General features: G+C 63.2%; 58 protein-coding genes and 4 pseudogenes (1 of these 62 cut by a window edge). 34 read left to right on the forward strand and 28 right to left on the reverse strand.

All coding sequences use genetic code 11. The features are described 5' to 3' along the window. From L8H00_RS14950 to L8H00_RS14965, 4 genes are all read left to right on the forward strand, one after another. Positions 1-1,256 (forward strand): TonB-dependent receptor (locus tag L8H00_RS14950; RefSeq protein WP_242098108.1); only part of this gene is annotated, 1,256 nt, incomplete at its 5' end. 34 nt (positions 1,257-1,290) lie between these two features. Beyond that, on the forward strand, positions 1,291-2,172 hold the full coding sequence (locus L8H00_RS14955; RefSeq protein WP_242098109.1) for a fumarylacetoacetate hydrolase family protein: 882 nt from the start codon (positions 1,291-1,293) through the stop codon (positions 2,170-2,172). Between the two features lie 3 nt (positions 2,173-2,175). Next, positions 2,176-3,108, forward strand: coding sequence for a VOC family protein (locus L8H00_RS14960; protein WP_242098110.1), 933 nt, complete (start codon positions 2,176-2,178; stop codon positions 3,106-3,108). After that, positions 3,108-4,436, forward strand: a complete 1,329-nt coding sequence (locus L8H00_RS14965; RefSeq protein ID WP_242098111.1) for an MFS transporter — start codon at positions 3,108-3,110, stop codon at positions 4,434-4,436. Before L8H00_RS14960 ends, L8H00_RS14965 begins: the two co-directional genes overlap by 1 nt. Before the next feature lie 94 nt (positions 4,437-4,530). On the opposite strand, the gene L8H00_RS14970 is transcribed toward L8H00_RS14965, so the two are convergent. After that, complete coding sequence (locus tag L8H00_RS14970; RefSeq protein WP_242098112.1) at positions 4,531-5,142, reverse strand: nuclear transport factor 2 family protein; 612 nt, start codon at positions 5,140-5,142, stop codon at positions 4,531-4,533. A 395-nt stretch (positions 5,143-5,537) separates the two neighbouring features. On the opposite strand from L8H00_RS14970, the gene L8H00_RS14975 reads away from it, so the two are divergent. After that, a complete protein-coding gene (locus L8H00_RS14975; protein ID WP_242098113.1) occupies positions 5,538-5,759 on the forward strand; it encodes a hypothetical protein in 222 nt (73 codons plus the stop codon). A 189-nt stretch (positions 5,760-5,948) separates the two neighbouring features. On the opposite strand, the gene L8H00_RS14980 is transcribed toward L8H00_RS14975, so the two are convergent. Both L8H00_RS14980 and L8H00_RS14985 read right to left on the reverse strand, forming a co-directional pair. Next, positions 5,949-6,344 carry a BLUF domain-containing protein gene (locus tag L8H00_RS14980; protein ID WP_277924482.1) on the reverse strand — a complete coding sequence of 132 codons (396 nt, stop codon included), beginning with the start codon at positions 6,342-6,344 and terminating at the stop codon, positions 5,949-5,951. A gap of 98 nt (positions 6,345-6,442) precedes the next feature. Continuing rightward, positions 6,443-7,063 carry a TetR/AcrR family transcriptional regulator gene (locus L8H00_RS14985; protein WP_242098115.1) on the reverse strand — a complete coding sequence of 207 codons (621 nt, stop codon included), beginning with the start codon at positions 7,061-7,063 and terminating at the stop codon, positions 6,443-6,445. A 257-nt stretch (positions 7,064-7,320) separates the two neighbouring features. On the opposite strand from L8H00_RS14985, the gene L8H00_RS14990 reads away from it, so the two are divergent. Genes L8H00_RS14990 through L8H00_RS15020 form a run of 7 tightly spaced genes read left to right on the forward strand, consistent with a single transcriptional unit; the run spans position 7,321 to position 17,436 of the window. Further along, positions 7,321-9,861: a TonB-dependent receptor gene (locus L8H00_RS14990; RefSeq protein WP_242098116.1), complete on the forward strand. Its 2,541-nt coding sequence runs from the start codon at positions 7,321-7,323 to the stop codon at positions 9,859-9,861. A 25-nt stretch (positions 9,862-9,886) separates the two neighbouring features. Then, on the forward strand, positions 9,887-11,713 hold the full coding sequence (locus L8H00_RS14995; RefSeq protein WP_242098117.1) for an NAD(P)/FAD-dependent oxidoreductase: 1,827 nt from the start codon (positions 9,887-9,889) through the stop codon (positions 11,711-11,713). Further along, positions 11,710-12,501: an SDR family oxidoreductase gene (locus L8H00_RS15000; protein ID WP_242098118.1), complete on the forward strand. Its 792-nt coding sequence runs from the start codon at positions 11,710-11,712 to the stop codon at positions 12,499-12,501. Before L8H00_RS14995 ends, L8H00_RS15000 begins: the two co-directional genes overlap by 4 nt. Before the next feature lie 10 nt (positions 12,502-12,511). Next, positions 12,512-13,972, forward strand: coding sequence for an aldehyde dehydrogenase family protein (locus tag L8H00_RS15005; RefSeq protein ID WP_242098188.1), 1,461 nt, complete (start codon positions 12,512-12,514; stop codon positions 13,970-13,972). A gap of 4 nt (positions 13,973-13,976) precedes the next feature. Continuing rightward, on the forward strand, positions 13,977-14,375 hold the full coding sequence (locus L8H00_RS15010; protein ID WP_242098119.1) for a hypothetical protein: 399 nt from the start codon (positions 13,977-13,979) through the stop codon (positions 14,373-14,375). Further along, positions 14,372-15,808 carry an MFS transporter gene (locus L8H00_RS15015; protein WP_242098120.1) on the forward strand — a complete coding sequence of 479 codons (1,437 nt, stop codon included), beginning with the start codon at positions 14,372-14,374 and terminating at the stop codon, positions 15,806-15,808. The genes L8H00_RS15010 and L8H00_RS15015 overlap by 4 nt, the downstream gene beginning before the upstream one ends. Further along, positions 15,805-17,436 carry an AMP-binding protein gene (locus tag L8H00_RS15020; RefSeq protein ID WP_242098121.1) on the forward strand — a complete coding sequence of 544 codons (1,632 nt, stop codon included), beginning with the start codon at positions 15,805-15,807 and terminating at the stop codon, positions 17,434-17,436. The genes L8H00_RS15015 and L8H00_RS15020 overlap by 4 nt, the downstream gene beginning before the upstream one ends. Positions 17,437-17,795: 359 nt before the next feature. Here the strand turns inward: L8H00_RS15020 and L8H00_RS15025 are convergent, their stop codons facing one another. Beyond that, on the reverse strand, positions 17,796-18,287 hold the full coding sequence (locus tag L8H00_RS15025; protein WP_242098122.1) for a winged helix DNA-binding protein: 492 nt from the start codon (positions 18,285-18,287) through the stop codon (positions 17,796-17,798). Between the two features lie 100 nt (positions 18,288-18,387). Between L8H00_RS15025 and L8H00_RS15030 the strand changes: the two genes are divergently transcribed. Beyond that, a complete protein-coding gene (locus L8H00_RS15030) occupies positions 18,388-19,068 on the forward strand; it encodes a hypothetical protein (RefSeq protein WP_242098123.1) in 681 nt (226 codons plus the stop codon). A 296-nt stretch (positions 19,069-19,364) separates the two neighbouring features. Here the strand turns inward: L8H00_RS15030 and L8H00_RS15035 are convergent, their stop codons facing one another. Continuing rightward, entirely contained in the window at positions 19,365-19,928 is a 564-nt protein-coding gene (locus tag L8H00_RS15035) for a hypothetical protein (protein WP_242098124.1), read from the reverse strand. 451 nt (positions 19,929-20,379) lie between these two features. Here L8H00_RS15035 and L8H00_RS15040 point away from each other — a divergent pair. From L8H00_RS15040 to L8H00_RS15050, 3 genes and pseudogenes are all read left to right on the forward strand, one after another. Further along, a pseudogene (locus L8H00_RS15040) lies at positions 20,380-20,997 on the forward strand (IS21 family transposase); the annotation flags it as partial. Further along, positions 20,997-21,326: pseudogene (locus tag L8H00_RS15045) on the forward strand (ATP-binding protein); the annotation flags it as partial. The pseudogenes L8H00_RS15040 and L8H00_RS15045, both read left to right, overlap by 1 nt. Before the next feature lie 262 nt (positions 21,327-21,588). Beyond that, positions 21,589-21,765, forward strand: a complete 177-nt coding sequence (locus L8H00_RS15050; protein ID WP_242098192.1) for a hypothetical protein — start codon at positions 21,589-21,591, stop codon at positions 21,763-21,765. Here the strand turns inward: L8H00_RS15050 and L8H00_RS19005 are convergent. The 4 genes from L8H00_RS19005 to L8H00_RS15070 all read right to left on the reverse strand — a co-directional run bounded on the left by L8H00_RS19005 (position 21,690) and on the right by L8H00_RS15070 (position 25,730). After that, entirely contained in the window at positions 21,690-22,280 is a 591-nt protein-coding gene (locus tag L8H00_RS19005; protein ID WP_347340744.1) for an antitoxin VbhA family protein, read from the reverse strand. The genes L8H00_RS15050 and L8H00_RS19005 overlap by 76 nt on opposite strands. Positions 22,281-22,549: 269 nt before the next feature. Beyond that, complete coding sequence (locus L8H00_RS15060) at positions 22,550-23,641, reverse strand: hypothetical protein (protein ID WP_242098125.1); 1,092 nt, start codon at positions 23,639-23,641, stop codon at positions 22,550-22,552. Further along, complete coding sequence (locus tag L8H00_RS15065) at positions 23,638-25,152, reverse strand: relaxase/mobilization nuclease domain-containing protein (protein ID WP_242098126.1); 1,515 nt, start codon at positions 25,150-25,152, stop codon at positions 23,638-23,640. Before L8H00_RS15065 ends, L8H00_RS15060 begins: the two co-directional genes overlap by 4 nt. Beyond that, complete coding sequence (locus tag L8H00_RS15070; RefSeq protein ID WP_242098127.1) at positions 25,149-25,730, reverse strand: ribbon-helix-helix protein, CopG family; 582 nt, start codon at positions 25,728-25,730, stop codon at positions 25,149-25,151. Before L8H00_RS15070 ends, L8H00_RS15065 begins: the two co-directional genes overlap by 4 nt. Before the next feature lie 343 nt (positions 25,731-26,073). On the opposite strand from L8H00_RS15070, the gene L8H00_RS15075 reads away from it, so the two are divergent. Together L8H00_RS15075 and L8H00_RS15080 are read left to right on the forward strand one after the other, a co-directional pair. After that, entirely contained in the window at positions 26,074-26,364 is a 291-nt protein-coding gene (locus tag L8H00_RS15075) for a hypothetical protein (protein ID WP_242098128.1), read from the forward strand. A gap of 433 nt (positions 26,365-26,797) precedes the next feature. After that, a protein-coding gene (locus tag L8H00_RS15080) for an IS3 family transposase (protein WP_242098129.1) occupies positions 26,798-27,927 on the forward strand; the annotation gives its coding sequence in 2 pieces (ribosomal slippage) (positions 26,798-27,050 and positions 27,050-27,927; 1,131 coding nt in all). A gap of 687 nt (positions 27,928-28,614) precedes the next feature. On the opposite strand, the gene L8H00_RS15085 is transcribed toward L8H00_RS15080, so the two are convergent. After that, the gene (locus L8H00_RS15085; RefSeq protein ID WP_242098130.1) at positions 28,615-29,757 is read right to left on the reverse strand and encodes a tyrosine-type recombinase/integrase; all 1,143 of its coding nucleotides are present in this window, start codon (positions 29,755-29,757) and stop codon (positions 28,615-28,617) included. Positions 29,758-29,851: 94 nt separating this feature from the next. On the opposite strand from L8H00_RS15085, the gene L8H00_RS15090 reads away from it, so the two are divergent. The 4 genes from L8H00_RS15090 to L8H00_RS15105 all read left to right on the forward strand — a co-directional run bounded on the left by L8H00_RS15090 (position 29,852) and on the right by L8H00_RS15105 (position 32,912). Further along, on the forward strand, positions 29,852-30,889 hold the full coding sequence (locus L8H00_RS15090; protein ID WP_242098131.1) for a hypothetical protein: 1,038 nt from the start codon (positions 29,852-29,854) through the stop codon (positions 30,887-30,889). Positions 30,890-31,261: 372 nt separating this feature from the next. Then, positions 31,262-31,945 (forward strand): ParA family protein, encoded by a 684-nt coding sequence (locus L8H00_RS15095; RefSeq protein WP_242098132.1) that lies wholly within the window; start codon positions 31,262-31,264, stop codon positions 31,943-31,945. Further along, positions 31,942-32,265, forward strand: a complete 324-nt coding sequence (locus tag L8H00_RS15100; RefSeq protein ID WP_242098133.1) for a hypothetical protein — start codon at positions 31,942-31,944, stop codon at positions 32,263-32,265. The genes L8H00_RS15095 and L8H00_RS15100 overlap by 4 nt, the downstream gene beginning before the upstream one ends. 170 nt (positions 32,266-32,435) lie before the next feature. Next, positions 32,436-32,912 (forward strand): hypothetical protein, encoded by a 477-nt coding sequence (locus tag L8H00_RS15105; protein WP_242098134.1) that lies wholly within the window; start codon positions 32,436-32,438, stop codon positions 32,910-32,912. Between the two features lie 239 nt (positions 32,913-33,151). On the opposite strand, the pseudogene L8H00_RS15110 reads toward L8H00_RS15105, so the two are convergent. After that, positions 33,152-33,286 (reverse strand): annotated as a pseudogene (locus tag L8H00_RS15110) (integrase core domain-containing protein); the annotation flags it as partial. Here L8H00_RS15110 and L8H00_RS15115 point away from each other — a divergent pair. Both L8H00_RS15115 and L8H00_RS15120 read left to right on the forward strand, forming a co-directional pair. After that, complete coding sequence (locus L8H00_RS15115) at positions 33,242-34,294, forward strand: DUF4113 domain-containing protein (protein WP_242098135.1); 1,053 nt, start codon at positions 33,242-33,244, stop codon at positions 34,292-34,294. The pseudogene L8H00_RS15110 and the gene L8H00_RS15115 overlap by 45 nt on opposite strands. A 74-nt stretch (positions 34,295-34,368) precedes the next feature. Then, a complete protein-coding gene (locus L8H00_RS15120) occupies positions 34,369-34,506 on the forward strand; it encodes a transposase (protein ID WP_242098136.1) in 138 nt (45 codons plus the stop codon). A gap of 305 nt (positions 34,507-34,811) precedes the next feature. Here the strand turns inward: L8H00_RS15120 and L8H00_RS15125 are convergent, their stop codons facing one another. Both L8H00_RS15125 and L8H00_RS15130 read right to left on the reverse strand, forming a co-directional pair. Continuing rightward, positions 34,812-35,171: a hypothetical protein gene (locus L8H00_RS15125; RefSeq protein ID WP_242098137.1), complete on the reverse strand. Its 360-nt coding sequence runs from the start codon at positions 35,169-35,171 to the stop codon at positions 34,812-34,814. A gap of 36 nt (positions 35,172-35,207) precedes the next feature. Further along, a complete protein-coding gene (locus L8H00_RS15130; protein WP_242098138.1) occupies positions 35,208-35,978 on the reverse strand; it encodes an SDR family NAD(P)-dependent oxidoreductase in 771 nt (256 codons plus the stop codon). A gap of 158 nt (positions 35,979-36,136) precedes the next feature. Between L8H00_RS15130 and L8H00_RS15135 the strand changes: the two genes are divergently transcribed. Then, a complete protein-coding gene (locus L8H00_RS15135; protein ID WP_242098190.1) occupies positions 36,137-36,538 on the forward strand; it encodes a helix-turn-helix domain-containing protein in 402 nt (133 codons plus the stop codon). A gap of 208 nt (positions 36,539-36,746) precedes the next feature. Here the strand turns inward: L8H00_RS15135 and L8H00_RS15140 are convergent, their stop codons facing one another. Beyond that, on the reverse strand, positions 36,747-37,676 hold the full coding sequence (locus L8H00_RS15140; protein WP_242098139.1) for an NAD(P)-dependent alcohol dehydrogenase: 930 nt from the start codon (positions 37,674-37,676) through the stop codon (positions 36,747-36,749). 120 nt (positions 37,677-37,796) lie between these two features. Between L8H00_RS15140 and L8H00_RS15145 the strand changes: the two genes are divergently transcribed. Beyond that, positions 37,797-38,363: a TetR/AcrR family transcriptional regulator gene (locus tag L8H00_RS15145; protein ID WP_242098140.1), complete on the forward strand. Its 567-nt coding sequence runs from the start codon at positions 37,797-37,799 to the stop codon at positions 38,361-38,363. A 46-nt stretch (positions 38,364-38,409) separates the two neighbouring features. On the opposite strand, the gene L8H00_RS15150 is transcribed toward L8H00_RS15145, so the two are convergent. After that, positions 38,410-38,928 carry a GNAT family N-acetyltransferase gene (locus tag L8H00_RS15150; protein WP_242098141.1) on the reverse strand — a complete coding sequence of 173 codons (519 nt, stop codon included), beginning with the start codon at positions 38,926-38,928 and terminating at the stop codon, positions 38,410-38,412. 408 nt (positions 38,929-39,336) lie between these two features. On the opposite strand from L8H00_RS15150, the gene L8H00_RS15155 reads away from it, so the two are divergent. Continuing rightward, complete coding sequence (locus tag L8H00_RS15155; protein WP_242098142.1) at positions 39,337-39,789, forward strand: hypothetical protein; 453 nt, start codon at positions 39,337-39,339, stop codon at positions 39,787-39,789. Between the two features lie 476 nt (positions 39,790-40,265). On the opposite strand, the gene L8H00_RS15160 is transcribed toward L8H00_RS15155, so the two are convergent. Beyond that, entirely contained in the window at positions 40,266-40,490 is a 225-nt protein-coding gene (locus tag L8H00_RS15160) for an antitoxin VbhA family protein (protein WP_242098143.1), read from the reverse strand. A gap of 61 nt (positions 40,491-40,551) precedes the next feature. Next, positions 40,552-40,944 (reverse strand): DUF3768 domain-containing protein, encoded by a 393-nt coding sequence (locus L8H00_RS15165; RefSeq protein ID WP_242098144.1) that lies wholly within the window; start codon positions 40,942-40,944, stop codon positions 40,552-40,554. A gap of 175 nt (positions 40,945-41,119) precedes the next feature. Between L8H00_RS15165 and L8H00_RS15170 the strand changes: the two genes are divergently transcribed. Beyond that, on the forward strand, positions 41,120-41,521 hold the full coding sequence (locus tag L8H00_RS15170; protein ID WP_242098145.1) for a hypothetical protein: 402 nt from the start codon (positions 41,120-41,122) through the stop codon (positions 41,519-41,521). A 382-nt stretch (positions 41,522-41,903) separates the two neighbouring features. Here L8H00_RS15170 and L8H00_RS15175 read toward each other — a convergent pair whose 3' ends face one another. From L8H00_RS15175 to L8H00_RS15190, 4 genes are all read right to left on the reverse strand, one after another. Further along, positions 41,904-42,161, reverse strand: a complete 258-nt coding sequence (locus L8H00_RS15175) for a hypothetical protein (protein WP_242098146.1) — start codon at positions 42,159-42,161, stop codon at positions 41,904-41,906. A 305-nt stretch (positions 42,162-42,466) separates the two neighbouring features. Then, positions 42,467-42,631: a hypothetical protein gene (locus L8H00_RS15180; protein ID WP_242098147.1), complete on the reverse strand. Its 165-nt coding sequence runs from the start codon at positions 42,629-42,631 to the stop codon at positions 42,467-42,469. Positions 42,632-43,123: 492 nt separating this feature from the next. Then, the gene (locus L8H00_RS15185; protein ID WP_242098148.1) at positions 43,124-43,339 is read right to left on the reverse strand and encodes a hypothetical protein; all 216 of its coding nucleotides are present in this window, start codon (positions 43,337-43,339) and stop codon (positions 43,124-43,126) included. A 108-nt stretch (positions 43,340-43,447) separates the two neighbouring features. Then, positions 43,448-43,858 carry a single-stranded DNA-binding protein gene (locus tag L8H00_RS15190; RefSeq protein WP_242098149.1) on the reverse strand — a complete coding sequence of 137 codons (411 nt, stop codon included), beginning with the start codon at positions 43,856-43,858 and terminating at the stop codon, positions 43,448-43,450. Between the two features lie 1,000 nt (positions 43,859-44,858). On the opposite strand from L8H00_RS15190, the gene L8H00_RS15195 reads away from it, so the two are divergent. Next, entirely contained in the window at positions 44,859-46,634 is a 1,776-nt protein-coding gene (locus tag L8H00_RS15195; RefSeq protein WP_242098150.1) for a GGDEF and EAL domain-containing protein, read from the forward strand. A gap of 53 nt (positions 46,635-46,687) precedes the next feature. Here L8H00_RS15195 and L8H00_RS15200 read toward each other — a convergent pair whose 3' ends face one another. Further along, a complete protein-coding gene (locus tag L8H00_RS15200; protein WP_242098151.1) occupies positions 46,688-46,990 on the reverse strand; it encodes a hypothetical protein in 303 nt (100 codons plus the stop codon). Positions 46,991-47,255: 265 nt separating this feature from the next. After that, a complete protein-coding gene (locus L8H00_RS15205) occupies positions 47,256-47,927 on the reverse strand; it encodes a Crp/Fnr family transcriptional regulator (protein WP_242098152.1) in 672 nt (223 codons plus the stop codon). A 280-nt stretch (positions 47,928-48,207) separates the two neighbouring features. On the opposite strand from L8H00_RS15205, the gene L8H00_RS15210 reads away from it, so the two are divergent. From L8H00_RS15210 to L8H00_RS15220, 3 genes are all read left to right on the forward strand, one after another. Continuing rightward, positions 48,208-48,375, forward strand: a complete 168-nt coding sequence (locus L8H00_RS15210) for a hypothetical protein (protein ID WP_242098153.1) — start codon at positions 48,208-48,210, stop codon at positions 48,373-48,375. After that, positions 48,372-49,235 carry a Crp/Fnr family transcriptional regulator gene (locus tag L8H00_RS15215; RefSeq protein WP_242098154.1) on the forward strand — a complete coding sequence of 288 codons (864 nt, stop codon included), beginning with the start codon at positions 48,372-48,374 and terminating at the stop codon, positions 49,233-49,235. Before L8H00_RS15210 ends, L8H00_RS15215 begins: the two co-directional genes overlap by 4 nt. 136 nt (positions 49,236-49,371) lie before the next feature. Beyond that, a complete protein-coding gene (locus L8H00_RS15220; protein WP_242098155.1) occupies positions 49,372-50,121 on the forward strand; it encodes a sensor histidine kinase in 750 nt (249 codons plus the stop codon). A gap of 123 nt (positions 50,122-50,244) precedes the next feature. Here L8H00_RS15220 and L8H00_RS15225 read toward each other — a convergent pair whose 3' ends face one another. Together L8H00_RS15225 and L8H00_RS15230 are read right to left on the reverse strand one after the other, a co-directional pair. Further along, complete coding sequence (locus L8H00_RS15225; protein WP_277924485.1) at positions 50,245-50,940, reverse strand: GGDEF domain-containing protein; 696 nt, start codon at positions 50,938-50,940, stop codon at positions 50,245-50,247. Between the two features lie 266 nt (positions 50,941-51,206). Beyond that, positions 51,207-51,767 (reverse strand): hypothetical protein, encoded by a 561-nt coding sequence (locus tag L8H00_RS15230; protein ID WP_242098157.1) that lies wholly within the window; start codon positions 51,765-51,767, stop codon positions 51,207-51,209. A 276-nt stretch (positions 51,768-52,043) separates the two neighbouring features. Between L8H00_RS15230 and istA the strand changes: the two are divergent. After that, positions 52,044-53,556: pseudogene (gene istA / locus L8H00_RS15235) on the forward strand (IS21 family transposase). Then, entirely contained in the window at positions 53,543-54,271 is a 729-nt protein-coding gene (gene istB / locus L8H00_RS15240) for an IS21-like element helper ATPase IstB (protein ID WP_242098158.1), read from the forward strand. The pseudogene istA and the gene istB overlap by 14 nt, the downstream one beginning before the upstream one ends. A 53-nt stretch (positions 54,272-54,324) precedes the next feature. Here the strand turns inward: istB and L8H00_RS15245 are convergent, their stop codons facing one another. The 3 genes in view from L8H00_RS15245 to L8H00_RS15255 are tightly spaced (at most 53 nt apart) and all read right to left on the reverse strand, a layout consistent with a single transcriptional unit that may run on beyond the window. Beyond that, complete coding sequence (locus L8H00_RS15245; protein ID WP_242098159.1) at positions 54,325-54,801, reverse strand: DUF6884 domain-containing protein; 477 nt, start codon at positions 54,799-54,801, stop codon at positions 54,325-54,327. Further along, positions 54,798-55,085 (reverse strand): hypothetical protein, encoded by a 288-nt coding sequence (locus L8H00_RS15250; RefSeq protein WP_242098160.1) that lies wholly within the window; start codon positions 55,083-55,085, stop codon positions 54,798-54,800. Before L8H00_RS15250 ends, L8H00_RS15245 begins: the two co-directional genes overlap by 4 nt. A gap of 53 nt (positions 55,086-55,138) precedes the next feature. Next, positions 55,139-55,327 carry the end of a hypothetical protein gene (locus L8H00_RS15255; protein WP_242098161.1) on the reverse strand. 210 nt of this gene lie beyond the right edge of the window, so 189 of the gene's 399 nt are visible here — the last part of the coding sequence; the start codon falls outside the window, past its right edge; the stop codon is at positions 55,139-55,141.

A 55,327-nucleotide genomic window follows, 5' to 3' on the forward strand; every position in this document is an offset into this window, starting at 1 on the left:
GGGTCGGCATCTTCGACTACACGCTGGGTGGTTATTTCTATGACGACTCGATCAGTAACCAAACGGTCGTCAATGTTTCCGCGTCCGAGAACTTCCTCCAACAGCACTACACGACCGAATCATTCGCGCCCTTCGGTCGGCTGACCGCCCACGTCACCGAGAAGCTGAGGCTCGTCGGCGGATTGCGGTATTCTAAGGACATCAAGCACTTCGACGGCACCGGCGTCTCGTTCACGGTCGTCTGCATGGTTCGCGTCGCGGGCGTTCCCACTTGTCCGACCGCTCAGCTGTTCCCAACGGTCGATACCCCGGCCCAGATACCGTTCGCGGTCCCGGCCGGATCGGCACCGATCCCACAGGGCAGGTCCGGCGCAATCATCGTTCGCACCGATACCGCCTTCAACAGCAATCTGACGAACGACAAGGTCACCTACCACGGAGGGGTCGAGTACGACGTTGCCGAAAGGTCGCTCTTCTACGCCACCTACGAGACAGGATACCGATCGGGCGGCTTCTCGGCCGCGCAGGGTTTCGAGACCTACCAGCCCGAGACGATCACGGCGTACACGGTCGGCCTGAAGAACAGGTTCTTCGACAACCGCGTCCAGCTGAACGTCGAGGCGTTCCTGTGGAACTACCGGAACCAGCAGGTATCGCATCTCGGACTGGACCTCGCCGGTCGCACGGCACAGTTCATCCAGAACATCGGCCGGTCGCGCATCCAGGGCGTCGAGGCGGAAGGTCGGATCCTCGTCACGCCGACGACGCTGCTCAGTGTAGACGCACAATACCTCGACGCGAAGAACCAGTCGTTCTCGTTCCTGCAGGGTGCCGGAACGACCACGCCGCTGACGGGCTGCTCCTACGCCATTTCCGCCAACCCGCAGTTCTACACGGTCGATTGTGCCGGCAAGCAGCCCTTCAATTCGCCGCGGTGGACTGTCAACCTCGCCGGTCAGCAGACCGTGAAGCTTGGCGATTACAAGATCGTGGCGGGCGTCGACACGCAGTACAAGACGAGCCGGAACGTCGGTTTCGAGTTCCTGGCGGAACAGCATGTCGAGGCGACGTGGGCGACGAACGCGCAGGTCTCCTTCGGTCCAGGCAACGACCGCTGGTCTATCGCCGGCTTCGTCCGCAACATCGAGAACAACCGCATTCTAGTCGCGGCTCAGACCCATCCGATCGCGAACCTCGTCGTCGGCAACACGACCGCGCCACGGCTGTACGGCGTTCGTGGATCGTTCAAGTTCTGATGCGGACCGTTTGCCCAATCATTCGGAGAAGACGATGAAGCTGCTGCGGTTCGATGTGGGCGGTGTCCCGACGCTGGGTGCGATGCGCGACGGAGAGGTCGTGGCCCTCGACTCCGTGGGGGCGGACTACCCCACGATGTCGGCGATCATCGCCGGCGGTTCGCAGGCACTGGAGCGTGTAGCCGCCGCGATATCGGCGGCCACGAAGACGTTGCCGCTGGCAAGCGTCCACCTGCTCGCGCCGGTCGAACGGCCCGGCAAGTATCTCGCCATCGGAATGAACTACGCCAAGCACCTCGAGGAAGCCGACAAGCTCGGCGTCGCTCGTGCGAAGCATCAGACCTGGTTTAACAAGCAGACGACCTGCATCTCCGGTCCGTACGACGACATCGACCCGGGCGTAACGGAGAAGCTCGACTACGAGGTCGAGCTGGGCGCCGTCATCGGAAAGCCGGCCCGACACGTCTCCGAGGCAGACGCCGCGTCGCACGTGTTCGGCTACTTCGTCGCGAACGACGTATCGGCTCGCGACTGGCAGTTCCACACGCCCACCTTCACGATGGGCAAGTCGTTCGACACGCATGGCCCGATTGGTCCCTGGATCGTCACTTCCGACGAGATCGGGGACCCTCACGCCCTGACCCTCCGCTCCTTCGTCAACGGCGAGAAGCGGCAGGAGAGCGACACGGGACAGATGATCCATAAGCTGTGGGCACAGATCGCCTATCTGTCGACCGCTTTCACCTTGGAGAGCGGGGATCTGATCGCGACGGGCACCCCCGAGGGAGTCGGTGTGGGAATGGATCCGCAGCACTTCCTCCAGCCGGGCGACGTCGTGCGCTGCGAGATCGACGGCATCGGTTTCATCGAGAACAGGGTAGTCGCCTCGTCGGCTCCGACCGTGGATAGGAGCTGAACCATGCCGGTCCTGGGAGCATTGTCCGTCGCGCTGGAGGTGCCCTCGCTTGCCGAGGGGATCACGTTCTACACCGACGCAGGCCTTCAGGCGGCCGACGACGGCAAGGTGGCCCGGCTGCGCTGCCCAGGCCAGGATCGGGATTCCATCATCCTGATCGGCGGTGCCGCGCGCAAGCGTCTGCACCACATATCGCTGCGTGCCGAGAAGCTGGACGAGATAGCGGGTCTTGCCGCCGGTGCCGGGGGAAAGGTGGTCGACGCTCCCGAAGGGTTCGAGGACAATGGTCTATGGATCGAGGATCCGCATGGCATGCTCATCCATCTGATGGAGCAGGCGGCGGACCCCGAGCTGGAGGCGACAGTTCCTTTCGAGGTCAATGGGCCGGGGCGGGTCACACGAAAGCGCCGATCAGCAATGCTGCCGGGAGCCTCCTACCCCGGCGCCAGGCCATTACGGCTTGGCCACGTACTGGTGTTCTCCCCTGACGTGCCGGCAAGCGTCGCCTTCATGACCGGCGCGCTGGGCATGGGTCTAGCCGACCACGCGCAGGACATCATCGCGTTCTGCTGCGCCAGGAAGGACAGCGACCATCACGTCGTGGCCTTCGCGAAGTCGCCGGGTACGGGCTTCCATCATGCGAGCTTTCAGGTCGGTGATCCTGACGAGGTAGGCCGCGGCGGCCGCGCACTCCTGGCGAAGGCGGGCAAGGGCGACTGGGGCTTCGGGCGCCATACGATCGGGTCTAACTTCTTCCACTACATCCAGGACCCCTGGGGCTCGTGGTTCGAATATTATTCCGACATGGATCACATCGACGACTACGCGCTGTGGACGCCCACGAACTACGCGATGGACGACAGCCTCGCCAATTGGGGTCCGGACGTGCCCGGCGACTTCGTCCACAACTACGAGGTGGGCGAGGAGTTCGTCTGATGGGCCGCGGGGTGCCGGAGCAGATCGGGGCTTCGGCGGTGGAATTGCGGCGGCGGTTCGATACCGGACCGATGAGCCGCGTCCAGACGGTGGCGGTCGCAGTCACCGTCGCGCTGTCGGCGCTCGATGGCTACGATGTCCTGTCGGTCACGTTCGCGGCTCCTGCCATTTCGCACGACTGGGGCCTCGGCAAGGGGGCGCTCGGCGTTCTGCTTTCGGCGGGGCTGGCGGGAATGGCCATCGGATCGCTCGCGCTTGCGCCGCTCGCCGACGTCATGGGTCGGCGCCGAATGGTACTGGCGAGCCTGACGCTGATGGCTGTCGGCATGCTGCTCTCAGCAATCGCACCCGGAGTCCGCGAGCTCGCCCTCTGGCGCGTCGCCACCGGTCTCGGCATCGGTGCGATGGTGGCCGTCATAAATCCCTTGGCCGCCGAGTTTGCGAACGCGAGACGACGCGCACTTGCGCTCTCGTGCATGACCGTCGGGTATCCGATGGGCGGGGTCCTGGGGGGCCTCGCATCGTCCATCCTGCTGGCGAACTTCGGCTGGCGATCCGTTTTCCTGGCGGGCTCGATAGCTGCGGCGCTTATGATCCCCGTCGTCCTGATGCTACTGCCGGAGCCGCTGGCCTTCCTCCTCGCCCGGCCGCGTCGAGATGGACTTGCCCGGGCGAACCTCCTGATGGCACGGTGCCGGCAGCCTTCGATCGACCAGCTGCCACCCCCGCCCTTGCGCAGCGACGCCGGCTACCGGGCGGTGTTCGCCCGGGATCGGGTCGGCACGACGGTGCGCATCACCGCAGCCAACCTGCTCTACGTCGTGATGGTCTACTTTCTCTTCAGCTGGCTCCCCCAAACCCTCGCCGATGCGGGTTTCGCACCTGCGACCGCCAGCCTGGTGGCAGCGACCCTCAACCTGGCCGGCATCTTAGGCGGCGTCACGTTGGGTGTGCTGGCCAGGTCCGTGGGACTGAAGCGGCTCACCGTCGCGTTCGTGGGCGTGGCGGGATTGGCGACGGCTATGCTCGGTCTGGTGCCTGCCTCGCTTCCGGTCATCGTCGCCGTGGCTGCAACCGCCGGGTTCTTCGTGTTCGGGGGCATGTCCGGCCTCTACGCCACGATGTCGGCGAGCTTCGCGACTGAGGCGCGCGCGTCCGGTACAGGGTTCGCCATCGGCGTTGGTCGCGTCGGAAGCGCGGCTGCACCAGCCGCCGCGGGCTGGCTGTTCGCCAACGGGTTCGACCGCTCGTGGGTATCGCTGGCTTTCGGCATGAGTGCGTTACTCGCGGCGACGCTGCTGTCCCTTCGATCGAGGAGTTCTCCGTGACGAGGCAGCTTCGTAACGATCCGCCTCGCAAGGCGTGCGTCGGCGTCGGATGATTGAGCGATGCGATGTCGAGCTGGAAATGGGTTCAGAACGTTTAATCGATCGGCGAGACGCCATCTCGTAGCCAGGCCCGGCCCCGGTCGTAAAGCGCCTCCACCTCGGGACCCCGGGTGCCCGGCATGTCCTCGCGGACGGTGAACCCGTGCTGGGTCTGCAGATATGCCAGATGGCGATACCCTTCCGGAAAGCGGTCGAGCAGCACTTCGTCAAGAACCAGTTCCGATTTCGACTTCACGGCATCTATGCGGTCCCGTTCGTAGATCGGCTGGCGCAGCAGCATCGACCAGCCCGAGCCTCGCCGGATCAGGAAATCGTAGAACCGTCCGGTGCAGGTTACGTCCGCGACAACGCCGTGCACTTCCGCGCGTTGACTGATCGTCATCCTAGTCTGCGCGATCGCCCGGTCGCCAGCGACGGTAACCGAAGACCCGCCTAGGGTGTGCGACACCTTCACACCATTTTCCCAACCCGCCCTGCACGCCACGATGAACGCGTCGGCTCTGGACTGCTGCCAAGTAGCGACCATTACCCCGTCGGGATGCCATACCGTAGCGAAAGAAGCCCAGTCTCCGCTGTCACGCCATAACGCCCAGTTCTCGATGAGCTCGCGTATCAAGGTCCGATCGATGAGTTCGTCTGAATTCATGGATGCCGTCTTCCGATCAACGTAATCCGGATCGGAGTCGGATTACTAAGGTCCCGCGATTCTGCTTCTTAGGTCGGGCTCCTGGACTCGGCAAACGAAACGCAGGTGCCGTCAAGGACGGTTTGGAGAGGGCATGCTACATGTCGCAGAGGCAGGCATGTGACGGCTCAAGATGCTATTTGCCTGAGCCGATCGGCGCCGCGATCACCGTCGGGCAGGCTGCGGTCGGATCTCGGGCGACGAAGCGGATGGCGGGGATTCGACGCCTTTGGCGGGTGGGCAACATTGCTCGCCCGAACGATCGGCTTGATACGACGGTGGCGTCGCGACACGATGCACTGCGAGGGATCGGCGATCCCTCACGACATCGGGTGTGACTCTTGGGGGGGCTGAGCATGGCCACTGGCGTTGTCTGGATCGAAACATGGATAGCGTCGATCGCTGACGGCCGCGTGACGATGAGCCAGCGGTCGCTCTCCTCGATCGATTGGAACGGAGGAATCGATGAAGCGGTCAAAGTCGCGAAAGCCCGCGGAGTGCATCTGGTCCGCCTCACGGACGAGGAAGGAAAGGCGCTGGTGGCTGCGAGCCTGAGCCCGTTCGAGACGCTTTGCTGAAGAAGCTTACAAAGGAGGTGGGACTGACGTCTGGAGCAGGACCTGCCGGTTCCCATATCTCCGCGCGTTATGGGCGCGGCACATGGTCGAGGTGGCTGGTCGACGGGACGCATGCGCACGGCAGAGTAAACGCGCGGCGCTACCGTCGCCCCGAAAGCCAATGTTATCATGAAGGAGTTGGAGTGAACTCTAGCATGCGTGTTGGAGCGCGAACTGTTCGAACTGCGCGCGCACCGTCGCATCTGGGATCTGATCGATCAGGTTTACCAGCGCGGACGTGACGTTTCCTCCGGCCGAGGATGGCTGGTGACCCATCGACCATTGTCCGAACTGCCGATCGCCCACCGTATCACGCGAGAGGACGACCGTCGCGAAATGGCGAGGGTCGCGGAGTATCCGGTCGAACGTCGTGTCGACCGCTACCGATGGCCCTTCCAGGGCTTGGAGAAAGCGGCGTCCGCCGGCGACGAGGAAGCCTGTCACGTCGGAAGCGGCATTGTTGGCCCTCGAAACACGCAGGATTTCGCCGAGTGCCGCGGTCGAGAGCACTGTGCGAGCCGTACTTATGTAAACCAACCTTATCATGGTGCGTGTCCTTCGGCACGCCGGATAGGATGCACTTACGAATTTTTCGCTAACCACGACGCCGAACCGGCGGTGCCCTCACACGCAGATGTCCTGATCTACCTCGACTCCACTTGGGGTAGGGCAGCAGCCGGATTGGATCGCACGCGTGCGCCATCAGGCTGTTCACTTGCGTTGGGACTGGGTCGAGCTAGCCCGGCAAGGCTAGCGACGCCTATCGAGGCCATCAGGCGGTCCACGGTCATACCTTCGATTGAGGGGACCCACTTGGCGAGCCATATCAGCATGCCGAGAAGGAGTTGGACGACGACGGGCGGTTCACAGGTGATCACCGATCCGTCGGCCATACCATCCACAAGAAATCCTTCGAGTACCGCCGTCAGGCGTGCCGCCCATGAACCGATTTGCAAACGATCGTCTGCGTCGAGGTACGTGTAGTCGCCGAAGTACAATTGCGGACCATGATGATCCGCGTCCTCGAGCATACGACGGATGAACTGCGTCAGCTTCATCAGGCCGGTAGTTTCACTGCGGTCCGCGTCGATCAGCAGACGTTCGAACAGTTCCAGCGACCTGACGTGGCATGCGAGCGCGAGCGCCTGCTTGCTGGGGAAGTAGTAGTAGAGGGTCGCGTCGCGCAGATCGAGCTGCGCCGCGATCTCGGTCATCGTAGCGAGCGCGTAGCTGCGTTCATTGATGACCTTCACGGCGGCACGCATGATCGCTTCGCGCTTCCGGATCGACTTGCGCCCCCTGGCCAAAGGTTTCGGATCGACGGCGCATGCGGCCGTGGTCGGTTCTCGGTTTGGCACTCGCAGACCTGTTCGGAGGATGGGAATTCCTTGTGGAGAGGCTGGCCCTCCCGCGCAACCAGTGTCTGTTTTCTAACTTGCGCTAGAATACCGATCGTGGAATAGAATGTCGGAACAAGCGAGCGCGGGATCACACGGCGCCGCGACCACAGGGGAGGCGTTCGATGAAGAACAAGCTGTATCTCGGTATATCTGCATTGGCGCTCTGCTCCAGCGTCCCGGCTTGGGCGCAGACCGTGCCGTCGACGGACACCCAGTCCGCAGGTGCGCGGGACTCGGCACCCGCGGCGAAGAACGAGCAGGCGGCCCAGCAGGACAGCAGCGCCCACTCCGAAGACATCGTGGTGACGGCGGCAAAGCGCGAGCAGACGCTTCAGGATGTTCCGATCTCGGTTGCGGTGACCAGCGAGCTGACGATCCAGCGCGCCCAGATCCGCGACCTCATCGACCTGCAGTCGGTCGTTCCTTCGCTGAAGGTCGCGCAATTCAATACGGTCGGCCAGACGAATTTCATTATCCGCGGGTTCGGCAACGGTAACGGCAACGTCGGAATCGAAGGTTCCGTGGGTGTATTCATCGACGGGGTGTACCGATCGCGCAGCGCCGCGTCCCTGAACGACCTTCCGGAGGTCGAACGCATCGAAGTTCTTCGCGGGCCACAATCGACGCTGTTCGGCAAGAACGTGTCAGCCGGCGCGATCAACATTGTGACCAAGCGTCCACAGTTCGAATATGGCGGTCGTCTGGACCTGACGGTCGGCAACTACGGCGAGTTGGTCGCCAAGGGTACCGCCACCGGCGCCCTCAGCAAGACCGTCGCGGTCCGGCTTTCCGGCACCGTCGATCAGCGCGACGGGTTCGATCGCAACGTCGTGACGGGGCATACCGTCAACGACCGCAACCGCGAGTCCGTCCGCACCGACGTGCTCTGGACGCCCGTCGATCGTCTGTCGGTCAGGATCATTGCGGACTTCAACGAGCTCAACGAGCGTTGCTGCGGTGCCGTACAGCTGTTCAACGGCCCAGCCACGCAGTTCATCGCCGCGCCGCCCCCCTTTGGGCTCGGTGCGATGGTGACCAATCCGGCGACGAAATACTCGCGCAACATCGCGTTCGACCGTGATCCCACGAACCACATCGTCGGCAAGGGGATTTCGGGCGAGATCGACTACGAGCTGAGCTTCGCGAAGGTCACGTCGATCACCGCGTACCGCGACCAGCGCGACAACAGCACGGAAGACGTCGATTTCACGGGCGCCAATCTGGCCTATCGAAATGATCAGACGCACACGAAGACGTTCACGCAGGAGGTTCGACTGACGTCGTCGGGCACCGGCCCGTTCAGCTGGCTGATCGGCGGCTTCTACGATCACGAAATCCTGGACACGAGTAGCCAGATCAATTTCGGTTCGCAGATCCGTGCATATGCCGACGCGCTCAGCGGGGCATCGACTGCGCTGCCAGGCCGCTCGAACCTGTTCACGCTTGAATATCTGCAGAGCCTCGTGACCCCGTCGATCAAGCCGGGCGCGACGTACTTCGCCGCCGGTCAGGCCGTGATCGCGCCCTACACGCTGAAGCAGGACTCGTTCTCGTTCTTCGGACAGGCGGACTACAAGCTCACGGACCATCTCACCGTGACGGGGGGCGTCGCCTATTTGAGCGACCGCAAGGCATCGACGTCGAACGTCGTCCTGACCGACCAGTTCTCGCTGCTGAACCTGCAGAACGTCCCGCAGCTTCCATTCCTCGGACTGCCCGCGAACGCGTTCGGCGCACTCGGTGCGTTGCAATTCTTCTACGGGAATGCCCCGACGCACGCCCCCGTCAACTATCCCAACGCCAACGAGACGGGCGTGCTGAAGGGCGACAAGGTGACCTACCTCGGTCGCGCGACTTACAAGCTCGGCCCTGTAAACTTCTACGCCAGTTACTCGACGGGTTGGAAGGCCGGCGCATTCAATCTCTCGACGGATGCCCGTGCGCCGGATGCCAACGGCATCGGGCGCACCGCAAATCCCGAGAACGTCGTGCTGTACGAGGCTGGGGCCAAGGCGGCGTTCCAAGGCGGTTATCTGAATCTCGCCGTCTTCAAGCAGCGCATCAAGGGTTTCCAGTCGAACGCCTACACCGGCACAGGCTACAGCCTGGTCAACGCCGGCCAAGAGTCGGTCAAGGGGGTGGAAGCCGAGGGCGCGTATCGTCCCATCAACTGGCTCTCGCTGTTTGGTGCCGCAACCTATCTCGACCCCAAATACGACTCGTTTTTGATGGCGCCGTGCGTGAATTACGACACGGTCCGGTGCCCTCTTAACCCCGCAACGGGGCTGCGACCCTCCTTCCGCAATATTTCCGGCGACCGACCGGCTGGCATCGCGAAGTGGAGCCTGTCGACTTCCGCCACGATCAGTCATGATTTCGGCGGGTTCAGCTCGTTCCTGCGCGCCGAATACGACTATTCTAGCCGGGTCCAGCTAACCGAAGTCGTGCCGACGCAGTATGGCAGCACGGAGACGAGCAACGTCAACGCGAGCCTTGGCTTTGCGCTGCCGCCCCAGAAGCTCGAGCTGCTGTTCTTCGTGCGCAACCTGACGAAACACAACACGCTGATCGGGGCGTTTCCGACCGTCGCGCAGGACGGCAGCTACACCGGCTACACCAACGACCCGCGCACGTACGGCGCTACGCTGACGAAGCGCTTCTAGGCGCGTCCGAACGACGAGGAATACCATGGCAGACCAGTCCGATACGAACCCTGCGTCAGATATTTTAAAGACGCGCGAGCGCTATCTGGCCGAACGGGACAAGCGTTCGGCCACTGACGCCGGACAACGACAGTATAGGGACGTCGAGCAAGGGTTTGCCCACCTGCTCGACGATCCATACGGTACGGCCCCTGCAAGGGCTTCGGTCCATGACGACGTGGACGTGCTTGTGGTCGGCGCCGGGTTCGGCGGCATGATGGTGGCTGCTCGCTTGCGTGAGACTGGCGTAGCAAAGGTCCGGATCGTCGACGTCGCCAGCGATGTCGGCGGCACCTGGTACTGGAACCGCTACCCGGGCGCGGCCTGCGACGTAGAATCCTATATCTACTTCCCGCTTCTCGAAGAGACGGGCTACATGCCCGTCGAGCGCTATTCCAAGGCCGCTGAGATCCGGGCGCATACCAAGCGTATCGCCGAACATTACGACCTCTACCGCGACGCCCTGTTCTCGACACAAGTAAAGTCGGTCGACTGGGACGGGGCTGCAGCGCGCTGGACGGTCCGCACAGACCGCGGCGATGTCATGTCAGCGCAGTACGTCGTGCTAACGACCGGACCGCTCAACCGGCCGAAGCTCCCGGAGATCCCGGGCCTCGACGACTTTGCGGGCCACAGCTTTCATACCAGCCGGTGGGACTATGCCTACACGGGCGGCAGCGCGACGGAGCCGCTGTCCGGTCTCGCCGGCAAGCGCGTAGGACTGATCGGCACGGGCGCCACCTCCATCCAGTGCGTGCCGCCGCTTGCCGCGTCGGCACAGCATCTGACCGTCTTCCAGCGCACGCCTTCGTCGGTCGATGCACGCGACAACAGCCCCACCGACCCTGCATGGGCGGCAAATCTTCAGCCCGGCTGGCAACAGCGTCGCATGGAGAACTTCACTGCGCAGTTCACCGCGCAGCTGCCACCGCACGACGAGGTGCGCGACGGATGGACCGTGCTGGCACGGGCGGTGCGCGAGAAGCTCGCCGACAATCCGCAGGGTCTCGACCCCGGCACGCTGCTAGAGCAGGCCGACTTCGAGAAGATGGCTCAAATCCGCGAGCGGATCGGATCGATCGTCGAAGACCCTGCCACGGCAGAGGCGCTGAAGCCTTGGTTCAGCCTCTACTGCAAGCGGCCTTGCTTCTCCGACCTGTACCTGCAAGCGTTCAACCGGCCGAACGTCAAGCTCGTCGAGACCGCCGGCTACGGCATCGATCGGATTACGCCGGACGGAGTGGTCGTAGGCGACGTCGAATATCCCCTGGACTGTCTGATCTTCGCGACGGGGTTCGAGACCTCGACGAGCTACGAGAAGCGCTCGGGCATGACGATACATGGGGTCGGCGGCCGGTCGCTTACCGACAAGTGGTCCGGCGGCGTGTCGACGCTCCACGGCATGCATACCCGCGGGTTCCCCAACCTGTTCGTCATCAGCCAGGCGCAGGCTGGCATGTCGCCGAACTTCCCGCACATGCTGAGCGAGCAGTCGCTTCACCTGGCGCACATCGTTGCCGACTGTGCGGCTAAAGGGATTGGGGCAATCGAGCCGACCGAGGAAGCCGAGGGCAACTGGGTAGAGACCATTGTCCAGATGGCCGAGGGACGCCGCAAGTTCATCGAGGCGTGCACCCCTGGCTACTACAATAACGAGGGGCGCGCGACAGGCGCGGCGGCTAAGGGATCGCCGTTCGGGGCGGGCCCGGTGGAGTTCGTCAAACTGCTCCGGATGTGGCGCGAGCAGGGCGATCTGGCCGGGATGGAGCTTGACGGCGAGCACGCCCGTGGAACTAAGGAGATGACATCGTGAGCAGTTCCGACGGACGCAAGTCCATCTTCATCACCGGTGCGGCTTCCGGCATGGGGCGGGCCACAGCTGTCCTGTTCGCGAAGTCCGGGTGGTTCGTCGGCGGGTACGATATCGACAAGGCTGGGCTTGTAGCTCTGTCCGATGAGATCGGAGCGCAAAACGGCCTGTTCTCAGCGCTGGACGTCACCGACGCCGCAGCGTTCGAGGCCGCCATGGCCGCCTTCGGACAAGAAACCGGCGGCACCCTAGACTTGATGTTCAACAACGCCGGAATCGGCAGCGGCGGCCTGCTCGACGAGCAGCCTTGGGACGATCTGATGAGGGTGGTGAACATCAACTTCATCGCCGTCATGATCGGCGTCCGGGCTGCGATTCCGCTGCTAAAGAACACGCCGGGCTCGCTCTCGCTGATCAACTCGTCTTCCTCCGCGATCTTCGGCACGGCGGGGATCCCCGTCTATTCCGCCACCAAGCACGCCGTACGCGGACTGACCGAGGCGCTGTCGATCGAGCTGAAGCGCTACGGGGTGCGCGCGTCGGACCTCCTGCCGGGTCTGATCGACACGCCGCTCCTGTCGGACAAGATGCGCGCGATGGCGCCAAGCGAAGGTGAGTGGCGGCTCGTCCAGCCGTCGGAAATCGCCGAGACGGTGTGGAAGGCGTATCACGGCGACAAGCTGCATTGGTACGTGCCCGAAGAACTGCGCGCGTTCCACCTGCGCGTCGTCGCCGAACCCGAAGCGGTTCGCGAAGAGCGCACCGCACTGCTCGCCGCAATGGCCGAATAGGAGAACGACGATGTCCATCCTCGAAGCCGCCCCGGAGCCGCTCATCGCCGCCGCCGACGAGAGCGACGCCATCGCGGCGCTCCACGCGGCGTTCGCAGCCCAACGGGCCGCCTTCGCGGCCGACCGAATGCCCTCGATCGAGGTGCGTCGTGAGCGGCTGATGTCGCTGATCGGCATGATGGCGGCGAACCGCGAGCGCATCAGCGCGGCGGTCTCGCAAGACTTCGGCGCGCATCCGGTGCCCGCGTCCGACCTCATCGAGGTTTTGGGCGTGATCGGGCGCGCGCAACACGTCCTCGAGCATCTAGAGGAATGGATGACCCCGAGCGAGCGCCACGTCGATGCGCTGCTCGGCACTGCCAAAGCGCATGTCCAGCTGCAGCCCAAGGGTGTGATCGGCAACATCGTGCCGTGGAACTTCCCGTTCGATCTGTCGGTCGGCCCGATGGTCGACATGCTGGCGGCTGGCAACCGGGTCATCGTCAAGCCATCGGAATATACGCCGGCCTGCGCAGCGCTGCTGGCCGAGATGGTCGCGGCGACCTTCCCCGCCGATCTCGTACACGTGGCCGTCGGCGGGCTGGAACTCGCCCGCGCCTTCTCATCCGTTGCCTGGGACCATCTGCTTTACACCGGCAGCCCGAACGTGGGGCGCGAGGTTATGCGCGCGGCCGCCGCCAATCTGACGCCCGTCACCCTGGAGCTTGGCGGTAAATGTCCCGCCATCCTGACGCCAGGCTCCGTGACGCGCACGAACGTGGAATCGGTGATCGGCACCAAGATCATCAAGAACGGGCAGATGTGCGTATCGGTCGACTATGCGCTTGTGCCGCGCGGCGACGTCGAGGTGTTCGTGGAACACGCGCGGGCGTTCATGGCCGCGGCGGCTCCGAACTATTCGAACGGCGACGAATGCACGGGAATGATCTCGACGCGGCACCTCGACCGTATCTCCGAGATGCTGTCGGAGGCGCGCGACCGGCAGGCGCGCATCGTAACCCTGCAGGACGACGAGACTGTCGACCGCGTGACCCGTCGCATGCCGATGTCGCTCATCGTCGATCCGGCACCCGACCTGCGGGTCATGACCGAGGAGATCTTCGGACCGCTGCTGCCGGTGGTGCCTTACGACAATCTTGCAGACGCGATCGCGGGCATCAACGCTGGCGAGCGTCCACTCGGCCTATACGTATTTGGTGACGACACCAGCGTGACGGACGGCGTGCTGGCATCGACGACGTCCGGCGGGGCGGCCGTGAACACATGCGCGATCCAGAGCGCCCTGCCCTCGATGGGATTCGGCGGCAGCGGCATGAGCGGCATGGGTCGCCATCACGGCATCGAGGGGTTCCGCGAGTTCTCCAACCAGCGCGGTGTCGTCGTGCGCGGCGAGGGCGACATGATCGACGCTTTCTACTCGCCCTATGCCAAGGCCGCCGGGCTGGTACAGGCGGTACTTTCAGGATCGTAATGAGGTGGCCGGGATCGACGACGACAAGTTCAGGATCATCGCCGATCCCAAACGACATCTGCTTCGCATCGCGCTGATGGGTCACTGGGAGGTAGCCGACGTGCTCAGATACAATGCGGCCCTTGGCGACGCCGTGCAAGGGATGCGTACCCAAGGATGCCCGCCTGGCAGCATCGCGGCCATGGTCGACACCCGCAAGGGCGGCGTGCAGTCGCAGGACGTAGTGGCCGCATGGCAGAAAGAATTAGGTACAGTCACGCCCCCACCGCGCCGGTTGGCCACAATCGTCTCCAGTGCACTGCTGAAGCGGCAGGTCGACCGCATCGCCATCGCCAACCAACGCCTCTTTGATAACGAGGACGATGCGATGGCTTGGCTGCTTTCCGGCGAGGACATCCGTTGATCAACGCCACACCGCCCGACGCAGCAAACAATCGCCCGATCGGCGCCGCAGGCTGGGCCTGGGCGGCGTTCCAGGGCGGTCGCGACCCTTTCATTGCGCTGGTCACGATCTACGTCTTTGTGCCCTACCTCGTGACCACGGTGATCGGGGACCCGGTGCGCGGGCAGGCCCTGGTAGCGTCCGGAGCCAAATATGGTGGTTGGGTCGTCGCACTGACCGCCCCCTTGCTCGGCGCGGTCGTGGACCGGATGGGTCCACGCAAGCCATGGCTTGCCGGCGTTGTCGCGATCATGCTGCCGCTCATGATCATTCTGTGGTGGGCCAAGCCGGGCGGCGCTGGGCTCAGCGTGCCGACGACGATCGCGATCCTTGCCGCGCTGGCGGTGCTGTTCGCCTGGACGCAGACACTGCACAACGCGCTGCTGATCCCTGCAGCGGGCCTGCGCCGCGCAGGAACGGCATCGGGTCTGGGCCTCGCCCTCGGCAACATCGGGTCCGTTTCCGCGCTCGTATTCACGCTGTGGGCGTTCGCGCTGCCTGCCAAGGGCGGCGGAGGCATCGTGCCCACGCATCCGTTGTTCGGGCTGAACGTTGCGACACATGAGCAGGACCGGATCGTGCCTGTGATCGCCGCCGTGCTGCTGGCACTTGGTACGCTACCACTTCTAAGGTGGGTGCCCGACATCCCATCGAACGGCATACGCGTCGGTCGCGCCGTCCGACTCGCGTTTGGCGACCTCCGAACGCTCGTCCTCGAAGCGCGGGGATACCGCGACGCCCTGGTCTATCTGGGTGCCAGCCTCCTGTTCATCGACGGCCTCACCGGCATCCTGATCTTCACCGGCGTCTACTCGGCCGGGGTGATGGGCTGGCATACCGTGGAGCTGCTCGCGCTTGGTCTCATCCTGTCGACGTTCGCAGTCGCGGGCGGCCTTCTGGCAGGCTGGCTTGACGAGCGGTTCGGTCCCAAGCGCGCGCTGATCATCGAGATTACGGGCGTGGTGGTAGGACAACTACTCTCGCTGGGCAACACGCCGAAGCTCCTGTTCTACCGGGCGTTTGATCCGGCGGCTCACGCAGCAGCCTGGTCGGGTCCGGTGTTCCGCACAGCACCTGAATTGGCGTTGATTGGATGCGACATACTCGGCGCAATTACCGTGACGGCCGCCTACGCGTCGAGCCGCACAATGCTCACGCGGGTCGTGCCACCCCACAAGATCGGCATCTTCTTCGGACTGTTCGTCATTGCCGGCACCGCGACGATGTGGCTCGGACCACTCCTCGTACAGATCGCCACCGCGGCCACCGGCTCGCAGCGCGCCGGTCTGCTGCCTCTCTCGGGACTGCTCGTGGCAGGGCTGTTGATGCTTCTGCTCGTTCGGGGCGGCGGACGATATGTCGAGGAAACCGCTGAACGAGAGGCGCTCCAATGACGCGACCCGATATCGATCCGGTATCCCATCCGGCCGATCTAGCGACCGATGCCGCACGCCGGTTCGGCATGCGCCCTGCGTATACCGTCGTCATGCCGGACGGCACGCGCGAGACGCTGAGCTTTGCAGACGTCGATCACCTGTCGGACGTGTTCGCCGGCTTCTTGGCATCCCCCCTAGGCGCAAAACCAGGCGACGTCGTTGCGGTTCAGCTCGCCAATGGCCTGGCATTTCCAATCGTAGTCTTCGGCGCGTGGAAGGCGGGGCTGATCGTCACGCCGGTCAATCCCTACTATACGGCGGTAGAAACCTGGCGGCAGCTGCTAGACAGCGGCGCACGCGTAATGGTCGCCGACCGGTCCGCCGCTGACCTTGTCCGTGGCTCGAACAACCTTCCCGACTTCGACATGGTCATCGTCGACGGTGCCGGCATTCCGGTAACGGCGGAACACAATGTTGCGCCCAATCCCTTGTCGCTCGGCGGAGCCGAGCGATGCTGGGCATTCGGAGAAACCCTCGAGGGCGACGCCGCAGCGTTTCGCCTCCGCCACCCCATTTGCCTCTACCAATATACCGGGGGCACCACCGGAAGCAGCAAGGCCGCGATAATCACCGCCGCCAACTTGCTCGCGACTAGGACGATGGTGGGTGAGTTCTTCGGCAGCCACGGATCGCCGATAGCCAACGGCACCGCGCTGACTGCGCTACCGCTCTATCACATCTTCGCGTTCCTCTTCGGCATGCTCGTCTATGTGGACGCAGGCACCCACAATATTGTCGTGCCGCTGGCCCGCCCGATCTCGAACCTCCGCCCGGCATTCGAACACCACGCTATCGACTGGATGGCGGGCGTCGACACGCTCTACGCAGGCCTTCTCGCGGAGGAATGGTTCCAGGCGTCGCCTCCCCGGCTGAAGTTCGCTATTGCTGGAGGTGCCGCGCTTCGTGCGTCCGTCGCCATCGAATGGGAACGGCTCGTTGGCCCCATCCTGGAGGGCTACGGGCTTACCGAAACGACGGGGATCGTCAGCTGCAACCCGCCGACGAACGCCCGACGGATCGGCTCTATTGGCTTCCCGGTAACGGGGGCGGCCGTCCGCATCGTCGACGACGAATGCTCCGATGTTTTGCCAGGCATCGCAGGCGAACTGCTCGTCCGCGGGCCGCAGGTCGCCGCAGGCTATCTCGATACATCGATCCGGGAAGACGCGTTCGCGGACGGCTGGTTCAGGACTGGTGACATCGCGGTAATCGATTCGCTCGGCGTAATTACGATCATGGACCGCAAGAAGGACATGATCCTCGTGTCCGGGTTCAACGTCTATCCCAACGAGGTCGAGGCAGTGCTCGCCTCGCACCCGCAGGTGCTCGAGGCGGCTGTGGTAGGGGTGGAAAGCGAACGCTCAGGCGAGGCCGTCCGCGCATACGTCGTGTCGCGAGGCGCAACTGCAACGCCAGAAGAACTCGACCGTCACTGCAGGCTGTCGCTTGCCGCTTATAAGGTACCACGCGAGTTCGTGTTTATAGAAAGCTTGCCTAAATCGGCAGTTGGCAAGACCCTACGCGCCGAACTGCGTAAAGCGGCGACACCACGACGCTTCCATCTTCCAGGGATGCAGGCACGATGAGGTTCCTGTCCCCGCGGACGATGATGGAACCGTAGATCGGGCCGAGAGCGATTAGAGCGCCACCGGCTCGGATGGCGGTGGCCACTGGGCGAGCCGCCGACGTCAGCGGTAGAATCAGCATTAAACCCTGGGCGGGAGGTGCCATCACCACTATGGCCAGTGCTAGCGCGCCGAACAGCACCCGCATCGCCGCACGGTCGGCCGTCTTACCCGCTGTCAGGGCCATATCAGGGTAAGCCGTGCCACGTGGCACACCCTGGCCAGGGGGCCGGCTGGAGCATGTTCGAAATCGTACGCTAAGCGCTCCGACCGTTCTGATTGGGATCGTTGATCGGGAAAGCTCGCTTGTAGCAAGCTCACTACGCGAGGCGCAGGCGATCAGTCATAGAACGCTTTTGCAAGGCACCTTCCAAACGCCACAAACCGTCGAACGGATCGGCACCGGCGTCTTGCACAAGCTGCGCGTAGGCAACCTCGAAAGCCTCATGTGAGCCGACCAGACGCTCGGACATGGCGATGCCTTGCGCGGTAAGCGACACGATCGTGCGCCGCCGGTCGGCTTCATTCTTGGCCGTTTCGACTAGCCCGAGCGTGGTAAGTTGCCTGATCCATTGGATCGCAAGCGGGTGAGACTGGCGAAGCGCCGAAGCCATTTTCGTCACCGATTGCGGTCCACGCCGATAGAGCAGGTGCAAGGTCGAGGCCGTGCGCGGTGGCACGTCCAAGCCCATGTCGGCATACCATGACACGCATCCTTCGATGATCTCATCGGATAGCCGCCTCAGGATGTGGGCGAGGAAGAACACGCCTTCTGCCTGCACGAAATCCGGCTGGTCCGTTTCCGCCTCCATCGATCTTCACTCCGGTTGACTAATATGTAAGTCCTTACATAAAAGTGGCCGGCATGGAAGGGTGGCGACGATACCGATGATTGTAAAGAAGCATTGGGACGTGGCGGTGCCGGTCACACCGGCGGCGATCGGTGCCTTCTTGTGCCTGCTGGGGCTCTGCTATCAGGCGCATGAACTAGGGCATCACCTGTTCGGCGGCATCGTCTGCGGACGCCTTGGAACGGTGAGCTTATCGACCTTCACGATCGCCGATGGTTGCGCCCGCGTGCCGGACCTCACGACCGAGCTGCTCGGGCCGGCGATCAGCCTAGTCATTGCCTATGGAGCTACTGCTTGGCTGCGCCATCGTCCGTCGCTCCCGGCATTCGGGCTTGTCTTCGCGAGCTACTACCATCTGCGCTGGGTGCCCCCAATGCTGGGTGGAGGCGACGAACTCGATGTTGCACGCAAGCTGGGCTTCGATCACGCCTGGGTGATCGCGGCGTTGTTGTTCCTGATCGGATTATCCCCCGTCGTCATCGCATGGCGCGCCGCAATGACGCGAGGACGTTGGTGGCGGGTTGGGCTCGCTTACCTTTTGCCACTGCCGATCCTGCTGGAGGTGGACACGTTTGCGGGTCGTGTGTCGGGACCGGGTGCATTGGTTCCGGCGCTATCACGCATCGAACTCCTTCATATCCCGGTGTCGCTGTTGCTCGTGGATCTCGCTCTTGCAGTCGGCTTCGCGATTATGAGCCGCCGTTGTCGGGCGACAGGCGGCCTGCCCTCCGAAAGACTATGACGTGAACCACCTTCTCGAAAACGAAGGTTCAGCGAGACAGCCGGGTAGTTTGGGCCGATCGCCTACGTCACCCCCGACCGGCTTTCCCGAAACCTGTTCCAAATGAGTTTTCCCGAAATTGCCCGTTGAACGTGGAGAAACGGGACGCTCCGCAAACGAGGGTTTGCGTGACGATCGCTGGTCCTGTTCGATCGTAGGCGATCCATGTCACGCAACCCGTCACTCGATCTATGCGCCGCAAAGGCTGCTCAGGTACAATCTCGAACATCCTCACCGGTCCCGGGTTAAGCGTATTGTCAGCGCTCGATATCGCCTCGATCGACGTCGCGGACCGGAGGGGTTATGGTCGGCGCCGGGGTGGTTCGCTGTCTCGCCAGCTCGAGGTTGATCCCGTCGGCCACCGCTGTCAGCCGATCAAGGGCTGATGCTCCCGGCTCATAGCGGATGGTGATATGGCCGCTGGTTACATCGGCCAGCCGGTCGGTTAGCGCCGACATTGTGCCCTCGCGGGCCACCCAATCACGCATGTTGCTCGCACGGCCGAGTTCTGACGCCGGCTCCTTTTTCCGCAAGACGGCCAGGCGCATGTCCTCGACGTTCCGTTCGGCCTGGTTGTGGGCGATCGGCTCGATGACCGCGATCTCGCGCGCCACATCCCTGATCGTCATGCGACGATCGGATGGCTCCTGGTCGCGACCCCGCTCCAGCGAGCGTCGGACGATCTCCTCGAGAGGATCGGCGTTTTTGTAGCGCTGGACCTGGTTCGCGAGATTGAACTTGAGTTCGTAGTCTTCCCGTGTCGTCGCCGCCATCGCGTCAGCCATCGTGACGCCAGGGTTTCGGAGCTGGATCACGGCCATGTCACGCGCGATGTAGAGGGCGTCGCGGGACTGCGGTGTGACGTTAGTCGTTCCCCAATCGAGCTGATGCCCGTTTTCGCGGGCCAGTTGCTCCGTGAAGGTCCGGAGCGTGCGGCTGTTGCCCTCTCAGAACGGATGAAGATAGTCGAGGCGCGCATAGGTCTGTGCGACCGCTTCGGACATGTCCAGCGTGTCATAGCCCCGTAGCGCCTTGCCACCTTGTAGGGCTTCGTGCGGCGCGGCGATCAGGATGAGAACGCGCCGTCAAACAGGATGAGGATCGGGAGGGGGTACGGCGGTGCAGGGCGTAGCCCGGAGCCGATGTAGCCCCTCCCGATGGCGCGTTCCCGACGGGGCGTTGCCGCTGATGATCACGGTCGGTCGGGTATCCCGGCTTCCTCTCTCGCAGGGGAAGCCTCGGATGCCTGGTCGCCACATCAACGATCATCAGATGAGGCTTTATATGAAGTTCCGACACAGTGACGGCGTCGCGACAGCGGCGGCCAAGGCCGGGTTCAGCACGGCGACCGGATACCGGATCGCGCACGATCCGCAGCTGCCATCGTAGAAGACGAGTGTCCGGGGACGACGTCGACCCGACCCGCTGGCCGATATCTTCGACGCCGAGGTCGTGCCGTTGCTGCGCGCGGCACCGGGTTTGCGGTCGATCGCGGTGTTCGAGGAGATACTGCGCCGCCATCCCGATCTCGGGACCGGGGTCCGCCGGACGCTGGAGCGGCGGATCCGCAGCTGGCGGGCGCTTCACGGCGAGGAGCAGGAGGTGATCTTCCGCCAGACCCACGAACCAGGCCGGATGGGGTTGTCGGACTTCACCGACATGGCCGATCTTGGCATCACCGTTGGCGGCATCCCCCTCGATCACCGGCTTTATCACTTCCGTCTCGTCTGGTCGGGGTTCGAGCATGCCCATGTGATCCTGGGCGGGGAGAGCTATGTGGCGCTCGCCGAAGGGCTGCAGAACGCGCTGTGGGCGCTCGGCGGCAGCCCGATCGATCATCGCAGCGACAGCCTGTCGGCCGCGTTCCGCAACCTGGACGCCGATGCCCGATCCTCGACGACATGGCGTACGTCACCAAGGACCAGGCCGAGACGTCGGTGCTCTTCGAGCTCATCAGCGCCCGCTACGAGCAGCGCTCGATGCTCATCACCGCCAACCAGCCGTTCGGCGAATGGAACAGGATCTTCCCCGATCCCGCCATGACCCTCGCGGCCGTCGACCGGCTCGTCCATCACGCCACCATCTTCGAGATGAACGTCGAAAGCTACCGGCGACGAACCGCCGTCCAGCGGCGCACCGGCGCAGGGCGACCCCCAACCTATGCGACAATCAAAACGACCGAGCAGCCGCCGTCCCGCGACAATCAGGACGCGACATAACCCTTGCCAGCGACAATCCGACCAGCCATCCGCGTCGCGCCGCGATAATCAGTTCTCATCCTGATTGACGCGCCTCTCACCCAGATCGTCGCGCTACAGCTTCGAGCGTCGGGCCGAGATTGCGATCGATCTCGGGTCGGAGGGCATACGGCACGAGGAAGCGATTGCCTGACGCCTCCAACTCACGGTTCTTGAAGTGGCCCGGCGCATCCGGTCGGAACTCGCCTGGACGATGTTCGGGTAGATCCTGGAAGATGCGGCGATGCACCTCCTGAAGATGGGCTACATCGAACTGGCCTTTTACCGGATCGTGTTGAAGCTCTCGAACCCGTGCAAAGGTAAGGGCGGCTTCGCGCTGGCTAATCAAGCCGAGCGAACAGTGTCTGATAACAGGATAGCCGCGGTCAGCTCGTCGCTGGTGATTTCGCCGGCGACGTAGCGCGCGTTGAGTTGCTCGATCTCGTCCGAGAGGATGCCGCCTTCATAGCGAACACTTCCTCGAGCGAAGTTTACCTCGCTCAGGCGGCGTGCGCGTTCTGCCTCGCTGATCGCAGTGGCAGATGATGTGACGGGCGTTGCGACATTTATCGGGCGATCCTTTCGAGCGAACTTCATAGCACAAAGCCCTGCTTGATACGAGGAACAGAGTGCACCCTCCCCTTTGATAATGCTGGCGGCCGGCGGCCGGCGGTCATTCGCAGCACCGCTTTGCGGTGCGGATGGAGGGGGGTGCATCCCCCTCTGGGCAAGGGCTGGACCGTCTTCGCGCAAGCGCTCCGCTTGGCGATCGAGGGGGTTTCCCCAACCTTCCCGGCGCTGCGCTCTGGTGCAGGCCGGGTGATCCCCCTCCCCCTCGATCGGCCCTAGTTTTGCCCATTCACCCCCCGCTCTCGGGGAGGGCCAGAAGTCGATGTGCGCATCGCCTTCGGCTCTATTCGAGAAAGGAAAGACCATGGAAACCAATCGCTGCCCCGCGGGCCTGCCTGGCTAGGGTTATTCAATGCAAGCGGCTGCTATTGCCAGCGCGTTGGTGGAACGGGAAAACGCTCATATCTTGCGTAATCGAGTCCGGGACTGGTTGGATCGCTTCGAGGATCCCTCTAGCCTGCCGTTTGAGGACATGGATGACGGACGGGTGTTTGCAGAGTTTTTGACTGATCTCGCTCGGGTAGGCGCGGGTCTGAGGCCAAGCGAATGAGGGGTTTCAACGTCCTGTCGCTGCCTTAGCGGTCCTTGCTGGGCTCGGCCGCGCTTGCGCGGGCGCGCCTCGCATCGAGGTCGCTCTCTTCGATCTTCGGCCGGCTTCCGGTTTCGATGCGCTGGGCTAGGTCGCGGTGAAGCGTCACCAACTCGGGCGGAGAAGCTCCGCCCTCGGTGGGTGCGAGCTGGCGTTCCGCAGCGTCGAAGAGATCGATCGCGCCTGCCAATTCGGGCTCGGCATATAGCTCCGTACTCTCGCCCTTTCGCCATAGCTCCGCGAGTTCCTGAGACCGTTCAAAGCCGGTTGCTGCTGATCGATCCGTTGCCCGTGTTGTGGTCGGCCGCGCAGGTGGTACTGCTCCGCGCTCTTCGATCTTTGCTCGCGTTATGGCTGCGAGCCGATACCGAAGGAGACGGGACTCCGGTGTGTCGGTCGGTGAAGGGGTCTGCTGCTTTTTGAGAAGTGCGATCAAATCTGCTGCGTTGGCGCTCGCGATCGCCGTTTGCCAATCGACCAGGGCGCGCTCGGTCGACGCCAAGTCGGCAGGTTGGCTGAGAACCAACCGCTCCAGCATAGGGTTGTCTTCGAGATGGACTGGGAGCGGCACAGGCCGGCCCAGAACCGCCGCACCGGTGACGGCGATTAACTCGCCGGTTGACTTGAAGTCGGCACTTTGTTTTTTTCGGCTTTCGGCGATAGCCGAGGTCAGCCGCTCCGCAATGATCTCTAGGCCAGAAGCAATTCCAGCGGTGCGCCTCTGACCCGTGTCGGCGGCTTCTTGGGTCCGAAGAACGTCCTGGTGGAGTGCGCCGATCGCGTCACGGTTGTGATCGGTCTGGTCGGCGATCTTGCCCATGATCGGTTCAAGCAACCGGAGCCATTTATGCGTGGTTGCGTCGCCTTCGACGATGTTGGCCAGGATCGCCTCTTGGAAGGGTAAGAGGCTGTTGATGGGCGCCAGACCGGTGTCGATCACGTCGAGCCGGCGCTGCATCTCCAGTTGAGTTTCCTCCACCCGGGCATGGCTCCTAGCAAGCGCCGCCACCTCGCCCCGGAGCAAGGACACGGCGTCCATCAGGGCGGCCAGAGCAACAGTGGAAGCGTCGGAACTCATCTGCTGGGTCCGTCCCTATCCCTCATCCGATCGCGGTCGAGCCGCTCTCGGTTGCGCTCCTCCGCCTGTCGAAGGATCTCGTGGGCGCGGGTGAAATCGGTAGGCTCGCTAGGCCCACTGATTTCCTCGGTAATCGCACGTAGTCGATCGCTCAGCGTGCCTGCCTGGTCGTGATCCTCATCCTTGCCACGGCCGCCACGGTTTTTCTCGACGATCTCACGAATCCGTCTTGCCACGTCGTTGGGTGGTTCAACCTCGCGCTCGCGCTGGAAGCTTGTCGGTTTCCCTTCGGCGGCCGGAGCAGTCAGCCGGTCATGCAAAGCCTGAAGTCTGTCGATCCCGGTGTCGATGCGTGGCGCCGTCACGGGGGGGACGCGAACGGGTGCGAGAACCGGCGCCGAGACTATAGGTTCGACACGCTTCTCGGCGGCAAGACGCATTGCCCTGACGGAGTTCGGTTCCGGCGCCGGCATCGTCGTAACGAAGCGTTCTAGGCTCCGCGCAACGAGCTGGTCAGCAGCCGACGGCGATGCCGATAGCTCGGTGATCGAGCGAACGTAGGTGGCGCGCACCGTCGCCTGCCGGCTCGCCAGCATAGCCACAACCGGGTCTTCGCGGCTCTGCTCGCGGAGCCGCTGTGCGCGTGCGAGGCGGCTCTTGTCGATCTCCGGAACCTGCCCCTTCTCGCGCATTTTCACGGCGGCGATCGGCTCATGCTTGGGGTCGATGCCGCGTGCTTTCGCCGGCGTCGCGTTCGCCTCGATGCCGCGATCGCGCAGCTTTTCGGCGAAGCGCTGGCGATAGCGGAAGAGGTCATCCCTGTCTGGATGGAAACGCCGCCCGTCATGATCGCGACGCGCGATGGTGAGGTGAACGTGTGGGTGTTCGCGGTCGACGTGGAGCGACGCAACCCATGACCGGTTCGCAAACTCCTCCCGCGCAAAGTCGAGGGCCGCGCCCTTCAGGCGCTCGGGGTCGGTGCCGGTGGGCATCGAAAGGATCATGGAGATCGACGTCGCGCCCTTCCTTCGAGCGTCGCCATCCATCTCCCAGCCGTTCCATTCCTTAGCGAGCAACTGCATGTCGCGGGCATCGCGCAGTACCTCGCCTTCGCTCGTCTCAAGCCCCAGCTCGCTCTCATCGGCGTGGCCCAGACGGCTGATGTAGGAGAAGTTTGCGAGCACATGGCCGCCCCCATGCTGACGCCCGGTGATCCGAACAACGGCCTCCGGCACACGGCGCGATGTGCGCTCAGCCGTCACCACGGCGCGGCCGCTCATGCGGGTCTGTGACCCGCCTCCAAACGCGTGCTTGGCCTGGGTGGTCGGTCGCGATGCTGCCGAGGAGGATGCAGGTTTCGGGAACATCGACGCGACGGCCATGCCGAGGATCGTGCCCCCGGTCATCGGACCTTTCGCGTTCCCTCCCCCCGATCCCATCCGGTATTTCTTAGGGGGCGCGAATACGCCCGCCATCGAGTCCATCGTACCAGAGGAGAACCGGAAGCTCACTTGCTTGGTCCTTCGTCCTTTCGAGTCCAATACCCGATTTCACCACCGATCGACGACGCCAGCGTGCGCCTGGTCTCGACCAGCAGGCCCCTCAGCTCCGCGCACGTCTCAAGGAACGAGCCCGCGATCCGCGCGATGTCGAGGGAGCTTTCCGGCTGGTTCGCCGCGTTCATCGCGTGGACGGCCTGGTTGATGTTCCGTCCGATGGCGAGGACCTGCTTACGGACCTTGCCGATCTCCGTTTGAGTCGTGGGAGCCAGCCGCAGCAGCGCGGCCTTGTCCCATAGCTGCCAGCGTATTGTACGCTTGATCCACTCGTTTCGGGTGAGCCGCATCGGTGCGCCTACGGTGTCGATGGCTTCGATCTCGCTCCGGTTCAGGCGCACCGTCACGCGGATATAGTCGTCCGGATGGCCCCTGCCCTGCACCGGCATGATCGGCACGCTCTGACTCTCCGGAGACACCGCCGCGACGGTGAGCGCGGTCGTGATCCAGCTACTACGGGTCTGCCCGTTCGCAGCGGCGATCCGGTCGATCTCCGCCGTCAGGTCATCGCTTAGCCGGACCGTGACCTTCATCTCCAAAGCCCCGTGCAGCGGCGCCTCACAAACCAATGTCCGACATTGGTGCCGTAAGGCATATCCTGCCATCCCTTAGCTCTCATCCTCATTGGTCTTCCAAATCATCCCCGCACCCTGCATCTTCTCACAGACGCGGAGCCGGAGCAACTGTCTGCCGTGAGCTCCCTCTTAGATCGTCAGTTCTTCTTGGTCGGCGTCGGCGATCCTCAAAAGGTGCACCTTCGGAGCGCGTTTTGTGATTGGATTATAAGCGATCCTGGGTTGATCGATCATTCTAGCAATCTTGGCTGTCGTCCGACATGATGCGCCCCTGATCAGCTCACCCCTTGGAGACCATCAAATGCCGCGATCGTCATCGAAACCTGCCGATCTTCCCACGATCGAAACACGCAAGAAAGCCTTACTCGCGGAGCTTGCCCAACTTGAGGAACAGGCAAAAGCCGCTGAGGTTGCTGCACGCGATGCTGGCCGACCCGTACTTCTTGCCGCCCTCGATCGCATCAAAATTGCGGCGATGAATAAGTCAGACGCTCGGGCAATCGCATCGGCTATCAACCAGCATGGTGGTGCGGCCGTTGCCTCGCACCTTGCTTCAATTATACCCGCCTCCGGGGCGAAAACGGAATCGTAATCGGCTAATCGACGTTCCTGTCGATCACGTCGGATCCTGTGACGCCGGTCCAGGCGCTACGTGAGCTGGAGGTCGCGGCCGAGCTAATCCCTCACGGACTACAGACCGGATCGAACGTGGTTGAGGCCATACGGGTTCTGAGGCGACAAGTCGAGCGATGGCGTTTGCCGTACCTGTGAGAGTATCTTCAGTTCCATGCCACTGCCAAACCGAACCCCTCGATAGGCCGGCCGTGTCCCTGACGTTGGGGTTCAACTGTTATGTCGGGGATCTGGTAAAACAGTCCGACGTCGATCACGCGACCGATGCCGACCGCACGTGCTACGTGGCGAACTACGACTCGAGGACAGAGGTGGTTCTAGGAATCTGAACAGCGGGGATAAGTGGATTGCCGATCTAACAGCGGTCATGCTGGCCGCGAAGAGGAGGCAAGATGAGCAAGCGACCCCGCCGGAATCACAGCCCGGCATGCAAGGCGAAGGTGGCACTGGCTGCTGTGAAGGGCGAGAAGACGCTAGCCGAGCTGGCGCAGCAGTTTGACGTACATCCCAACCTCATCAACCAGTGGCGGGCGCAGCTGCTGGAGGGGGCGGCAGACGTGTTCGGGGCGGCTCCTGCAACGAGCGAACCCGCGGTCGATATAACCGTGCTGCACGCCAAGATTGGAGAGCTGACGTTGGCGAACGATTTTTTGGCCGGTGCGCTCGGGAAAGCCGGTCTGTTGCCGAGCGCAAAGCGATGATCGACCGTGACCATGCGCTGCCGCTGGCTCGCCAGGCGCAGCAGCTCGATATCAGCCGCGGCAGCATCTACTATCTCCCGCGGCCTGTATCCTCGGCCGACCTAGCGATCATGCGGCGCATCGACGAACTTCACCTGCTCTATCCGTTCGCCGGCAGCCGGATGCTGCGCGATCTGCTCCGGCAGGAAGGCGTGGTCATCGGGCGACGGCATGTCGCGACGCTGATGAGGCGAATGGGGCTCGAGGCGATCTACCGCCGTCCGAACACGTCAAAACCTGCGACGGGGCACAAGATCTATCCGTACCTGCTGCGCAAGCTGGCGGTGACCCGACCGAACCAGGTTTGGGCGACCGACATTACATACGTGCCCATGGCACGCGGCTTCGTCTATCTGGTCGCTATCGTCGATTGGTTCACCCGGCGGGTGCTGGCCTGGCGGGTGTCAATCTCAATAGACGTCGCGTTCTGCATCGAGGCGCTGGAGGAAGCGCTTGCCCGTTATGGCAAGCCGGCGATATTCAACAGCGACCAAGGCTCACAATTTACGAGTTCCGCCTTCACCGCCGTCCTGCACCGCGAAGAGATCGCCATAAGCATGGATGGAAAGGGTTGTTGGCGCGACAACGTGTTCGTTGAGCGCCTCTGGCGCTCGGTGAAATACGAGGAGGTGTACCTCAACGCCTACGCCTCGGTTCCCGAGGCCCGCGCTGGGCTCGGCCGATATCTTGCGTTCTATAACAGCGTCCGGCCACATTCAGCGCTTGGTGCCAGAACACCGGACCAGGTATACTTCGACCAACCGCTTCTCGCAGCGGCATGATCAACCAGCGGCGATCCACTTATCCAGACCGCGAGCCTGTTCAGACAACCGGGGCCACCTCTGACCGTGTTGGTTAGATCGGCCTGGGCAGCCTCTTTGCTTCGGGCGGTCAGTCGTGCGGCCACGCGCAGCCGGTGGTAGTCGTCTCCGTGGATCAGCACGTTCGCTATTATCAGCCACCTAAACCGCGCTCAAAGGCAGACATACGGCGGGAGCCGCTATGGCGCTCGCTCAGTGCCTGAGTGCGTATACCGTTCCGCAGCTAGGCTTTGGACACGTTCAGCACGCTGGGCCATTTCGTCCCACCGCTCTGCGGATCGAAGTGCGCGAGTGCGAACATTAGGGAGTGTGGCAATCTCAGCCTCTGCACGCTCGGCGTCTGCACGAGCCCGGTACAATTTTGGATCGTCGCTCATCTCGACGGTTTACCTTTTTCGACGTTGTTCCGCTAGCGATGCTGGCTGCGAGACCCTTTGCCTTGACTGAGCGCTTCCTGCCGGTCAGCTGCTACCGTCAATCTATGTCGTGACAATGTACAGCTGCCACTACAGAATGACGGGCGGCATCTGCTCCCGAAGAGCGCGGCTCTTCCGGCCGCTGACGCGACCGACAACAAAATCTCACCTTGCCGTCGCCCAAACGCGCGCCTGCGGTCGGATCGATAAGCGATGCGGCCGCTCGCATAGCTTAGTCGGCCGCGAACCGCTTGGCCAATCTGGCGCTGGAACCGCTTTTGGCGGCGAGCTTGGCAGCGTAGCGCATCACAGTATTAGGATCACGCCAGCGATAGGCCTGCATGATCGCCGGCAGGCTTTCTCCAGCCGCAAAATTGTCCTGCGCAACGCCAACCCGGATCGAGTGGCTCGACACCGCCGCGATCCATCGCTCGAGTTCGCTCTCGCCCATGGCGCCGAACAGTTTCTTCGCGAATGCTTGGCGGACGAGCCGCTTGTAGATGATCCCGATTGTGCCTGGATGCAGCGCCCCCGGCCCAACCGATCGCACACTGCCATCGAAATAGGTCTCAACCCGCCGGAACAGCGGCCCCTTATCGATCCCGCCCTTGTCCCGCCAGCGATCGATCGCGCGCATCGTCGCCGGCGATAGATAGGCATGCGCGCCCTGCCCTTCGCGATCGGTCTTGCTCCTGGGGATGAGCAGCGTCCCCGCCCCCTCCCCATCCGGACCCTCGATGTGCGTCACGTCGATCGCGACCAGTTCGGACCGTCGGCAGCCGGTATCGTAGGCAACGCGTAGGAGCGCCTCGTCGCGGGCGCCAAGCATATCCTTGCGGCAGGCTTTGATGAGCGCGATGAGGGAGACGCCGGCTGCAGGCCCGTCGAGGTCGGTGACATCCCCCTTGAAGCGTATCGCCCGCGCCTGGACCTGACGAGTACCGACCGCCTTGCGCGCGGCCTTGAGTTCGAGGCGGACTAGCGGCGCCGCGGTCGGGTCTTCACGATCAGCCATGCGGTACGCCCAACCGATATGGACGAGATAGCGGCCGATAGTTGCAGAGGAGCGCTCCTCGGTCGCCCGCGCGGCCTCGGTACTGACATCCTGGCCGGAGAGCGCGCGAACATAGGCGGCGACAGTCTGCGCGGTCGCCGCGCCGGTCTGCACATGCGACCGCCGACACCATTGATCCCACAGGCGCAGATCGGAAAGGAATGCGCGCACCGTGTTCGCCGACCAGGCACGGGAGGCCGCGGCGACGAGCTGTGGATCTAGAAGACGCCGCTGCGGCGCGAGCGCCGTAACTTGGCCCACGATGGCGACAAGGCTGCCGCTTGAGCCATCGTGAAGAGGAAAAGGCACGTTTTCAGCCATCGTTCTCGCGTTACCGCGATCAGCGGCTAATGGCTAGGATCGCGATAACCTTTTATTATCGCGACCGACAGCCTTGTTAACATAGACGGAGGAGGTGTGTTCGGGCTATTATCGTGGTCATATGGTACCTCAAAAGCCATCTGATCTCGAGGACGACGTTGAGCCGATTGCCGTTTTGATCGAGCGGGCGAGCGTGGCAATTGGGCGGTTGGATGCTCATGTTTCCGTCAGTTCTGCCGCAAAGGCATGGAGCCTCCGTGCGGCTTGGATGGGCTATACCCGGGCGCTGCAGCTGGTCGGCACTGAAATTGACGATATTGATGTATTTTCGTGGGGGTCGGGCGTTTCTATTCCCCATCGACCACGCCGTCACACGCTTGATGATAGCTTTGCGCACTTCACTCCGTGGCGCGCTCGGCTGGTTGCAGATGGCCGTCATTGGGCGGAGGACCTCCCTTTTGACCCTACCTCGGACCAGTCGGGCCGGCCTGTGCCGATGCTGGTACGCGCGCTTGCTCTTCAAGCAGCCTATCTGAAGGCCGAGCGCTCGATCGATGCCTGGCTATCGTTGCCCGTGTTTCTTCATCGGCTCGGCCTGACGGAGCGCCCCCTGCCCTGCCTGGTTGAGGGTGATCGTCGACTCCTGTTCGCTCCACGGGACCACGGGCCATCTTCACGTCGTATTTTGCGCGGCTTGGAAGCCGCAGCGGTGAAAGGCCGAAAGGCCCTGATAGCGATCGAAGATGGTCACGTGCTTGCCATATCGGCCTTGGCTAAGGAGGCTCGCCCGACCGCCTTGAAACGACTGGTCGCGTTACTGATGCAGGCGCCTGTTCAATCGCCGGAGAGTGTGGCGCGACGCCTCAAACTTACACTATCTGGCGCAGGCAAACTTCTCAGCCGCGCTGCATCGTTAGGACTGATACTGGAGGTAAGCGGCCGACGTGCCTGGCGGACATATGTCGTTCCTGATTTGGCGATCGCGCTCGGTTTTATCGCTCCGCCTAAAGGACGACCGCGATCCCGTCCCACGCTGGATATCCCGCACGTCGACATCAACTCGTTCTTGCAGAACTTCGATCGTGAGATGGCGGAATTTGACGCTCGGTTTTCGTCCGATAGACCGACTTAGGACAGGTCTTCCGGCTTCTATCTACGCGCTATTTCATCCTGTTATGCGCTGAACCCGTTGGTACACCTTGACTTTAATGGCCGCTAGTTTGGTACTTGATGGTACCGCTTGGTAGCTCGAACATGTCTAGGCTACCTAACGATACCCGATTAAGTCGTACCCATTGGTAGGCCGTAGTACCAATGCAATGGAGGGTAGTGGGTGCCGGACTATCGGAATGGGAACGCCTTGGCACCGTACGAGACCGTAGCGACGTCTTGCCTACCAACCGCAATGCGACTAACTGCAAGTCCAGCAGAGGGTACCGAAGGCAACCCGCGCTCTAGAGATCTGGCGCACGGAGCCAGCGACTGACGATCTGGGAGGTCCTTTATGCCCGTCATAAGCTTCGCGAGCCCAAAAGGGGGTGTCGGAAAAAGCACGTCGGCACTGATCCTCGCAAGCGGACTCACTCAAGCCGGCGCCAGCGTAACCGTCATCGACGGCGATCCAAACCGAACGCTTCATAACTGGTCCAAAAATGCCGGGCCCGGGGCGTTCTCATGTCGCGAGCTGCCTTCGGACAACGAAATATTGGATGCGATCGAGGACACCGCGACACGAAGCCAGTTCGTTATCGTCGATCTCGAAGGCACGGCGAATTTAGCGATGTCTCGCGCCATTTCGCGAACTGACCTCGTCATCATTCCTCTTCAAGCGTCCCCCGTTGACGCCCGTCAGGCTAGTCGGGCGATCAAACTTGTCATCGACGAGGGCAGGGCGCTTCGCCGTACGATACCGTATCGGATGCTTTTCACGCGAGTAAACCCAGCGATAGCCACGCGCGACGAACGGGAAATCCGGACGCAGTTCCGCGACGCCGACATCCCCACGTTTCGCATTGCTTTGAATGACAGGGCTGCGTTCAGGGCAATGTTCACCCACTATCGCTCCCTTTGGGAACTTACCGACGAGGCCGCTGGCACAGATAAGGCGCGGCAAAACGCCGCAGCTTTCGTGGCTGAAGTTACCCAAGAAATTAGAAATCGGCAGCAGGCTCAGGAGCACGCAGCATGAGCAAGATTGACCTCGGCCTTGGAGACTTGTCGGATATAAAGCCAAACGCGCCCCGGCCGCAGACGGCATCGCAAGATCGGTCGGAGAGCGCTACTATCGACACGATCGGCCGAGATCATGGCTTCATTAAGCCATCGGTGCCCGCCACATTGCCGCGACGTCGACGCACTGCAATGCAAGGCGAGCCCCAGCACCAAATCAGCATCAAAGGCCCCGTTCGCGTGATGGAGCGGTTGATCGATTACTGCGATCGGGAACGGATTGCGTATTGGGAGGCCCTCGAAAAGTTTCTCGATCTCGCGGAAGAGCGAGGCTACTGACGGAACGGTTTGGCTACGGCGCCTTCCGGACCAGACATACGGACACGACAGCAAACGGCTGTTGGATCGGCTGATTGTCGTGTCCGAAACCCATCGGTTTCGGAGACGGCGTCAAGCGCAGCCTAGGTTCATTAGCCGCCGACTATTTCTCGCATCGTCGGATCGGGAAGGTGTGGATTATGCTTCGAACGAGAAGGTGCGGCATAGCGGCTGTTATCGGCCTGACAGCGGTAGGCGGAAACGCAGCGGCGCACGTCGGCTTCGTGCAAGATCAGGCGCAGTTCCGAGCGGCGGTCGAGAACGGATCGACATCGCCGTCCTTCGTGCTTGTTACCATCCTCGACGGCCGGTCCGGCAAGCAGCGGACGGGCTGCACCATGGCGGGTTTCCTTCTCCATGCTATCGCCATGGAGGAGAGACTTGATCGCCGCGACTATCACGGGCGCATGCCTCCCGGCGTCAGCGCGCGGGTGATGGCGAAGGCGCTCGCCAGCAAGGATCATGTCTACACATTCCAAAAAGCTGAGGCGCTGGCTGCGATGCCGACTGACGTTCGGGGTTCCGATCGAACCTGCGAGATCATTCGGTCCGGAACTCCAGCCTATATACAGGATCGCACCGGGCAGGTCATGCCGGGGCAGCCGTAGGTGGCGCGCGCCCGGTGGCATCGCGCCGGCTTTCCTGCTGATCGATGGCGGCTTGGACCTTTATGCCCACCGACGATGATGCAGAAATGGTGATTCGACGCCTGCTCGCCTAAAATGGCGGAAATCCGTTACCCTGCTGACACGCACTTCGGGACGTGCAAGATACCCAGCGTTCGGGAGTAGAGTGGCATGGCTGATGATCTGACTATGCTGGCGAGCCGTCGCGTTGTTGTTGCCCCCTAAAGGCCTGACAGAGCCTCGCTGGTTTGCGCGATGAACTCGCGGGGTGATCGATAGCCTAGAGCGCGGTGCGGATGCACCTCGTTATAGTGGGCGAACCAGCCTGGCAGCTGATCGATGACGGTCCTGGCATCAACGCCGTGATCGCGGAGCATAGCGATCTGGTTGAGATCTACTCGATCGACGAGAGTTTCTACCGGCTTCCAATACGATCCAACGGGCTCGGCGACATCGGGGCAGCGCGCAAGCTGCGCGAGGAGATCGAGCGGCAGACTGGTCTGCCGACGAGGATCGGCCTCGGCCCGACGCGGGCGTTATCCAAGGTCGCCAACGCTCTCGCCAAAGCTACGGAGAAAGTCTGGGGCGGAGTGGTCGATCTCCACGACGCTGAGCTGCGCGCGCGGCTTTTCGCCGAATGGCCGGTGAAGGAGGTTTGGGGCATCGGGTCGGCGCTGGCGGCGCGGCTGCACCCCTTGGGAGTGCGGACCGCGGCCGACCTGGTGGCGTTGCCACCGGCGGTCGCCCGCGATGTCGGCACCGTGGTTCTCGAGCGCCTTGTGCGCGAGTTGAACGGGATCGAGTGCGACGGCTTCAAGCCCGAGCCGGAGGCGAGCAAGGCGACGGCGGTGACGCGCCAATTCGGTGCGCCGGTGACGGATCTCGAGGAGCTGCGCGAGGCGATGGTCCGGCGCGCGGTGCGCGCGGCCGAGAAGATCCGTCATCAGGGCTTGGCGGCGACGCGTCTGATCGTGTTCGCGCATGGGTCGCGCTATCGGCCGAACCCGCCCTCTGCGAGCCGTCAGACGCGCCTCTCGCCGCCCAGCAACGATCCGCGCATCATCGCCGGCATGGCCGGCAAGATGATGGAAGCGATGTATCAGCCGGGGGGCGTCTACACGAAGTGCGGCGTCCTGCTCGAAGAGCTGGTGCCGCAAGGGGCAGGGCAGGGCGACTTGTTCGCCGTGACCGACCCGCGAGCGCCGGGGCTGCTCGCGGCGATGGACGGCCTCAACGATCGCTTCGGGCGTGGGACCATTGGGATCGCGGCGCAGGGTTTCGGCGCGCGCGCGTTCGATACGAAGCGGAGCCAGAAGAGCCCGGCATGGACGACGCGGATTGCTGAGATCCCGGTCGCCCGATAGACGGGATCCTGTCGCTTGGCTTTGGCGGCCTGGACTATGTGCACGCACGGCGTCGAGGACAGCGGATCGAACGCGTGTTCGGCCACCTGAAACGCAACTTGGGGCTACGAACGCTCAAGCTGCGGGGCCTGTCAGGAGCCGCCGAGGAGTTCACCATGGCCGCCGCGGCATACAACCTTCAGCTGCTCGCCCGGCAGGCTGCGTCGGCCTGATACACAGCGTATCCTCCGGTGGCCGGCGTCACCAGCCATCCGCCACGCCGATTTCGCGCAGGCCTTTTTCAACAGCCTCCTTCGGTTGTGCCACCTACAACAATTTCTCGTGCTGCTACGGCGAAGTTCGTTATTCTGTCGCCGCCAGCGACATGGGATCTCGCGTCGCCGCCATACGAGCTTTTGCGCCTCGACGCCGCGATTTCTCGTCCGATCGCCTTCAGTTGTTTGAGTGCTCATGATCCTTCTCAGTTGTGACAGGGTGTTGTTGTCGATCAACTACGCCGAGGCGGTGCGAAGCCGCTTCAAACGGTCGCCGCGCTGGCAAGCAGAAGCAGAATGAAAATAGCCGCATTGATCTTCGGCTCACGGAAGCTGATGAAGGCGATGGTAATCGCAAGCCACGCCACGCCCCCGGCAAGCGAGAGCATCGTTACCGGTGCCTGCGCCAGAACCGCCGGGGCACTCCATGCCAGCCATAGGCAGAGCAGTCCGAACAGCACCTGGCCCAACGCGAATGACGAATGCAGGCCGTAGAATAGCGTCGTCTCCGGCCCAGCGGACCGCTTGCGCCGAAAGTGCTGCGAAACGACGTCGATCGTGAAATGAACGGTGCCGCTGAAAGCGAGCCAGCCATAGGCGGCATAGGTGAAAACCTGATGCACGGCGTTACCTTTCGTGAAGTGCGATCGAGGAAGTGTTCAGGCGGCTTGCGTCGTCGCGCCGACCTTCGCCAACTGCTTGAACATGAAGCTCGGCGCGAGACGGCTCATTGCCTTGAGCACGTTGCTCAGGCCCGGCCGGATTTCGAGCTTGCCGGCTTCGATGCCGTTGATCGCCTTGCCGACGAGCACCTGGACGCTCATCGCCTTCTGCCCCTGATACTCCTTCTCGAATTCGCCCCGGAACAGCGGCGTTTCCGTGCCCGGAGGGGCCAACTCGATCACCGTGACCGAGGTGTTCGCGAGCTGTGCGCGAAGCGACTGCGAGAAGGAGTGGATCGCCGCCTTGGTCGCGCAGTAGATCGGAGAGATCGGCATCGGCACGAACGCCAGGCCCGACGACACGTTGACGATCAGCGCGTCCTTGCGCGACTTCAGGTGCGGCAGGAAGGCTTGCACCATCCGGACCGGGCCATTCAGGTTGGTTTCGATCTCGCGCGTCACGTCGAGCAGATCGCGCTCCTGATTGAGGTTCAGGTTGCGCATGATCCCAGCGTTGTTGACCAGCACGTCGAGCGCCGCAAACTTCGCCAGCACGGCGTCGCGAAGCGCAATAATCGCCGCTGGATCGCTCGCCTCGCTCTGGAAGACATGCAGCCCGGGTGCCGCCTTGCGCGCGGCGTCGAGCTTCTCCTGATCGCGCCCGGTCACCATGACGACGTTGCCGCGTTCGAGCAGCCGCTTGGCCAGCTCCAGGCCGATCCCACTCGATCCGCCGGTAATCAGGATGGTTTTGCCCTTGAGCTTCATGACTGAGTTCCTTGCCGCTAGTTTGAGGGCCTACGATCGCCTGCCCATTTCTCCCTTTCCCACTGACACTAACTATCGTAAAGTAGGCACGTAATAGTTCTATACGCACCTAAAAGAGAGTGTCAGTGACGCAGTTGGCGCAGTTCACCAAGGAGGAGATCGCGGCAGCCCAGCGCTACCGGATCGAGACGCCTCCGCCCGATCTCGATCCGCGCATCGAAGCGTTGGTGAACGACCTCATCGGCCGGGTCGCCGATAAATGGACCATGCTGATCCTTGAGGCGCTGACGGAACACGGCACGGTGCGGTTTACACAGCTAGGCAAGCTGGTTGCCGGTATCAGTCAGAAGATGCTGACCCAGACCCTGCGGCAGATGGAGCGTGACGGTCTGGTGACGCGCACTATTCACCCGGTAGTGCCCCCAAAGGTCGAGTATAAACTTACCGCCTTGGGTCTGACTCTTGGTGCAGCATTTTGTGGCGTATGGGTCTGGGCATCCGAGAACCTTGAAGCAGTGGACGCGGCGCGACAAAGATTCGATCAAGGACGCCAAGTTTAATCGTCAAAGAGGCCTTTTGGTACGTCAAGGCTCGTGGCGATGTCACAACCGGTCGGGACTGTGAAAAAGGCCTGACGCCTGCCCTGATCGTCTCGATTGAGATACCTTCGAAAATCGGCAACAGTATGAACGAGTAGCCGCTTTCGGAACTGGAATGCCGCCGGGTGATGGCTGGGACTTTCGAGCGGCTTGATATGGCAAGGTATCCTTACGGCACGATGACGAGCTTGCCTTTTGGCAGCCCATTCGCCTCCAGCTTTGTGATCGCCGGGATGGCGTCAGCTAGCGGGATGACACCGGCGATCGACAGTTTGAGTTTGCCGTTGGCGGCGAGCCGGGCAAGTTCCTCAAGGATGGTGGAGGGCGTCTTTGCGATCACGGCTTTGTTGCGCCGCGTGAACAAGACGCCGATCATTTTTTTAGGATTGAGATTGATGTGCAGCGCGACCCCTTTGCTCGTCAGCATGGGCAAGCACTGGCCAGGACTCAGGACGCCCGCTGTGTCGAACACCACATCGAAGCTCTTGCGGTAGGTTTTAGGGTCGAACCCCCGGTAGTCGATGGCCTCATCGACCCCAAGCGCTTGGGCCTCGGCCACGCCGCCGGGGCTGCACGTCCCGACGACTTTCGCCCCGTGAACCTTTGCGATCTGAACAGCCGCACGACCGACGCTCCCAAGGCAGCCGTTTACAAGAACACGCTGGCCGCTTTGCAACTTCGCCGTGTCTATTAGAGCCGTCCAAGCGGTCGCTCCCGCGATGGGCAGCGTCGCCGCTTCCTCGAAGCTGATCGACTCGGGTTTGATAGCGGCCGTGTCCTCGGCGGTGAGGATCGTGTCAGCGAAGGTCGCGGATTCTTTCACCGTCATCGCGCCGAACACGGCGTCGCCTACTTTGAAGCGCGTCACCGCTCGCCCAACCGCCTCGACCACACCCGCGAAGTCGGTCCCCACGCCGCGCGGGAAGTTCTTGCCGGTCATCATCTTCATCGTGCCAGCTCGTATTTTCCAGTCCATCGGGTTGGTCGACGCGGCCTTTACCCTGATGCTAATCTGGTCGTCACATGGCGCTTTGGGCTCGACGTTGTTCAACCGTAGCTCTTCCGGGCCACCATAGCGGGAATACTCAATGCGACGCATGGTCCAGCTCCTTACTCGGCCGGAGGCGTCCGGGTTGACCCGATCTTACGCCTCCACCATTATCCGGGGATACTCCCCGCTTAAATAAGCGGGGACACTCTCCGTTTACAAGGGGTTAGATTGGTAAATGTAGCCGGACAACCGCGTAAGCTGCGCGCCGACGCCTTGCGCAATCGCGACCGGCTGCTCGAAACAGCGCGCGAGGCGTTCGCGAGCGGCGGTGCGGACGCCAGCCTTGACGACATTGCCAAAAAATCCGGCGTTGGGTCTGCCACGCTCTATCGACATTATCCTACACGCGAGCTGCTGATCGAAGCCGTTTACCAGCGCGAGGTCGAAAAGCTCGGCGCGATGGGAGCCGAGCTGCTTATTTCTGCTCCGCCCTTGGCGGCGCTACGCACCTGGATGATGACGTTCGTCGATCATGTGATCGAGAAGCATATCATCGCCTCCGCTCTAAACGAGACGGCATACGCAACCGCCAGTGTGATCATCCAGGGCACGATGGAGCGCCTGGCGCGGCGAGCGATAGACAATGGCGACCTGCGGCCGGACACGGTGCCTTCTGACCTTCTCAGGGCCATGATCGGCGTGCTGCACATCCGGGCCGGTCCCGACTGGCAGGAAAGCGCGAAACGGCTGGTCGATATCCTGCTGCGGGGAGCAAGCGGCGAGCGCGTGGGCTAAGGCCGGATGAAGACAATCCTTCGCACGTCTGCAAGAAGAAAAGGCGTCACCCCTGGGTAGAGATGCGTTCCAGCGTCACGAACGGACCGCCTCGGTAAACGACGTTTCCAAAAGGGATATAACCAAGTTTTTCCGCCAAGATCAAAGATGCCCGATTGTCAGGCGCTATCAGGCAGACAGTGCGTTGGCGACCTTCGCTGCTGTTATACCACTTCAAGGCAGCCATCCCTGCTTCATAGGCGTATCCGCGTCCTTGAGACTTCGACGTGAAAACCCATGCTGCTTCACCCACCCCGTCGAAGTCGCTACCCAAACCTCGATGAAAATCAGCAATGCCGGTTTGACCTAAAAAACGATTCGTTGCTTGTTCGACAACGGCGAACATTCCAAAGTTAAAAGTTGCCCAGTGCCCGGCGTAGCGCAAGAGCCTATTCCACGCATCCTCTGCTCGCATTGGCTGACCGCCAAGGAATTGGGCCACCATCGGATCGGAGACCATATTCAGGTAGTCGTCGAAGTCCGAAATATTGTAGGGGCGAAGGATAAGCCGGGCAGTCTGTATCATCATACGTCATGCGTACCGGTCAGATTGCGCAAAGGGAAGGTAGCTGCGCGCTGGTCGCTCTGCCTTCTCATTTCTCGATCCCAATCGGGACGGCTTCAGCCGTTTGCATCGGACAAGATCGTGTCGAACAGCCGCCTTTTCGGTCGGAAGCACTGTCACCGGATTTGGCCGAATGACGATCCGATCTGACGTCACAGGACGAGTTTTCGTGTCAAAGGACATGGATAATACATCTGGGTTTGGTCACGTCAGGGAGCGTCACCCGGGAGGCCGAGACCCGCAGGGGCTCGGTAGAGCACAAGCGGAACAGAACTCGGCCCCGCCCTGCAGGGGCGGGTAGACGCCCGCAAGGTGGGCTTTGCGGTCGGGCCGGTCCATAAGGCGAGACCACAAAAGCGCGGAGTGAAGGTGATCCAACCCGATCCTGAAGAAGCCGTTCTGCTCGACATCGAGAGAGGTCTTCTACAGCTTCACGATCGAAGTTCCGCTTTGAGCAATTTGGCTGATCCGACAGGGGTGGCCGGGGAGAGCGCCGCATTAAGCCGCGAGGTGACAGCGAAGGTCGTGGCGGCCGCTGCCGAGATCATTGAGGATGTTGGAGAAATCTCGCGGCAGAACATGCTTCTGCTGGAAGAGGTGGTGGCCTCGGTTCGCACGTTGCAACGGGCACATCAGCGAAGGATGGAGCCTTCGCCCAAGGTTACGCTGCGTCACCGGGTAACGCTCCCGCAGTTCTGCGTACTGGGGATCGCCGCAGTGATCGGCGTCCTCTTCACTGCGTACCTGATTGGCTATGTGCAGGGGTTCCCCGAGGGCTGCGCGCGCGGCATCCGTGATGCGATGGCGCACAGGGCGGCGTGATACATGACGAGAGCGGGGCGGCAGCGCCGCCCCATCGCTGGTCACTCTTCCCAGAGCGGCTTGAGCTTGCGGGTCCTTTTCGGAGCGGGACGGGGTGCCGGTGCGGGCATTCCGTGTATCGCGATCTCCGCTTGGATGCTGGCCAGGTCCGCGAGCCATGCTTGGGTGCGTGCGGTTTGAGTGTGCATGTGAACCTCCGTCTGTTCGTTTTAAGACGGGTTCGGGCTGACGATCGGGCGGGGTCGGGGTCACAGGACCGCGAAGCGGCCGCGTTAGCGGGGCGTGGAGGTGCCGATTTTGTCGTGGTTGGAGTGGAGCGCAGCGGAGCGGAGGCCGCGGCAAAATTGGAGGCGCCGCGCATCCTTGACGCCGGCCCTGCCCGGTCGTCACGATTGAGGGGCGTCGACGACAGAGCCTTTCCGACGCTGGTAGCGCGGGGAAGGCCGCCACAGGGCAATTCTTCTGTCTCCGCGCCATCAGGGGGACTGGATGGTCTGGGATGCCAAGATGGCGCCGGTCAGCTCGTCGCTGTCGATCTCACCGGCGATGTAGCGGGCGTTGAGCTGCTCGATCTCGTCGGAGAGGATGCCGCCTTCGTGGCGGACGTTGCCGCGGGCAAAGTCGACTTCACGTTGACGGTTCGCGCGCTCGCTCGCGGTGATCGCTGGGAGCTGGTTGGTGCGGGCCATTTGAGCGTTCATGATCGGATCCTTTGCTGCTGAAGGGGGAAAGCCCCGGCGACTGCGCGCCGGGGCGGGTGCGTCACCGCTCATCGGTTCGCATGATGGTGAGGACGCGAATGGTCTGAAAGGGATCGGACGGATCCTCGGAGCCCGCGGACAGGTCGAGATTGTAGTAGTCGATCTTCCAGTAGCAGGGGACGCCGGCGAACTCGAACTTGCCCATGTCGCGCTCGCCGTGCGGGTTGATCGCGTTGTCGAAGGCGTCGAAATCCCGCACTTCGCGCAGGATCTGGGCGCGGTTGCGCCATCCCCGAAACAAGCTCACGTCGACGATCAGCTCGGCGATCCCGATCGTCATCACGACGCGGTTGGCGCCTGGGGCGGTGATGTGTTCGCGCAGCCAGTCGTTGACCCGCGCGATCTCGCCGACGCCACCCTTGGCGCGGTCTGAATGAGGCGTTTGCTCGGCCATGATGGTCTCCTCGTCCTGACCCCGCCAATCGGGGTCGTTCGACAGGCGACAGGACTGTCCGGGGCATAGTTCGCCCAGCGCACCCGTAGGGTCGAAACGCAGTGGAGAAGCCCGCTTGCGGGCTTGCGCGGGCGGACGCCCCGGCTAGGACTGAGAGCCCGAAAGACCCCCCTGATTGGCGAGCCGGGTGAGACCATTTCCGCAAGGCTCACGCTGGACGGCCGCGCCGATCGAGGCGTATCGTTCGATCATGCAACCTGCTGCCAACATTGTCGCTCTGTGGCCTCGCTGGATGGAGAGCGCCGGTGAGATGCTGCGCATGAACGCGTTGGTCCGGACGCGCTGCTGCGGCTGCGGGACGTTGATGCGGGTTGACCTGAACGACATCGTGGCCCGGCATGGCCCCGGCTATTCGCTGATCGACAAGCTGGAACGCTGCCGGATGGTGGAGTGCATCAGCTCGACCTTCTATCTGGCCTCGCGGACCTATGGAGGCGAGTGGACGACGCTGCTGCGCGATCCGGAGCTGGTGGCGTCGTTCGAGGAACTGCCGCCCGTGCGCACGGCACGAGGATGACGCTGGCCTTGAAGCGGTAAGGAATCAGGCGTATATAGGTCAGGCTACTACAGTCTGGGTCTATAGATCACGTCCTGAGCCCCGGGTGTTTCCGCATCCGGGGCTCAAATCGTTTAAGGACACCCCGGTGTTTCCGCACCGGGGGTCCCCAACTCGGCCTAGTGGCGCGACAGCTCGATGATTTTCACCACCAGGCTGAGGATCGCGACGACGAGCGTCGCGACACCGAGTACCAGTGCTATTACAGTTGTTGTGTCTATAGGAATCACCTCCTTACGACCGTCAGGCTGACGGTCGCGGCGCCGGACTAGGGCGCGCGGAGGTAGCGGACCACCAACATTTCGGCGGTGAGCAAAAAAGGGGGCCGAAGCCCCCTTGGATGTCAGTGCCGCAGGATCGACACCAGCGTCCCGATCGCGGTCAGCGCCACGATGGTGAAGCCGATGATGCTGATGACCCAGGTCTGGGTTTTCATGTGTGTATCGAGCGAGCGTTGCAGCCCGTCGATTTTCTCCTGAAGCGGCCTTGTCGCGTCTCCAACCATGTCGTCGATATACTCCTCGATGCTGGCCACCACCAGCTTGGCTTGGTCGTCAGGGACGTTGATGGATTTGAGTGTTTGGTACAGATCAACTTGCATAGGCAGTTCTCCTCGGCACGAAAATGTGCGGGAGTACCGGGACATGGGCTCCGGGCGATCGGGTCAGGGACCGCGCAAGCGGCCGCGACAGCGGGGCGTAGGGGAGCCGATTTGCGCAGCAAATTGGGGGGACCGCGCATCCTTGAGGCGATCGCCGCTACCCATGTCATACTGCGACGACACGAATGAGCAGTTCTCCCACAGGTGCCGGTAGCGGCGCGAAGCGCGGGGTCAGGGCGGGCTCGATGCCCGTCCTGGCCCCTCAACTTCGACGAAGGGAAGGGGGCCTCTCGGCCCCCGCCTGGTCAGGCGAATGGGTCATACTCTTGAACCACGACGAGCGAGCTATCGTGATCTTCTGCGGTGATGACGCTGTATTGAGTGCCGACCGCGATGACCATGGTGACGACCATGAGGTTCCGGGCGAGGCTGAGAGCGGATTTGCGGGCGATCCAGATATCGTTGAACATGTCCGAGGCTCCTTGAAGCCGGCGGGGTTCATCCCCGCTCGACAGGCGCCCGACAGGGACGGGGAGGGGCCGCGATCACTTTTTTCCGCCCGCGGAAAAAAGCCGTAGCGAAGCGCCCGGACCCCTTGCGGGTTGATCGTACAAGGCCCCGAGCCGGCCCAAGGATTGCGCCTCAAAGAGGGGGGTGAAGCCCGTTGGCGGGAGCGTTGCGGCTCAGCGCTGGGTCGCCGGCGACGCCCACCCTGACCGGGACCGTAGCGGCCTGCCCTCGCTTGCGCACTCTGCGTCCCTCCGAACGATGAGAGAGACCGCGTGGCTGCAAGCGGGCCTGCCTGGTCCCAGGTGGAAAGAAGTTGCCGCTTTTCGGAAAGATGTTTCCGGCGCGGGAGCGCCCGTCAGTTGATCGTCACCCGAATGGGCCGAGACCCGCCAGGGGCTCGGTGGAGCGCAAGCGGAATAGAGCGACGGTCCCGGCGTCAGCCGGGAGACGTCCTACAACGCTGCCAGTTCTTCATAGATTTCATCGCGACGAGCTGCTGCGACATACCAGCCCTTGGACTTTGGATGCCACCGTGCCTTCCCCTCGAGTACGCCCACCGCCAGCTCGCCGGCACGCGAGCCATAGGGCCACCAGATCCGCATCTCTCCGGAGGAGAGGTCCTCGATCCAGAGTGCGCCGAGGGAGGTTTCGATGGTCTCTTTTGCCATGGGCCGAAGAATAGCGAGGCGATGGCTGGCGGGAAGACATGATCGCTCAGCGAGGGCAAGCATGGGACGAGGCCCGGGAGCCGAAGCTCCCGGGCCGATCCGCGTTGGCTAGAAGGGGACGTCATCGTCTTCGTTGTCCTGCGGCGCGTTCTGCTGCTGCTGGCGGGACTTGCCGTAGGAGAGGAACGTCACCTCGTCGGCGATGATCTCGCAACCGTAGCGCTCGATGTTCTCGTTGTCGGTCCAGCGGGTGTAGTGGATGCGACCCGTGACCATGACCTTCTGGCCCTTCTCGACATATTGGGCGACGGTCTTGCCGACGCCGTTGAAGCAGGTGATGCGGTGCCATTCGGTATCCTCGACCCGGCGGCCTTCGCCGTCCTTCTGCGTCTTGCCCTCGCTGTCGCGCTTCGGGCGCGATGTCGCGAGGCTGAACTGGGTGATCTTGGTGCCGCCCTGGGTGGTGCGGGTCTCGGGGGTGGCGCCGACGTTGCCGGCGAGGATGACGACGTTCTTCATTTCGAGGTTCCTTTTGTCCGCCGGGGGTTCGTCCCCTCGACTGAACACCGTAAAAGACGGCCAGGACGTCGCTTCCACCGGAGCGCGCAGACGCGGAGGGGAACCCCGATCAGAGGGGTGGTGCGGGCAGCCGCGTAGCGGCAACTCGGCCCGAATGAACGCGGGTTGGGAGTGATGGACGGCCGGCTTAGGTCGTTCAGGAAAGAGAGGGGATGGACCCCCACGGGCGGTCAAAGCCAGTGAACCGGGCACGAAGATCCAACGCGTCAGCCCAACCAACGTCGATGCTGCCACCCACCTGCACTGCCTGGGTCTCCAAGCCCGGTCGGGCGCGATCGCTGATTGATGTCCTGCGAGGGTCCATGTTGGACTTGCGAAGCCGGAGGAGAGGACCAGGTGCCGTGAACGCTGCCGCGGTGTGGTGACGTCGCCCGTGTCGCGGAGGAGAAGGGCTCTGGTTCTCCGCATCCGCCCGCTGGCCAACGGGACTGAGCGCCAGGTGCTGATCCGCCAAAGGTGCTTCCGCCCGGCAATCTGCAGCGCGCGAGCTGCCGTAGGATCGATGGTTGAGGCCGTGACCCGGGGCGATCGCGGTTCGGCCGGAGCCGGCGCCGGGCCTCGCCCCGGCGACACTTCGCGCTATCCCGTATTGGCGCGGCAGCGCCCCGTCAGTCAATCGTCACCCGAATGAGCCGAGACCCGCAGGATCTCGGTGCAGCGTAGCGGAATGACGCTCGCACGCGGGCGTCGATTTGGAATTCGGGTGTGGTGTCCGAAGCCGCTCGGCTTCGGACACATGCATATTCGGCTTCGACACGCGCCCACGCTGATTCAAGCAAGCCTATGAAAAAGCTACTCTTACGTGAGCCCGATCTGTCACAGAGGGCGTTTAACATGGATTAGACCACGAAAGCCCAGCCCCTTGTGCCATGTGCTTAGGGGTTTGGTATTGCCTTGTCCTTTAAGTCTGCAGGCGACTGCGGGCGAAAAGGTAGGGATTGTGAAACAGGACGAAGAATCGCGCCTCGATGCGCTCTACCAGTTGAACCTGCTCGATACGCCTCCGAGCGCGAGCTTCGACCGCATCACCCGCATGGCAAGTCAGATTTTCAACCTGCCGAGCGCGGCGGTCTCGCTCACTGATCGAGACCGCCAGTGGTTCAAGTCACGCGTCGGCGTGGAGGCCACCCACATGCCGCGCCTAAAGGCGCCGTGCGCCCAAGTGGTATCGACGGGTGAGGCGGTCGTGATTCCCGACCTTCTTGCCGAGGTTTATTACGCAGACAGCACGCTCGCTGGCACGGGCGCGCGGTTCTACGCCGGCGTTCCCCTAGTCACGCGCGAAGGCTTCGGGCTGGGCTCGCTGTGCGTGGTCGGCCCGGAGCCGCGAACGGTCTCCGACGCCGAGATGACCGGGCTGCTCGACCTCGCCGACATGGTGATGTCGCAGATCGAAATGCAGCATGCGTTCGGCCGGGTCGATCCACTCAGCGGCTTTCCCAACCGGACTCAGTTCCTTGATGATCTTGAAGACCTCGGCCGCGACACGCCCGGCCAGCGCCGATACGCCGTCCTGCTCGACCTCGCGCGCAACGACCAGCTCAGCAACGGCCTACGCGTCATTGGGCCTTCCTTCGCTGACGATATGGTACAGGACGCTGCAAGGACGCTCCGTGCAGCACTCGGTGCCGGACGCATCGCCTATCATGTCGCTGCCACGCAATTTGCGTTCCTGTCGCCTCCGGAGCCGGATCGGGATGCCTATCTTGAACTGATCGGCTCGATGCTGTCGAACGCCCAAAGTGGTTCGCGCGTCCGCTACGCCATGACGACGGCGATCGGGGTCACGCCCGTCATCCTTGGTGAGACCAGTTCCCGCGACGTACTCCGCACCGCCTATAGCGCTGCCCAGGATGCGCGCGCGTCGGAACATGCCGTCGGCCTCTACGCGCCGTCCGAGGATCGTGTTCACACCCGCAAGTTCGCGCTTCTCAATAATTTCGGTGCCGCACTAGACGAGCCCGATCAGCTCAGACTCGTCTTCCAGCCGCGGATCGAGCTCGCGTCGGGTCAGTGTATCGGTGCGGAAGCTCTGCTTCGCTGGAGGCACCCAATACTGGGAGAGCTATCGCCCGCAGAGTTCATCCCCATCATCGAGCAGACCTCGCTCGCGAAACCCGCGACTGCCTGGGTGCTCGATGCCGCCATGCAGCAGCGTGCGGCTTGGCAGAGAGAAGGGTTCGACCTTCAGCTTTCGATCAACGTATCGGCTGCCAATCTTGAGGAAAGCGACTTCGCCCAGCAGGTGCAGCTCTACCTCTTGAAGCACCGCCTGCGCCCAGAGGCGATTGAGCTTGAGGTGACCGAAAGCGCCGTCATGGAGAATGGTGGTCGTGCGATGGCCCAGCTCCGCGCGTTGAACGCCGCGGGCGTGTCGCTGGCAATCGACGATTTCGGTACGGGGTATAGCAGCCTCGCTTATCTCCAGCGTCTGCCCGCGCGCGTGGTCAAGATCGACCAGTCGTTCGTCCGCAACCTGGCCGAAGACGAGCGCGAGCGGGCGCTCGTCCGATCGATGGTCACCCTATCACATGATCTCGGCTACCGCGTCGTTGCCGAAGGCGTCGAGACGGCCGCCGCGGCCGCGATCCTAGCCGACATGGGATGCGAGGAGGTGCAGGGCTACTATTTTGCCCGGCCGATGGAAGTGACCGATTTCTGGCAATGGCTGGTCGCGCAACGCAGTCCTTCGCGACGGACCAACGCCGCAGCTTGAGGTGGTTCCTCGCTAGACCAGCTTCGAGGGGGCCAGCGTACAGCGCAGGGCGATCAGGTGGCACGGTAGTGCGAAGACCCGGGGCGCAGCGAACGAGGGTCAAGGCTGTTAGCTGCCTCTTGCTTGGTGCGGTTAAGCAGCTTGTAGGTCCCTTCGATCGTAGGCGAAGAGACCTCCCGCAGCCGCCACTCGTTCCAGGTGGCGATCAGCGCCTCGAACTGGCGTACCATATCCTCGGCCCGGCTGGGATCGTGCCCTCGTTCCGTAACTTCGGCGATCAGGAACGTGAGACGGCTGATTCGCCCCTCTGCTTCAACGATGAGCTGGTAGAGCCTGTCGCGGCGCGTTGGCGCCAAGCTTGTTCATCGACGCAGGGATGGAGGTAGGGCCTCACGGAATGGCAGCGACAGAAGGGTCGATCCGTCGCCATCGACGATCTCGAAGTGCTCATCAGCCAGGTCGCGACATGCCACGATCGCCTCCCCCCAGAGGTGCCGAGCAGCCGTGATCACTTCGGCGCGAGCGGCCGCGAGGTCGGGCAACTCGCTCCCGTCCGGGTCGATGATGAGCCCGGAGGGTGTGCGATGGTTGAAATGGAAGCGGGGAACGACCGGCCTCCCGTTACGTGAAGAAGGGTCCGATAAGGCGACCATATTCGGCCTCGGGCTTGCCATAGGAGCCGTCCGCGAACTCCTCCAAAGCAGCCCGATCCCTGACCGTGACCACTCCTCGCGTGCCGCGAATGAGCCTGTTGCCTTCCAGCACATGCAAAGCGGTGGTGACGCTCGGCCGGCGCACCGCCAGCATCACCGCCATATATTCGTGGGTCAGTGAAAGCTCGTCACCATCGGCGCGGTCGTGCGCCATCAATAGCCAGCGCGCGAGCCGCACTTCGACCGGATGCGTTACATTGGTGAGCGCGGTGTAGGCGGTCTGGATGGCAAGGGACTGGCCGTAGCGGAGCACGAGGGTGTGGAGCGTTCGGCTCTGCTCGATTGCTTGACGGAAGGCACCGGCCTCAATCCTGACGCCCTCACCCCCAACCTGCATGAGTGTCTTCAGCGGCGTGCGATCGGCTCCCATCGACAGTGCTGTTCCCGACATACCTTCGCGACCGAAAAGGCCGGCCTCAACGCGGTCCCCGTGTGGCGTGAACGCCATGATCGAGCCGAGACCTGTGTTAGGGAACCAGACGTGGCCGATGGCCTGATCGCACTCCTCAAGCACGGAGTCCTTTTCCATAGCGACGCTTTCGAGGTGCGGTTGCAGCACCCCGTAGTCGTCTGCGCTCATGGTCAACAGGATGCGGTTACGCGATAAGGATTGGCTTGGCGAAGGCAAGTGTGCGCCCCTTGTATCTGGGGCGGGAGCGCATCGCATCTCTCGGCCGCTTGCGCCCTTGGCGTGTGCAAGCGATAAGACTGATATAGGTCAACTCTCGGAAAATACGAGGAAATCCTTTGATTACGCTCCTGTGACGGTTTGTAACCTAGATGACCCTCCCCCTCGAAGGGGTCGCCAAACGCTTAATTCGGCATATGTATCCTTCCTGAACCTAGATCAGGAGGGCGCGATGTTGGAAGACGATAGCACCTATTTCACGCGACGCGCCGAGGCGGAGCTTGAGCAGGCACAGCGGGCGACCAAACCGGAGGTGGTCAGGGTTCATTTCATGCTCGCTGAAGCCTATCTGGAACGGCTCCAGCCCGACGCTCGCGCCAGCATCGAACAACGAACGTGACCGCCGGCTCTGCTGGCGGCGATGCTGGGAACTTGTCGGGGCTGAAGGCCACCCGGCCGTGGCTTTTCGCCAACCTCGATGCGGCCGATCGCGATGCCTTCGAGAGTGCGTGCGGTGACATTCGGACGGTCAGCGCCGGAACCGATCTCCTGCGCCAGGACGCGCCTACGAGCGCGCTGCATATCCTGCTCGACGGCTGGGCCGCCCGTTATAAGATCATGGAGGACGGGAGCCGCTTCATCCCGGCGCTGGCGGTGCCTGGCGATATTTGCGATCTCGACGCACTTCGGTTCGATCAGCTCGATTACGGCGTGACGATGCTCTCGGCGGGCACCGTCGCAGTGCTGCCGCGCCAGCGCGCCCATGCGCTATTCGCCACCAATCCGGCCATCGCCGATGCGTTCTGGTCACTCGCGCTCGCCGAAAACTCGATCCTGACGGAATGGGCGGCCTCAATGGGTCGTCGCTCTGCATCGCAACGTGTCGCGCATCTCCTGTGCGAGCTGCTGGTGCGGCTGACGATCGTCGGGAAGACTGACGGTCACAGCTATGATCTACCGCTCACCCAGGAGCATATCGCTGACACGCTCGGCCTGACTTCCGTGCATATCAATCGGACGCTGCAATCGCTGCGCTCAGGGGATCTCGTCACGGTGCAACATCGCCGTGTGACGATCCACGATTGGGCAGCGCTGAGCGCTTTCTGCGGATTTCGTCCGTCGTATTTGCATCTCGAAACCGTCGATGACGAGTTCGCGCCCGAGCTACCACCAAGCGGGGCGCGGGTCAGACATCAGCTCGCCCAAGCCTCGCGACCGACGCTTCGCCCATCCTTTACATCCGCGCCGAGCGCACTCTGATCTTGACTGAAAGGCGGTAATGTCGATGCTCGACCATCAAAGCTACCGCGGGTTAGCGCAGGGGGAGCGCGCGAACGGTCATGGCGAAATGGCATCCGTTTCACGCGTCCGCTCGCAAAAGCATGAAATGGGGGACGTGGTTAAAAGGGGGAATATCAGTCGCGATCAAGCGGCAGCGCTGATCGAACGCGCCCGACGCCTGCTGGAAGATGCCGGCGACGGCACGGCCGCGATTCACCTTCAGGATGCGATCGATGCTTTAGAGGGCAAGCCTTGCCGGCAAGCCGAGCGAGATACGATCGTCCAGTTCGAGCTGCGCCACCGTTTCCGCAACATCGTCGCGGTCACGCAGTCGCTCGTCAGCCAGACGCTCCGGCCCGGCGCGCCAATCGAGGATGCGCGGGAGCGGCTGACGGAGCGGCTGGCCGCGATGGGCGCGGCGGTCGATCTGCTGCTGGGCGCGGAGTGGGAGTCGAGCCCGCTGGACGCGATCGTGCGCGCCAGCCTCGCCCATTACGCCGACCACCGGGAACGCATCCACTGCAAAGGCCCCGAGGTGATGATCGGGTCGAACGCGGTGATCTCGCTCACGCTCGCGCTGCATGAGCTGGAGACGAACGCGATCAAATATGGTGCGCTGTCGGTGCCTGACGGGCGGGTCGACCTCGCTTGGTCGCTCGTCGGCTCCGGAGACGAACCCAAGCTGTGGCTGCAATGGTGCGAGCATGGCGGCCCGCCGGTCTCGCCGCCTACGCGACAGGGGTTCGGCACGCGCTTGATATCGAGCGCGATCGGCCGCTTCCTGAGTGCGGAGGTACAACTGGATTATACGCCTGGCGGTGTGACGTGGATCATGATCGCGCCGCTGTCGGCGTTCAGCTCATAGGGTCTTCGTCGCCTCGCCATGTGGCGAGCGCGGCTGCGACACTTTCCTCGGTCGCAGGCGGCTCATGTTCGGGCCGTGTCGATCGCGAGTTGCGCGTGCGATCGGTGATCGCGCGATCGACGGCTAGGCGGCGCGTGTGGCGGGGTGAGGGATTATCTCGGCCGCGATCGGCGCGGGCGGAAGCGCGCCGGCGGTGTCGATGCAAACCGCGCCTTTGCCGGCGCGCTTGACGACATACATCAAGCGATCGGCCTCGTGCATCAAGGCGGGGAAGCCGAGCCCGCTCCCCGGCGTAACGACAAGCGCGCCCATGCTGAACGTGATCGGGTAGGGCATTTCGCGGAGCACGCCCGACAAGCGGGCGTGGAGCTGGGCGGCGGTGGCGCGGCCGTCCTCGGCCGAGTCGACGGGAACAAGCAAGGCGAACTCGTCGCCGCCAATCCTGCCAAGGCAATCCTGCCGGCGAATGACGGCTGCGGCTGCGGCGGCGAAGGCGCGCAGCACGGCGTCTCCTGCGGCATGGCCCCATGTGTCATTGACGGTCTTGAAGTTGTCCAGGTCGATCGTCGCTAGGAGAAGCGTGTGGTCGACGCACGCGCCGGCATCTAGCAGCTTCGCCGCATGGCGCTCGAAGGTCGCCTTGTTCGCGGCGCCGGTCATCACGTCCTGCCGGGCTATGCGGCGCTCGCGGTCGTAGGCGGCGCGGAAGCTCCTGACGATGGCGGCAATGAGCGTGAACGCGCCAAGCGTGACAACCGCGTTGGCGAGCGCGATGTAGGAGGGGAAGGGTCCAACCGGCGGCGCATACGAGCGGGACATAGAGCGGCCCCATGATGATGCCGGGAGCGGCGTGCCCGACGATCAGAAACGCGAGCGCGCCCGCCACCAACGCCAGCCATACTTGCGTGGGCGGCCATGCCTCGATCGCGTCCGCGATGCCCTTTTGGGGTAGCTGGTCGTCCATGTTGTTCCTTGGGAGTCGTTGCTGCCTGTCCCCCGGTCCCCGGCGCGTTATCGCCTGCAATCGTTAACAACCCCGAATAGTTAGCTGCTGCTTCCCGTCGCGGAGGGGTGCGCGCGCTGGCTCACTGCCTGCTCCGCGTGCGACGTTCTCGTTCGGCCCTTAGCGTCTCGACGACTGCGAGGTCGCGGTGCGACTGGATCAGGTGTTCGAGGCGGTCGTCGGGTAGCCGCTGGGGGTCAAGCGGCGGCCCTTTCTGATGGGGCTGATCTCGCCCCATGGCGAGGAGGGTGCGGCGGTTGGTCGCCTCGACCAGCAGATCGCCAAGTTCGGCTCGCGACCAGACCCGATCGAGGTCATGGAGGTTGCCGCTGGGATAGCGTGCGCTGGACAGACGGTTGACCAGGCGGGAGATCGCGGTCGCGTCGCGGCACGCGCGGATGCGGTCGGCAGTGAGCTGGCGGGCGGTGGCCTCGAAGCGATGATAAAGGGATCGCCGTGGGCGCATGATCGCGCTCTGGCGGTCTAGCTCGTGGTGCCAGGCCGGAAGGCCGCGCCATGGCGAGATCCGCATACTGTCGACGGTGGTCTGCGGAACCACAAGCTCGAACAGCTCGAATTGCGCGGGGTGGCGCACGAAGGGGCGCGGCGCCGCGTAGCGGTGCCGAATGGCGAAGCGCGACATTGAGAGCCTCCGTCAGGAGTCGGGGAAGAGGTTCAGTTGGGCGGCGCGCGCTGCGCGTTGTTCGCGGCCCTCGATAATTTGCGAGGCGAGCCACGCCTTCTGCTGGCCGATGCCCATGCCGAGCATGGGGATGGTAGCGCGCTCGCCGGCGAAGGCGAGGTGTGGATCGGCGTGGAAAAGGGACCCCGGTAGCGGGGTGATCGGCGTCGAAAAAGGACCCCTCATCCCGGTGGTCTAGGCTGTTCGCTTGGCGGTGTGTCAGGCGGCGAGATCGGGATGTTGGTATTGGAGACGGTGTTGAGGATCCGGCGCGAACACGCGGCGGGGAAAGCCATCAAGGCGATCATGCGAGATCTGCATTTGTCTCGCAAAGTAGTGCGCAAGGCGATCCGGTCGCCGGAGGCGGACATGAGCTACCGGCGCGAGGTTCAGCCGCTACCCAAGCTGGGGCCGTTCCAGGCGCGACTGAATGTGTTGCTCGAAGAAGACGAGGCGCGGCCGCGTCGCGAGAAGCTGCGCATCACGCGCATCCACGATCTGCTGCTGCGCGAGGGGTTCGACGGCTCGTACGACGCGGTGCGCCGCTATGCGGCACGCTGGCGTCAGGCGCGGCGTCGCGATGTGATGGATGCGCCAGCGTTCATTCCGCTGCTGTTCCAGCCTGGCGAGGCCTATCAGTTCGACTGGAGCCACGAGGACGTCGAGATCGCGGGCTTGCCCGTGCGCGTGAAGGTCGCGCATGTGCGGCTATGCGCGTCACGAACGATGTTTGTGCGAGCCTATCCCCGCGAGACGCAGGAGATGCTGTTCGACGCGCATGCGCGGGCGTTCGCCTTCTTCGGGGGCGTGCCGACACGCGGCATCTACGACAACATGAAGACCGCAGTGACGAGCGTGTTCACAGGCAAGGAACGGGTCTTCAACAGACGCTTCCTGGTCATGGCCAACCCACTACATGGTCGAACCGACGGCGTGTTCGCCGGCAGCCGGCTGGGAGAAGGGTCAGGTCGAGAACCAGGTGCAGACGGCACGCGGCCGGTTCTTCCAGCCACGCCTGCGCTTTGCCAGCATGGAGGAGCTGAACGGTTGGCTGGAGGCTGAGTGTCGGCGCTGGGCCGAGTTGCACCAGCATTCCGAGCAGAAGGAGCTGACGGTCGCCCAGGCATGGGCAGCCGAACGGGCGGTGCTCCAGCCTGTTGTCGCGCCCTTCGACGGCTTCTACGAGAGCGAGCATGCGGTAAGCGGCACATGCCTCATCAGCTTCGACCGCAACCGCTACTCCGTTTCTGCCAGGGTGGTGCGGCGCACTGTGCAGGTCCGCGCCTATGCCGACCGCATCGTCGTGCGCTGCGACGGTGAGGTCGTTGCCGACCATCCCCGGTTCTTCGGTCGTGACCAGACCATCTACGACCCGTGGCACTATCTGCCGGTGCTGGTGACCAAGCCCGGCGCCCTGCGCAACGGTGCGCCGTTCCAGGGCTGGGAGCTGCCGCCTGCGCTGTCACGACTGCGGCGCAAGCTCGGCGCCGGCGACGATGCCGACCGGCGGTTCGTGCGGGTGCTGGCGGCCGTGCTCGACGACGGGCTGGAGGCGGTGGAAGCAGCCGTGCGCGAGGCGCTGCTGGCCGGCGTCACCAGCGACGACGTCATCCTCAACATCCTGGCCCGCAGGCGAGAACCGCCACGACCGTTGACCATCGTCACGCCCGAAGACCTGGCGCTTCGCCATCCGCCGCGTGCCGACTGCGGTCGCTACGACAGCCTGCGGGGCCTCCATGCAGCGGCATGAGATGATGACGGCGATGGCGGGGCTCGGCCTCAAGGGCATGGCCGGCGCCTTCGACGAAGCGGTGACCACCGGCCTGCAACGCAAGCGTACGACGATGGAGATCCTGACCGACCTGCTGCGTGCCGAGGCAACCCACCGCCATGCAGCGTCGGTCCGCTACCGAATGTCGGCCGCCAAGCTGCCCGCGGTGAAAGACCTCGACGCCTTCGTCTTCGACGGCACGCCCATCAACGAGGGTCTGGTGCGCTCGCTGCACGGCGGGTCCTTTCTGGCGGGCCAGCGCAACGTCGTGCTGGTCGGTGGAACGGGCACCGGCAAGACACACCTTGCCAGCGCTATCACCGCCAACGTCGTGCGGGCCGGTGCCCGCGGGCACTATTTCAATACGGTCGACCTGGTGAACCGGCTCGAGGAGGAGAACCGCCTCGGCAAGGCCGGCACGCTGGCGGCCCAGCTTTCCCGGCTCGACCTCGTGGTGCTCGACGAGCTGGGCTATCTGCCGTTCGCCCGCTCGGGCGGTCAGTTGCTCTTCCATCTGGTCAGCAAGCTCTACGAGCGCACTTCCGTCATCGTGACGACGAACCTGGCCTTTGGCGAGTGGCCGACCGTCTTCGGCGACCCCAAGATGACCACTGCGCTGCTCGACCGCATCACCCACCACTGCGACATCGTCGAGACCGGCAACGACAGCTGGCGCTTCAAGCACCGCAGCTGACGCCCGGGACCACCGGCAGAAGATGCTTCGCGCTGGTTGCGCCTCCGGTCGGGCTACGCCCGCCCTACGCCGCAACCAGCGCGAACGGCACGCCCGCCATACCCGTCACACCGCTCGACAAAGGGGGTCCCTTTTGGACGCCGATAGGGGGTCCTTTTTGGACGCCGATTGACAAAGGCGAGCAGCGGTTCGCAGTAGAGTCGACCGGCGAGAAAGACGATCGGGCCGGCGTAGCGCGGCCCGATCGCTCGGCGTAGCTGGCGGACTGTTTTCTTGCCCCACAGACGCCGCTCTGCGGCCGTCAGGTCGCGGAGGGTGACGTCATAGGGCGAAAGGCGCTTGGCGGGCTCCACGAGGCCGTGTGCGGCCGACAGGACGTACCAGCGCTCGCCTGTCTCTTCGACGTAGGTTCGCGCTTTGCGGAACCAGTCGGAGCGATAGAGTTCGGCCGCGGGAGCGCGCCGGTCGAGTTTCTGCGAGACGCAGGCGACGAGGTAGATTGGCGGCGCCAGTGTCGTGCCGCTCGTCACGGGTCGATCAGGCCCGGGCGGCGCGGCCGCGCCGGGGCACCGAGTTGGTCGACGGTGAGCTGGCGATGGAGCGTCGCCGGCAAATTGGGGATGTGGCGGCGTGCGATGACGATCAGCGGGTCGGGAGCGTGGACTTCGCCGTAGAAGCCCCCGAGCCAGATAGCGGGCGGTTCGTCTTCATCCTTTCCGTCGCCGGTCCAGACCTGAAGGAAGAAGGAGGCGAGGGGCGCGTCCCAGCCAATCGAGACCCGGGTGTGGCCGTTCTGGAAATCATGGCGGCTCATGGGTCGATATCCTCGTCGAGCAGGGCGTTGGGTGCAATCGCGAACAGCAAGGGTCAGCGCGAGAGTTCCTCGAAGCGGATGGCGACCGCGCCGGCCACCCGCTTCAGGGCGTAGCCGCCCTTCATGGCGGCTATGCCTTCGACGATCACGTCGATGCTAAGGCTCGGATTGTCCATTCGTGCGAAGACGCTGGTCGCATCGAGGGCCTTGGGTGGAGCCGTCGCCTCGACGTGCAGCGGAAT

The organism is Sphingomonas sp. CROZ-RG-20F-R02-07 (assembly GCF_022662335.1).
In the GTDB taxonomy this organism is placed as follows: domain Bacteria; phylum Pseudomonadota; class Alphaproteobacteria; order Sphingomonadales; family Sphingomonadaceae; genus Sphingomonas.

Excerpts from the sequence above, each read along its gene's own strand:
- L8H00_RS15035 (WP_242098124.1), bottom strand. The coding sequence starts at position 19,928 with ATGGCCGTGATCCAGCTCCGAAACCCTGGCGTCACGATGGCTGACGCG.
- L8H00_RS14970 (WP_242098112.1), bottom strand. The coding sequence starts at position 5,142 with ATGAATTCAGACGAACTCATCGATCGGACCTTGATACGCGAGCTCATC.
- L8H00_RS15175 (WP_242098146.1), bottom strand. The coding sequence starts at position 42,161 with ATGCAAGTTGATCTGTACCAAACACTCAAATCCATCAACGTCCCTGAC.
- L8H00_RS15165 (WP_242098144.1), bottom strand. The coding sequence starts at position 40,944 with ATGGCCGAGCAAACGCCTCATTCAGACCGCGCCAAGGGTGGCGTCGGC.
- L8H00_RS15150 (WP_242098141.1), bottom strand. The coding sequence starts at position 38,928 with ATGATACAGACTGCCCGGCTTATCCTTCGCCCCTACAATATTTCGGAC.
- L8H00_RS15205 (WP_242098152.1), bottom strand. The coding sequence starts at position 47,927 with ATGAGCGCAGACGACTACGGGGTGCTGCAACCGCACCTCGAAAGCGTC.
- L8H00_RS15190 (WP_242098149.1), bottom strand. The coding sequence starts at position 43,858 with ATGAAGAACGTCGTCATCCTCGCCGGCAACGTCGGCGCCACCCCCGAG.
- L8H00_RS15225 (WP_277924485.1), bottom strand. The coding sequence starts at position 50,940 with ATGTCCCGCTCGTATGCGCCGCCGGTTGGACCCTTCCCCTCCTACATC.
- L8H00_RS15070 (WP_242098127.1), bottom strand. The coding sequence starts at position 25,730 with ATGAAGGTCACGGTCCGGCTAAGCGATGACCTGACGGCGGAGATCGAC.
- L8H00_RS14975 (WP_242098113.1), top strand. The coding sequence starts at position 5,538 with ATGGCCACTGGCGTTGTCTGGATCGAAACATGGATAGCGTCGATCGCT.
- L8H00_RS15100 (WP_242098133.1), top strand. The coding sequence starts at position 31,942 with ATGAGCAAGATTGACCTCGGCCTTGGAGACTTGTCGGATATAAAGCCA.
- L8H00_RS15180 (WP_242098147.1), bottom strand. The coding sequence starts at position 42,631 with ATGTTCAACGATATCTGGATCGCCCGCAAATCCGCTCTCAGCCTCGCC.
- L8H00_RS15130 (WP_242098138.1), bottom strand. The coding sequence starts at position 35,978 with ATGAAGCTCAAGGGCAAAACCATCCTGATTACCGGCGGATCGAGTGGG.
- L8H00_RS15005 (WP_242098188.1), top strand. The coding sequence starts at position 12,512 with ATGTCCATCCTCGAAGCCGCCCCGGAGCCGCTCATCGCCGCCGCCGAC.
- L8H00_RS15060 (WP_242098125.1), bottom strand. The coding sequence starts at position 23,641 with ATGAGTTCCGACGCTTCCACTGTTGCTCTGGCCGCCCTGATGGACGCC.
- L8H00_RS14985 (WP_242098115.1), bottom strand. The coding sequence starts at position 7,063 with ATGCGTGCCGCCGTGAAGGTCATCAATGAACGCAGCTACGCGCTCGCT.
- L8H00_RS15185 (WP_242098148.1), bottom strand. The coding sequence starts at position 43,339 with ATGGCAAAAGAGACCATCGAAACCTCCCTCGGCGCACTCTGGATCGAG.
- L8H00_RS15160 (WP_242098143.1), bottom strand. The coding sequence starts at position 40,490 with ATGAACGCTCAAATGGCCCGCACCAACCAGCTCCCAGCGATCACCGCG.
- L8H00_RS15095 (WP_242098132.1), top strand. The coding sequence starts at position 31,262 with ATGCCCGTCATAAGCTTCGCGAGCCCAAAAGGGGGTGTCGGAAAAAGC.
- L8H00_RS14980 (WP_277924482.1), bottom strand. The coding sequence starts at position 6,344 with ATGATAAGGTTGGTTTACATAAGTACGGCTCGCACAGTGCTCTCGACC.
- L8H00_RS14960 (WP_242098110.1), top strand. The coding sequence starts at position 2,176 with ATGCCGGTCCTGGGAGCATTGTCCGTCGCGCTGGAGGTGCCCTCGCTT.
- L8H00_RS14965 (WP_242098111.1), top strand. The coding sequence starts at position 3,108 with ATGGGCCGCGGGGTGCCGGAGCAGATCGGGGCTTCGGCGGTGGAATTG.
- L8H00_RS15230 (WP_242098157.1), bottom strand. The coding sequence starts at position 51,767 with ATGTCGCGCTTCGCCATTCGGCACCGCTACGCGGCGCCGCGCCCCTTC.
- L8H00_RS19005 (WP_347340744.1), bottom strand. The coding sequence starts at position 22,280 with ATGGTCTTTCCTTTCTCGAATAGAGCCGAAGGCGATGCGCACATCGAC.
- L8H00_RS14955 (WP_242098109.1), top strand. The coding sequence starts at position 1,291 with ATGAAGCTGCTGCGGTTCGATGTGGGCGGTGTCCCGACGCTGGGTGCG.
- L8H00_RS15140 (WP_242098139.1), bottom strand. The coding sequence starts at position 37,676 with ATGCGTCGCATTGAGTATTCCCGCTATGGTGGCCCGGAAGAGCTACGG.
- L8H00_RS14995 (WP_242098117.1), top strand. The coding sequence starts at position 9,887 with ATGGCAGACCAGTCCGATACGAACCCTGCGTCAGATATTTTAAAGACG.
- L8H00_RS14990 (WP_242098116.1), top strand. The coding sequence starts at position 7,321 with ATGAAGAACAAGCTGTATCTCGGTATATCTGCATTGGCGCTCTGCTCC.
- L8H00_RS15050 (WP_242098192.1), top strand. The coding sequence starts at position 21,589 with ATGCACCTCCTGAAGATGGGCTACATCGAACTGGCCTTTTACCGGATC.
- L8H00_RS15020 (WP_242098121.1), top strand. The coding sequence starts at position 15,805 with ATGACGCGACCCGATATCGATCCGGTATCCCATCCGGCCGATCTAGCG.
- L8H00_RS15075 (WP_242098128.1), top strand. The coding sequence starts at position 26,074 with ATGCCGCGATCGTCATCGAAACCTGCCGATCTTCCCACGATCGAAACA.
- istB (WP_242098158.1), top strand. The coding sequence starts at position 53,543 with ATGCAGCGGCATGAGATGATGACGGCGATGGCGGGGCTCGGCCTCAAG.
- L8H00_RS15250 (WP_242098160.1), bottom strand. The coding sequence starts at position 55,085 with ATGAGCCGCCATGATTTCCAGAACGGCCACACCCGGGTCTCGATTGGC.
- L8H00_RS15085 (WP_242098130.1), bottom strand. The coding sequence starts at position 29,757 with ATGGCTGAAAACGTGCCTTTTCCTCTTCACGATGGCTCAAGCGGCAGC.
- L8H00_RS15210 (WP_242098153.1), top strand. The coding sequence starts at position 48,208 with ATGTTGGAAGACGATAGCACCTATTTCACGCGACGCGCCGAGGCGGAG.
- L8H00_RS15025 (WP_242098122.1), bottom strand. The coding sequence starts at position 18,287 with ATGGAGGCGGAAACGGACCAGCCGGATTTCGTGCAGGCAGAAGGCGTG.